Raw genomic sequence first — 46,081 nt, 5'->3', positions numbered from 1 at the left:
AGCGTTAGGAGTTGCAGTTAAAACCACATCAGTTCCGAAATCATAAGTTCCAGCAGTTGGGGTGTTCGGATTTCTAGAAATTGTTCCTTTAGTAGCGTTAGTAGTTAAAGTATGCTGAATTTTACTAAATACTGCTGTTACAGTTTTATCGGCATCCATTGTAATGGTTAATGGATTTGTAGTTCCTGAAGCGTCTCCTGACCAACCATCAAATTGATAACCAGCGTTAGGAGTTGCAGTTAAAACCACATCCGTTCCGAAATCATAAGTTCCAGCAGATGGAGTATTTGGATTTCTAGCAATAGTTCCGTTAGTAGCATTCGTAGTTAAAGTATGCTGAATTTTACTAAATACTGCAGTTACAGTTTTATCGGCATCCATTGTAATGGTTAATGGATTTGTAGTTCCTGAAGCGTCTCCTGACCAACCATCAAATTGATAACCAGCGTTAGGAGTTGCAGTTAATGTTACGTTAGTCCCATTATCGTAGTCATTATTATTTATATTTTCAGGATCAGGAGTTTTAGCAACTGAACCATTAGATGAATTAAGTGTTAATGTAAATACATTTGAACAATCATTATTAAAAGAAGAATGATCATCTTTATCAGTCCAGTTGTTTATGCTATAAGTTTCATTATCAACTTGAATACAAAATAAAGCATTATTAAATTTCGAAGAAAAACTTGTTATGTTAGTATTATTACCGTTTGCAAGATTTAAATCTTTTAACTTTGGATTACTTCTTAATCTGATAGATTTCAAATTAATGTTGTTTGATAAATCTATGTTAGAAATATTATCATTAAAAGTAGTACTAAAAGTTTCTAAATTAATATTGTTAGATAAATCTAATTGGCTGATATCGTTAAAGCTAGAATGTATTGTTCTTAAATTAGTGTTTTGAGATACGTTTAAATTAATTAATGATTTATTCGATTGAATTGATAAATAATAGAGCCTTTTATTCGCTGATAAATCTAAGGCTGAAACTTTAGTGTTATTTAAATATAATTGACCGATTCGAATAAAAGCTTCAATACCTGTTAAATTTTCAATAAGTTCAGTATCATTAATTCTTAAATCATCAGAATCACCTGTGTAGTTATAAGCTTCAAATTCTTGTATTTCAGTATCATTGTTTATATTTAAAGTGGTTAGCTCAACAAGAATTTTTTTGAAATTAGCGTCAGGAATGTTAACAATTGCTTGTCCTTCATTTCCAGAGCAACTAGTGTTATAAGTAGGGTATTCATCTTTAATCCAATTTGAATTTTGACTGGAAAAAGTAACATTATCTACTTTTATACATGATAGCAAGTTATTACTAACATCTAAACTTGTAATAGCAGTATTGTTTCCATTATTCAAATTTAAATTTTGTAACTTATTATTTCTAATACTTACTTTTATTAAAGAAGTGTTAGGAGTTAAGTCTAATGAAGTAATTTGATTAAAAGCTAAATCTATATCTTCTAATTTAATATTGTTTGATAAGTTTACAGAAATAAAATTATTGGCACTACAATTAAATTTTTCTAAATCAAGGTTATTAGATATATCAATGTTTGAAATATTATTACTTCCACAGGTTAAGCTTGTTAATTTTGTGTTTTGCGAAACATCTAAAGAACTCAATTTACAATGAAGAAGCGATAGTGTCGTTAGTTCTGTTAAGCTTGATACATCAATAGTGGTAGTGTTTAACCCAGAAAATCCGAATAGATCTAAATTAGTTAAGTTGATAAATGCTTCAAGACCTGTTAGATCTTTGATATTTGTACTAAAACCATCAGAGATTTTTAATATGGAAGTAAGAGCTTCTGCTTCTGAAACCTGAATCTCACCGTCTACATTAGTATCAATAACAGGTGAGTGATTTAATAAAGCATCTTTAAAATTAGCATCAGGTATATTTACAATCTGTGCATTAATAGAAAATACAGTGCTTAATAATAGCAATATAAAATAGATTTTTTTCATAGAATGGGATTAATTTTAAAAGCCGCAAAAATAGTCAATTAACTCAGATTAGAAAGTTTAATTTATAATAAGATGATACTTTTTATAAAAAGTGTTTTTTCACACAAAAAAAATCTCTTTGTTAATAACAAAGAGATTTTTTTAGTTTTTGTAAGAGTCTTAACCTTATTTAATCAAATCATAAGAACGTTTGATAAAGTTGGTCAATTCTTCACCATGTAATAAGTTCTGAGATAATTTAGCTAAATCAAAAGCTTGAGAAATTAATTCTTTTTGTTTTGATTCATCAGCATTTAAAATATCAGAGACTAATTCATGATTTGTATTTACCACAAGGTTATACATTTCTGGCATATTACCCATTCCCATCATTCCGCCGCCGCCAGTAGCACTCATTTCTTTCATTCTACGCATAAATTCAGGAACAGTAATTAAGAAAGGAGAAGCAGAAGAATCCATAGCTTCTAACTGAACAGTATAACTAGTGTTGTTTACAGCACCTTCAATAACTGGTTTTAATTTCTCTTTTTCTTCATCAGAAAGTTTAGAAATTACTGTATCGTCTTTCTTGATTAAATTATCTACATGATCTGCATCTACACGCTTAAATTGTAATTTGGCATCGCCAGAAGATGTTTCTAATTTTTGCATTAAATGCGAAACAATTGGAGAGTCTAATAATAAAACTTCGTATCCTTTTGCTTTTGCATCTTCAATATAACTATGCTGAGCATCTTTGTTTGCAGCATATAATATGATATGATTTCCGTCTTTGTCAGTTTGAGAATCTTTTGTTTTCTCAATTAACTCTTCATAAGTAAAGAAAGTATCATTTACAGTAGGGTATAAGGCAAACTTTTTAGCTTTATCGAAGAATTTATCTTCAGATAACATACCATACTCAATAATTACTTTGATATCATTCCACTTTTGCTCAAAATCTTCACGATCTTTTTTGAATAAAGAAGAAAGTTTATCAGCTACTTTTTTAGTAATGTAACCAGAAATTTTCTTTACAGCTCCATCTGCTTGTAAATATGAACGAGAAACGTTTAATGGAATATCTGGAGAATCGATAACACCTTTTAGCATTTGTAAGAAATCAGGAACAATTCCTTCTACGTTGTCTGTTACAAATACTTGATTTTGGTATAACTGAATTTTATCCTTTTGAATATCCATATTTTGAGATAAACGTGGGAAATATAAAATACCAGTTAAGTTAAAAGGATAATCAACATTCAAATGAATATTGAATAAAGGCTCTTCGAACTGCATTGGATACAATTCTCTGTAGAAGTTTTTATAATCATCTTCTTCTAAATCAGCAGGCTTTTTTGTCCAAGCTGGATTAGTATTGTTAATGATGTTGTCCACTTCTTTTGTTTCTGGTTTTGCATCTTCTGCAGCACCTTCAGGTAATGGTAACGCTTCAGTCTTTGTTCCGAATTTAATAGGAATTTGGTTGAAACGGTTATATTTAGTTAATAACCCAGAAATTTTTGAATCTTCTAAGAAATCTTTTTCATCTTCAGAAATATGAAGAATGATTTCTGTTCCTCTTTCTGTTTTATCATGTGCTTCTAAAGTATATTCAGGCGATCCATCACAAGTCCAGTGAGCAGCAGCTTCATCTTTAAAAGATTTAGTGATAATTTCTACTTTATCTGCAACCATAAATGCAGAATAGAAACCTAATCCAAAATGACCGATTACACCTGTTTCGTTGTTTGAATCTTTATATTTTTCTAAGAACTCTTCAGCTCCAGAAAAAGCAATCTGATTGATATATTTTTCAACTTCTTCAGCTGTCATACCTAGACCTTGGTCTATAATATGAAGTGTTTTGTTTTCTTTATCAATCTTGATTTCTATTTGCGGATTTCCATATTCTACTTTAGCTTCTCTAATAGAAATTAAATGCTTTAATTTAGTAGTAGCATCTGTTGCATTAGATATTAACTCACGTAAGAATATTTCGTGATCTGAATACAAGAATTTTTTAATTAGCGGGAAAATATTTTCTACCGATACATTAATGCTTCCTTTACTCATAATGATATGTATTTGATTTTTTATTCTAAATTTTACAAGGTAAGCTTGTCAAAAAAAATACCAAAAAGTGAAAAATGTCATGATGACAGTAATTTGTTTCTAGATTTTATAGAGTTATAAAATAAAATAGAGGCAAAGAGCCCTATAATAGAACTTACCAATAAGAAAACAAATAAGAATTGGAAACCAAGAACACCTCCAACTTCATCTAAATAATATCCTTCAATAAAACCTAAAAAGATATCAGGAGAAAAACCAACAACAGATAATATTCCTACAACAGTTCCTGTAATGGTTATCGGAATTTTAGCATCTTCTAATACTGTAAAATAAAGTACTCTTAAAGTATAAGTACCAGTAAGTGCAGATAAAATAGGAATTAGTAAAGATAGATGTAATACTTTTTCATTAAATACTAACAATAAACTACCAAAAGACATTACAGAAAATCCAATAATTAGCCACTTAGATGGATTGGCTTTTCGAGCAAAGAATATAATCAAGATACAAACAACAGGTCTTAAATAAGAATACACTATTCCAAGTTCTGCTGATTCTCTTGCATTGTAGCCATAAATCTCACTGGCATATTGTGTAAATACATCTGCAACTCTATATCCTATATAAGAAGTAAGTATAATAACCATCAAAATCCAGACTACAGGATACTTTAAAGCTTTTATAATGTTAGCTCCAATTTTATTTTTTGAAATAATTTTAGAGGTATCTCCAAAGTTTGGTAACAATAACATCAAAAAAGACATCAAAATGATTAGTACAGATGTTATTAAATAAATTTTGTTCATAGCACCTTGTAACATTTCTTTTGAAGAATCTTCATCAGGAATCATAGCGGTTATAACAATAATTCCAATAGTACCAATAATAGCAGCTACTAATCCTCGTCCACCTTCAACAATAGAAAAAGCTAAAATTTGCTTCTTTTTTTCACCAAGAATACGAACAGATTTAATTAAAGGAGACCAAAATAGCATAATAGAAGTAACTCCCCAGTATACATATAAAAGGTACAATGTTTCTAAAGAAGGATAGTATACCCAAACAAGACCGCCCAAACCTGTTAATAATAAAGCAATGCTCATTAAATATTTAGGTTGAAATTTATCAGCAATAAGTCCACCAATAAAATAAGAAATCATAGCAGTGATTCCATAGAGAGAAAAACAAAAACCTATACTTTTATTATCAATGTCAAATGCTGCTAAAAATGTTGGGCGAAAAATTCTTATCAAAACAAAAGGTAATGCATAAATTATTTCGGCAGCCAGAATCAACAATGTAAATTGAAGTATTTTTCTGAAATTCATGAATTCAATTTAAGAAAATGTTTTTATTAATTAAGGGATTAACTTTTATCTTTATAAAAGTACAATAAAAATAAGAAATTAAAATTCTACTGACACCTTGACATTTTTAAATTTTGTTCATAGTCATTTTTGCTCGAATATTATAAAATTCATACTTTTACCAGCTGTTAATTGGCAAACAACTAAATTATAACAGATTATATATGTATAATTCAAAAATTACTGGTTTAGGGTACTATGTTCCTGAAAATGTTGTGACAAATGATGATTTAACACAATGGATGGAAACTAGTGACGAGTGGATACAGGAGAGAACAGGAATTAAAGAGCGTCGTTGGATAGACCCAAAAACTGAAGATACGACGGCTGTAATGGGAGCTAAGGCTGCTAAAATTGCTATCGAAAGAGCAGGATTAACTAAAGATGATATCGATTTTATCATTTTTGCTACTTTAAGTCCTGATATGTATTTTCCTGGAGGAGGAGTACAAATACAAGATATGTTAGATATGCCAACGATTGGAGCGTTAGATGTACGTAACCAATGTTCTGGTTTTATATATTCATTATCTGTTGCAGATCAATTCATTAAAACAGGAATGTATAAAAATGTTCTTGTAATCGGTTCTGAAAATCATTCTGGAGGTTTAGAAAGATCTACTAGAGGTAGAGGAGTAACTGTAATCTTTGGAGATGGGGCAGGAGCAGCAGTATTATCTAGAACAGAAGAAAAAGGTAAAGGTATTTTATCTTCTCATTTACATTCTGAAGGAAAGCATGCTCGCGAATTAGCATTAATTGGTCCATCAACGAATCGTTGGGTGCCAGAAATTATAGAAGCTAATGATCCTGAGGATACTTCATATTTTCCACATATGAACGGACAGTTTGTTTTTAAACATGCAGTAGTTCGTTTTTCTGAAGCTATTATTGAAGGATTAACAGCAAACGGTTTGCAGAAAGATGATATCGATATGTTAATTCCTCATCAAGCTAATTTAAGAATAGCTCAATTTATTCAGAAGAAGTTTGAATTATCTAATGATAAAGTATACAATAATATCATGCGTTACGGTAATACAACAGCAGCATCTATTATTATTGCTTTAACTGAAGCTTGGGAAGAAGGAAAAATCAAAGAAGATGATTTAGTTGTTTTAGCAGCCTTTGGTAGTGGATTTACTTGGGGATCTGTAGTTATTCGTTGGTAATAACAAGAAACATAATATTATAAAAAAAGTCAAAGCATTCGCTTTGACTTTTTTTATTCATTGAAAATGGCAACAGCTCTAACAGGCGAGCCAGTTCCTCCTCTTATTTTTAAAGGAAGTGCAATAAAGCGAAATCTTCCTCTACCGATTAATTGATAAAGGTTTATCATATTTTCATAATGAGTAAATCCCATTTCACCACAAATATAATGTACCTCTTTGTTAGAAATTTTAGGTACTCCAGGAGACATTGTTTCTACACCAAATGCTGCAATTTTTTGATTTCCTAACCAACGACAACATTCCGCAGTAATTCCTGGTCCATTTCCCCAATTTTCAGTATTAAAAGCTTTTCGATAGTGATCTGTGTAAATAAGTACTGTATCTCCAGCTTTAATAGTTAAATTTTCTTTTCCTAGCTCTTTTTTTACATCTTCTGAAGTAATTAACTCACGAAAGCCTTTATGAGAAAAATCTAAGCAAATTCCCTCTGTGTAAAACATAGAAAGAGGCATAGTATCTATAGATTTCCCCACATGTTCTTTTGCCATGTGATTTATAGCATCTACATGGGTACCAGTATGCTCACCAAGTTCTAGTTTGTATACAGCAGGAGTTTTTGTTGTTGGATTGATTTCATCATTCCATTCTTCGTGTGTGTTATGAATTTCTATTTTTACTTGTGGAAGACTTTTAAAAACGGGCATTCCTTCATAAATCTCTTGACTGAGATCAATTATTTCTGTCATTTATTCTAATTCTATTTTCACGTTATATTTTTTAAGTTCCTTTAAATAGTTTTCAGGTATAAAATCATCACTATCAAATTCATCTTGTCGATTCTTTTTCATTTGAATTCTTTTTAAAGCTTTTAAGAAACGCCTGATTTCAAGTTCGCTATTTAAAATTAAACCAGGAACATTAACTTTTTTACTTGTATCATTCTTTGCGACCATTGTGAAATATGAAGAATTACAATGTTTTACTTCACCAGATTGAATGTGTTGAGATTCTACACGAATACCAACGACCATAGAAGTCCTTCCAACATAATTGATGGAAGCTTTCATAGTTACAAGTTCACCAACTTCTATTGGATTTAGAAAATCAACGGTATCAACTGAAGCTGTAACACAATATGTACCTGAATATTTAGAAGCACATGCAAAAGCAATTTGATCCATTAAATTTAGAATGTAACCTCCATGAATTTTACCACTAAAATTAGCGTGAGATGGAAGCATGAGTTCAGAAATTGTGATCTTAGTGTCTTCTACGTGTTTATATATTTTATTCATCCTTTTTTGATCTTAAACCACTAAAATGCGGTGAGTTTTCTTCTTCAACATCTAAAATAAAATACTTGGTATCACCAAGCCAAAAGAATTTACCAAATAGTTCTTTGTAAGTTAATTTTACATAACGACCTTGATAATCTTTTAATTTCTGAATGACGTCTTTATGTTTATCTTCTACCGAAAACTTAAAAATTTGAGCTCCAGATATACCCTGACTAATTTCTCCTTCCCAAGTTTTAATTGCTAACCCTTTTCTACTGAATTTTATTAATTCTCCAGATCGAACACCTTCACTGTAAGGAATAAAATAAATGAAAGAATAATATGCTGTGGCAACTAAAAAAATTGATAAGAGAATTTTAAACAATATTTTTTTCATAAGACAAAATTATAATTAAAAATATTCCTAATTGAATTGAGAACAAAATAAAAGTATAATTAATCAATATTTAACAGTTTTTTTAAAGCTATTTTTTCCTTTTTAAACGTTTTTTTTCCTTATTCAGTAAATTTAGTTTATATAAAATGAGTTTTTTAATTAGTTTAATCACAGGTATTTAATTATATTTATTAACGACCAAATATTAAACAATGAAAAATTATATTGTAATACAATTTATTTTCCTTCTTTTTTTGAATTTCGCCTCTTTTTCTCAGGTAGATAAAACAGATATTTTCTCAATAGCTCGTTCTGGAAGCTTAACTGATTTAAAAGAAATTTTAGAAGATAAACCAGAACTAATAGATCAAAAGAATTTGGCTGGTTATACACCTCTTATTTTAGCTTGTTACAGTGGAAATAACCAAGTTGCAAAATATATTGTTGATAGAACTAATACGATTAACCTAAATAATGGTTATGGTACAGCATTGATGGCATCTGTAGTTAAAGCAAACGAAGAATTGGTGAATTATTTATTAGAACATGATGCAGATGTAAATGTGTCTGATGCAAACGGAACCACAGCATTACACTATGCTGTAATTTTCAATAAAAGTAGTATAGCTGAGAAATTAATAAAATCAAATGCAAGATTTGATTTAAAAGATAATAGAGGAAATACAGCTAAAGATTATGCTGTTTTACAGAATAATAAAAAACTATTAACCTTATTTAATAACTAAATTATGATTAAAAAATTACTTTTTCTTTCAGTATTAATTGCTAGTGTATTGTCACATGCACAAACTTTTTCAACCGGAACTCAGGTTTTAAAAGATAATTTAACAATCAATTTAGAAACAGATCCAACAACAACAACTTTAGTTTTAACAGGACCTTCAAATGCATGGTTTGCAGTTGGATTTGGTGGTTCTACTATGTTTGATGGAGCAGATGTTTTTAGAACAAATGGAACTTCTATAGTTGATGCAAGAGCAACATCACAATCATTACCAACAGCAGATTCAAGTCAAGATTGGACTTTAGTTTCCAATACAGTTTCTGGAGGAGTTAGAACTATTACTGCAACAAGAGATAATAATACAGGAGATACTAATGATTTTGTATTTAGTAATACAGCAAATAGTGTTAGTATAATTTGGGCATTTGGAGCTTCTACATCTTATGCTTACCATGGAAGCATAAATAGAGGAGCTACAATACTTGGATTTACTTTAGGAAAAGAAGATTTTGAAAACTTAGCTTTTGAAGCATTTCCTAATCCAGTTTCTAATAATATGAACATTCAACTACCTTCGGATGTAGATACTGCAAAAGTAGATGTTTATGATTTATCGGGGAGAGTTATTAAAACAGGAGTAGTTTCTCAATTAAGTAAAGAGTTAGATTTTAACACTGTTGGAAGTGGATTATATACATTAGTAATACGATCAGAAAATAAATTAGGAGTGAAAAAAATTATTAAGAACTAATAATTTTTTTCAACGTTTATATTCAAACCGATTGTTCCTAACAATCGGTTTTTTATTGTAAGTTTGTCAAGCTTCAAAAAAGAATAAAAATGAATTATATTTTATTTGATGGAGATGTAAGAACATCTCTTTTACCGTTTACATATACTCGTCCCGTTGCCGATATTAGAGTTGGAATTTTAACTATTCGTGAGAAATGGGAGAAATACTTAGGATTAACAACAACTACAATTACTGAAGAGTATTTGGAAGAAAAGTATCCAATGGTAGAAATGGAAGAAAATATAATGTTGAATGCTTCTTTTTTACCTACTCCTGAATTGGTTAACATGGTTGAAAATTTGAAGAAAAATGAAGCCATTTTTAAAGGAGAAGATGTTATAGCTTTTTTTAGTTCAGATGATCAAGAAGAAATTGATTTTGAGAATTATAATCATATAGAGTTTGAAGAAGATATTATTCAAATTAATAATACTTGGGATATTTTTTCAAACAATGATAAAGCTATACGACAAGATTATGACTTATTAACTGAAGGAAGAAAATCTCAACCAATCCCTGAAACAGTTCAGTGCGTTGGAAGAGAAAATATTTTCATAGAAGAAGGAGCTAAATTAACTTTTGCAACTTTAAATGCTACAACTGGACCGATTTACATTGGGAAGAATGCAGAAATTATGGAAGGTGTGGTTGTACGTGGTGCATTAGCAATGTGTGAAAATTCAGTGTTAAAATTAGGGGCCAAAATATACGGAGCAACAACTTTAGGTCCGTATTGTAAAGTTGGTGGAGAAGTGAATAATTCAGTTTTATTTGGATATTCTAACAAAGGACACGATGGTTTCTTAGGAAATTCTGTATTAGGAGAATGGTGTAATTTAGGAGCAGATACGAATAATTCTAATTTAAAAAATAATTATGCTGAAGTTCGTTTGTGGAGTTACGAGACTGGAAGATTTGCAAAAACTGGATTACAATTTTGTGGTTTAATTATGGGAGATCATTCCAAATGTGGAATTAATACAATGTTTAATACCGGAACAGTTGTTGGAGTTTCAGCAAATATTTTTGGAAGTGGTTTTCCAAGAAATTTTGTTCCGTCATTTAGTTGGGGTGGAGCTTCTGGATTCACAGAATATAAAATGAACAAAGTAAGTGAAGTAGCAGAAGTCGTAATGAAAAGAAGAAATATAGTGTTTGATGAACTTGAAAAAAAGATTCTTTCTGCTGTTTTTGAAGAGTCTAAACAGTACAGGAATTATTAGATATAAAATACATAGTTACTATATAATACAAAAGCTCAGAAAATTATTTCTGAGTTTTTGTATTAATTATTGGTCTCAACTAAGGGGGACTTTTAGTCCCCAGTATAATAAACCTCTGTACTTTCAGTACAGAGTGATTTAGTTATTTAAAAATGATTTTAAATCTTCGTAGGTAGAAATTGCAATAGACTTTTTTTCTTTTGTGATAATTTCTTCAATGTCTTTTGGAATTTCTATTTTTTTATCGAGTGTGCTTTCAACTACATCTAAAAACTTAACAGGATGTGCAGTTTCTAAAAACACACCAAATTCGTCATTTTTTAATTGATAATTCTCTAATCCTAAATAACCAACAGCTCCATGAGGATCAGCAATATAATTTGAATTGTTATAAATTCTTAGCATTGCGTCTTTGGTTAATTCATCTGAGAAAGAATATGAAGAGAAAATAGATTGTAAGTCTTCTAAACTATGGTTAAATAATTTTTGAATTCTAATAAAATTACTAGGATTACCAACATCCATAGCATTTGAAATTGTTGGTTTCGATGCTTTAGGATTGTATTTTCCATCTTTCATAAATTGTGGAACAGTATCATTAACATTTGTAGCAGCTATAAAATGACGGATAGGTAAACCTAATTTTTGCGCCATCATACCAGCACAGATATTTCCGAAATTGCCACTAGGTACAGAAAAAACAATATTAGAGTGTTGTTTATATAATTGTTTATAAGCAAAGAAATAGTAGAACATTTGTGGTAACCAACGTGCTACATTAATAGAATTTGCTGATGTTAATTGTCTTGAAATTTCATTATCCAAGAAAGCAGATTTTACCATATCCTGACAATCATCAAAAACACCATTAACTTCTAAAGCTGTAATATTTTGCCCTAATGTAGTTAATTGTTTTTCTTGAATTTCACTTACTTTTCCACTTGGGTAAAGTATTACTACATCTACACCATCTACTCCTAAAAATCCATTAGCTACGGCACCACCAGTATCTCCAGATGTAGCAACTAACACTATAACTTTTTCTGTGTTTTTAGCATTAAAATACCCTAAACATCTAGCCATAAATCTAGCTCCAACATCCTTAAAAGCTAGAGTAGGACCGTGAAATAATTCTAAAGTTCCTATATTTTCTTGTAAAGTAACAACAGGAAAATCAAAATTAATGGTTTCAGAAACTATTTGTCGTAGTGTATTAGAAGGTATTTCGTCACTAACAAATTGTTTAATTGCTTCGAAGGCAATTTCTTCATTAGAATATTGATCTAAGTTTTCAATGAACTCTTTTGAAAGTGGAGTGATATTTTCAGGAAAGTATAAACCTCTATCAGGTGCTAATCCTTTTACAACAGCCTCTCTAAAAGAAACAGCTTCACTATTATTATTTAAACTATGGTATTTCATGGTTAATTCGATTCTAATATAGTTACACCTTTAGTGTTTATTTTTGATAAAATCATCGTATAATCTATTCCTTTATTTTGGTATAAATCATCAATGTTCTTATGTACGTTTTTAGCATTTTCCTCTCCTTTACAAAGTGCAAAAATTGTAGGTCCAGATCCAGAAATACCAGCACTTAAGGCTCCGCTATCGATAGCAGTTTGTTTTACAGCATCAAAATGAGGTATTAAATGTTTTCGAGCAGGTTCAACTATAATATCTTGTAAAGAACTTGCAATAACGTTATAATCATTGGTATATAATCCGCTAATTAGTCCACCTACATTTGCCCATTGAGTTACTGCGTCTTCTAAAGGAATATCTTTTGGTAAAACATCACGAGCATCTTTTGTTTTTACTTGAACCTGTGGATGAATTGCCACGAGCATTAATTCTTGTGGAACAGGGATTTTAATGATGTGTAACGGACTGTATTGTTGTACTAAAATAAATCCACCATGAATTGCAGCAGCAACATTGTCTGCTATCGGTGAACCACAAGCAACTTGCTCGCCAATCATTGCAAACTTGGTTAATTCTAACTGAGAGAATGGTTGACCTAGCAATTCATTAACAGCAAACGCAGCACCTGCAGCACTAGCAGCGCTACTACCTAAACCACTTCCTGGAGTAAAACCTTTATGTATTTTTATTTCTAATCCGAAATTCACAGGATGCTGCTCTAGCATAGCTAAAGCAACAGCACTAGCAGCATTTTTATCGTTTTCATATGGTAAATCAGCTCCTGAAATATCAATGATTTTTACTCCTTTGTCTTTTGTTTTGGTGAATGTCATGGTGTCTCCAATATCGTTAACAGCAAAACCTAAACAATCGAAACCACAAGAAACATTAGCCACAGTGGCTGGAGAAAATATTTTAATTTGATTCATTATACTACTTTCAAACTTTAATTATTCGCAATTCTAATTACATCAGCAAAAATACCAGAAGCAGTTACATCTGCACCAGCACCAGCACCTTTTATTTGTAATGGTTGAACTGGATAACGATCTGTAAAGAATAAAACAATATTGTCGCTTCCTTCTAAATTATAAAATGGATGTTCTTGGGGAATATGTTGTAAACCAACTTTAGCTTTACCATCTACAAATTCTGCAACATATTTTAACTTACAGTTTTCTGAATTCGCTTTACTGTAAATGTCTTGAAATTGACTTTCATATTTTACTAAACTTTTATAAAAATCTTCATTGTTAGTGGTATTTAAGCTTTCTTCAGGTAAGAAAGATTGATTTTTGATATCAGATAGTTCAAGTTCAAAACCACTTTCTCTTGCTAAAATTAGAATTTTTCTAGCCACATCAACACCGCTTAAATCAATTTTAGGATCTGGTTCAGTGTATCCTTCTTTTTGTGCTTGTGCTACAATATCATGAAATGTATTTGAGCTATTGAAATTATTGAACACAAAGTTTAGACTTCCAGAAAGTACAGCTTGAATTTTATGAACACGATCACCAGAAGCAATTAAATTTTTTAGAGTATCAATAATAGGTAAACCTGCACCAACATTCGTTTCAAATAGGAATGGAGCGTTATATTTTTTAGATACTTTTTTTAGTGTCTTATAATTGTCAAACTCAGAAGCACATGCAATTTTATTACAAGTGACTACCGCAATATTGCTTTCTAAATAATGTTGATACATTTTCGAAACAGCTTCGTTTGCTGTATTATCAACAAAAACGCTATTTCTTAAGTTTAAATCTTTGGCTTTTTCTAAGAAAAGATCTAATCCAGTTATTTCTCCTTCATTAACTAGCAAATCTTTCCAGTTTTGTAAATCTATTCCTTGTTCATCGAAATACATTTTTTTAGAATTCGAAATTCCAACGACTCTAATATTCAATTTTAATTGAGATTGAAGATAATCTTGTTGTTGAAGTAATTGAGCTAAGAAGCGATTACCAACATTTCCAACACCAGTAACAAAAAGGTTCAGTTGCTTAACATTGTCTCCAAAGAATTGTTCATGCAACGTATTAAGGGCTTTTTTAGCATTAGATCTTTTAATAACTGCTGAAATATTTTTTTCTGAGGCTCCTTGAGCAATTGCTCTAATATTTACATTATTCTTCCCTAATGCGCTGAACATTTTTCCACTTAATCCTTGATGATTTTTCATGTTATCACCCACAAGAGCAAGAATACTTAACTCCTTTTCAATGAAAACCGGATCAATTTTTTTCTGTAGAATTTCTACTTCAAATTTCTTGCTAATGCTTTCTACAGCTTTTTCTGCATCTTCTTCAAGTACGCCAACACAAATCGTGTGTTCAGAAGAAGCTTGAGTAATTAAAATAACATTGATATTGTCATCAGAAAGTGCTTCAAATAAACGTTTAGAAACTCCTGAAAGTCCCACCATACCACTTCCTTCAATAGTAAGTAAAGCAATATTTTCTATATAGCTAATTCCCTTAACGGAAGATGAAGTATCAGTATTTAGCGTGATAAAAGTTCCTTCATCTTTTGGAGCATTTGTGTTTTTAATTACTAAAGGAATTCTCATTTCTCTTACAGGTTGAATTGTAGGAGGGTAAATAACTTTTGCTCCGAAATGAGACATTTCCATTGCTTCTTGATACGAAATATGCTTGATAGGTTTAGCTTGTTTTACTATTGCCGGATTAGCAGTATACATACCACTAACATCTGTCCATATTTGTAATTCTTCAGCATGAACTGCAGCTGCATATATTGAAGCTGTATAATCTGAACCACCACGTCCTAAAGTGGTAGTTTGCCCGTCATAACATCTAGCAATAAAACCAGGTAAAACAACTACTTGATAAGAAGTTTCATTGAAGAAAGCTGAACAATTACTAAATGTCGTTTCAAAATCAACTTGAGCTTTTAAGTAATTATTATCTGTTATAATTAATTCTTGACTGTCTTTAAAAGTTGCATTAAAACGTTCTTTAGCAGCTTCAGAGATAATGTAAGAAGATAAACGTTCGCCAAAACTACTGATAATTGCTTTAGCCTTAGGTGATAATTCTTCTAATAAATAACAACCTTTATAAAGTGTTTTAAGTTGATGAAACAATTCATTTGTTTGCTGAATTACATCATTAGAATTAGATGTAATTAATTGTTCAATGGTTTCGAAATGATGTTGTTCTACTTCGTGTAGTAACTGTAAATAATTTTCATCTTTACTTTCAGCTAACTGAGCGCTTTTTAACAACTTGTCTGTAGTTTTTCCAAAGGCAGAAACCACGACTGCTAATTGATCTTCTTTAGATTTTTCTTCAATTATATTCAAAACTTTAGTAATGTTTTGAAAATCTTTTACTGATGAACCTCCGAATTTTAGGACTTTCATTTTTTATAAATTAAGGTAGAGTTAATATTGTTATGATTTAACTTGTTGTCTTTTTTAAAAAAGACGGTATACGAGAATTATATGTAGAAAAGCAACCCCTAAAGGGTTGTAATTGTTGTAGAAATAATTGTGTAAGTGAAAGTGAACGTAGAAGTTACGTTTTTAATTGAGGTGATATGTAAAATATTTGCTTTCACTGGGATAAATGTACTATTAATTTTTAAATAAAAAAATGCAGTCAATTTTATGACTGCAAAACATAGATAGATTTCTTGTTAATTTTAAAATCTGAACACCTTAAAAGTATTGATGTGTTAAATTATATTGTTTTTAGTTATGAAATTTGTAATTCTATATCGTTTTAGATTTGAGTAAATTTTAGATATGATAAAAATGATTTTTTACTCACTTTTTTTGAAATTCCATTCATTTTTGATGTAATGAAGCGCTTCAATTAATGCTTTTTTACTTGATTTCGGATTAAAATTTAATTCTTGTTTCGCTTTAGAAATATCATAATCTTGTTTCAATCCATAGAACATATCAATATATTCTTTTTGTAATAAAGGTTCTTTTCCTGTTACAGAGCTACCAATTTTCATGAAGAAAGCAATAATGTATAAAAGTACTTTAGGAATTTTTGGAGGAGTTTTTAAGTTTAATTCTGGAAACTCATTGGCTGCAATACTAACACTTTCTTGTATAGAAGTATGTTTCTCATTTGCTAAAATATAACGTTCACCATCTTTTCCTTTTTTCATTGCAGCATAAGCACCTTTAGCTACGTCTTTAACATCTATCCAATTTAGTGTGATATTGGTATCGGCAACCATTTCACCATTTAAAATTTGTTTTACCAAACGATTAGAATAACTTAAATGATGTGCTTTATTCCCAATCATTGCAGCAGGAAGAATTAGAACAGTTCTTATATTGTATTTTTTCCCTAGTTGTAAAGCTAATTTATCAGAATCGTTTTTAGAATTGTAATACCAGTTTCTTCTATCCAAATTATAGCCATTTATTTCTTTAGCAGGAAGTTTGTTAAAGTTTAGAGCTGCTACAGAACTTACATAAACTATATTTTTGATCTCAGTTTCATTGGCGGCTTCAAAGAGTTTTCTAGTACCTTCAACATTATTTTCGTAAATATCCTTTTTAGGATTCTTGGACCACATTTTAAATGAAGCAGCGACAGCGTAAATATTATGAACTTTTTTAAAAGCTGTAAGCATTGAGCTTTTATCAGTAATATCTAGCTGCATTGTTTCACAACCTAATTCAATGAGAATTTGTTTGTTTTTAGGATTACGATAGGTTGCTATTACATGTTCACCTTTATCAATTAATAGTTTACATAAGTTATAGCCTAAATGACCATTAGCACCAGTAACTAAAGAGATTTCTTTCATATTATTAAAACTTTTAATCAAAATTGAAGTTTTAATTTCTCGAAAAAAATGACAAATGTTAGAAAGCTTGTTTTCTAATCCTGCTTAATGAAGAAGGCTCTATGCCTAAGTATGAAGATAAATCAACTACAGGAACTTCTTGTAGGAGAATAGGGGAGTTCTTTAATAGTTTTAAGTATCGTTGTTTGGCATTTAAAGTTTGAAAATCGTTTAAACGTTCCATTTTACAAGATAATGAAGCCTGCAAAATTTTATTGATAGCAATTTGAAAAGAGTTAGATTCTTTTTGAAGATTGTAAAATGCTTCTTGATTTATTTTATAAACTTCAATGTCTGTTATGGCTTGATAACTTTCGGAAGAAATTTCATTAATTATGAAGTTATCAAAATCTGTAAAAAAATGAAACGGCTCTATAAGATGTTTTACAATTACTTTTCCATCATCATTGGTAAAGCCTTTTACAAGTCCAGATTGTAAAAAATAAATATAATTTACTCGTTGTTGAGCAGTTAAAATAAAATCACGTTTATTAAATTTTTCATAAATGAAACTTTTTTCAATAGTTTGTGTTTCATAATTACTTAATTTTGCAAAACTATTTATAGCTTTTATTAGCTGTATCATTTATAGATTTAAATTAATTACTACTAAAAAAACCGCAATTTTTAATTGCGGTTTTTTGATATTTTAAAGTAAGATTAGTTTTTAGCTTTATTCTTAAACTGATTAAACTTACTATCTTTTTTCTTAGGCCAGCTGTTATTTGAAGTATCAACATCAGCAGTTTCTAAATCTGGATCTACAACAATACTTTTAATTTCTTTACTTGAAGTAAATACTCTGTATACTTTGTTGTCATTTCTTCTCCAAATCTGTGCAGGAAATTGCTCACGTTTTTTAGTACCATCAGCATAAGTTAATTCAACAATAATTGGCATAACTAGTCCTCCTGGCTTTTCAAATTCAACTTGATAAACATAGTTAGGAAGCTCTTTTAATTTAGCTTTCTTATCAGCTGGTAAACTATTTACATATGCAGTTACATCAGCAGCGTTAGCATCTTCTTTCTTATCAGTTAAGTAAACAAGTTTTCCAAGTGACTCAAAATAAGCTTTTGCTCTTGGGTTTGTTTTAATTAATTCTTTTACACGATTACTTTGCTTATCAGTAACGAATAAAGGCTTTACTTCTTTAATTCCTATGTCACAGTAATCTGTAGTGTAGAACCAACCTCTCCAGAACCAGTCTAAATCCATACCAGAAGCATCTTCCATTGTTCTAAAGAAATCTGCAGGAGTTGGGTGTTTAAACATCCAACGTTGAGAATAAGTTCTAAATGCAAAGTCAAATAACTCAGGTCCCATAATAGTTTGTCTTAACATATATAATCCAGCTGCTGGTTTTGTATATGCGTTTGGTCCGAAGTTTTTAACGTAATCTCCTTGAGACATAATTGGAGATAAGTTTTCTTGATCGTAACTCATGTAACGAACAATATCTTTTGGTAAATTGTTAGTATTAAAGTTTGGATCGTAATCTAACTCAGCTAAAATTTCAACAAAAGAGTTAATTCCTTCATCCATCCAAGTCCACTGACGCTCATCAGAGTTAACAATCATAGGGAAGAAGTTGTGTCCTACCTCGTGAGTAATTACACCAATCATTCCATTTTTAGTTCTTTCTGAATATGTTCCATCAGGTCTTGGTCTACCGTAGTTGAAACAGATCATTGGATACTCCATACCTTGTCTGTCAGCATGAACAGAAATTGCTTTAGAATAAGGATAATCAAAAGTTAATTTAGAATATTCTTCTAAAGTATTTGCAACTACTCTTGTAGAATGCTCTTCCCATAATGGATTTCCTTCTTTAGGATATAAAGAAACAGCCATTACAGTTTTGTTGTTAATTTTTACTGCCATAGCATCCCAGATATATTTTCTTGAAGATGCAAATGCGTAATCACGAACGTTTTTAGCTTTAAAATGCCAAGTTTTAGTTTTATTGGTTCCTTTCTTTTCGTTTTCTTCAGCTTCTGCTTGAGTAACGATTAATACAGGATCTTTAAAAGATTTTCTAGCTTTTTCAAATCTTTTACGTTGCTCTTTAGTAAGAACTTCTTTTTCATTTTGAAGATCTCCTGTAGCATCTACGATATGATCAGCAGGAACAGTAAGCTTTACATCGTAGTCACCAAATTCTAAAGCGAATTCACTACGACCCCAGAATTGCATATTTTGCCATCCTTCTACATTATCGTAAACACATAATCTTGGGAAGAATTGAGCAATTGTATAAGCTTTGTTTCCATCTTTAAATTGTTCGAAACCAGATCTACCACCATCAGTAACAGAGTTATTGATTAAGTAATTCCATTTTACTTTAAAAGTAAAACTAGAACCTGGTGCTAATGGAGTAGGTAAGTTAATTCGCATCATAGTACGATTGATAGTATGTGATAAATCTCTACCATCTTCATACTTTACAGCTTCAATTTTAAATCCAAAATCTTTTTTTGTTCCCATGTTAGTGCTAACAAACTGCTCTGGAGTTTGCCATCCACTAGCACCTCTAGATTCAGCTAAAGGAGTTTTAGAATCAGGAGCACGCATATTTTGGTCTAATTGTAACCATAAGTACTCTAAATTATCTTTAGAATTGTTTTTGTAAGTAATAGTCTCGTCTCCGTATAATTTATTGTTTTTTTCATCTAAACGAAGATTCATTACATAGTCAACTTTTTGTTGCGTGTATTGATGTCCAGGAGCACCAGAAGCCGTTCTTTGCGAATTAGGTGTAGCTAAAACATCTTTTAATTGACGAAACTTATTATTGTCTACATGACCTTTTTGAGGCTTTTTCTCAGCATCTTTACCTTGTTGGGCATATACTGATGAAGTGATAAACATCACAGCAAGTAGTAAAGCAGATAACTTTCTCATTATAAAATATTAGTTGATTTTAGAATAATTTTTGGAAATTAAAGAAATTATATTGGTTAGATAAAATTTGTTATAAAAATTAACAAACTTTTATTAAAAAAGCCGATAGCATTGCTATCGGCTTTTTATTTTATCCTTTGACCTTGTTTTTAAATTTCTGGAATTTTGTTTCCTTTTTTCTTGGCCATCTATTATTTGTAGTATCTACATCTGCTGTTTCTAGATCTGGATCAATTTCTATGTTTTTAACCTCTTTATCAGAAGAGAAAACTTTTACGATTTCATTATCGTTTAATCTCCATATTTGAGCAGGATATTTTTTTCTTTCCTTAGTTCCATCTGCATAAGTAAACTCAACAATTAAAGGCATTACTAAGCCACCTGGTTTGTTGTATGTTATTTCATAGTGATATTTTGATTTAGGATTTTTTCCTTTACCAAAACCTAATCCTTTAGTAGTGTCTTCAATAAAATCGATTGTGTCATCTTTTCCGTCTTGAGTATAGAATTTCTTTACACCTTTAATACCGATGTCAGTAACATCAGTTGTATAGAACCATCCTCTCCAGAACCAATCTAAATCCATTGCAGAAGCATCTTCCATACTTCTAAAGAAATCAGCAGGAGTTGGATGCTTAAATTTCCAACGTTTAGAATATGTTTGGAAAGCATAATCGAATAATTCTGGTCCCATTACAGTATTACGTAAAATATATAATGCTGTTGCAGGTTTACCATAAGCATTGTTACCAAAGCTGTATACATTATCTCCTTTAGACATTATTGGAGCTATTGTAGATTGGTCTCCATCCATATACTTGATAATATTTTTAGGTAATCCTCTTACGATTGGGAAATTCGGATCGTAATCTAGTTCAGCTTGCATTTCCATGAAAGAGTTTAAACCTTCATCCATCCAAGTCCATTTTCTTTCATCAGAATTTACAATCATAGGGAAGAAGTTATGTCCAACTTCGTGAACTGTAACTTTAATCATTAAATATTTAGTTCTATCAGAATACGTTCCATCAGGATTTGGACGACCTGGATTGAAACAAATTTGTGGATATTCCATTCCCATTTGACCATCTACAGAAATCGCTTTATGATAAGGATAATCGAAAGTGTAACGAGAATATGTTTTTAACGTTTGTGCAACTGCTCTTGTAGAATGATCTCCATATAAAGGATTAGCTTCTTTAGAATATAAAGAGTAAGCCATAACGTTTTTACCATTAATATCTACAGCCATAGCATCCCAAATAAACTTTCGAGAAGTTGCAAAAGCATAATCTCTTACATTCTTAGCAGAGAATTTCCAAGTTTTTGTTTTTTTAGATTTACTTTTTTCTGTTTTTTCTGCTTCTTTTTGAGTAACAATTAAAACAGGATTATCGTAAGTTTTTCTAGCTTTAGCTAATCGCTCTTGCTGCTTTTTAGTTAAAACTTCTTTTTCGTTTTGTAAAACACCAGTTGCTCCTAAAACATGATCTGCTGGTACAGTAATATTTACATCAAAATCACCAAATTCTAAAGCAAATTCACTACGTCCCCAGAATTGATCATTTTGCCATCCTTCTACATTATCGTAAACACATAATCTTGGGTAAAACTGAGCAATTACATAATTGTTATTATTGTCTTTTGGAAAATGTTCATAACCAGATCTTCCTCCTTGAGTTCTGTGGTTATTGATATTATACCACCATTTAATATTGAAAGTAAAAGTTCCTCCTGCAGCTAAAGATTGTGGTAAATCAACACGCATCATTGTTCTATTAATGATATAGGGTAATTTACTACCGTCTACATTTGTTACTCCCATAATTTTAAAACCTCCATCAAAAGGTTTTTCAGGATAGAAACGATCAAAATTACGTTTACTTATTTTTTTGGGAACTTTACTCGTCATAATATCTGGAGTCTTAGAATTAGCTGCTCTCATGTTCTGATCTAATTGCACCCATAAATAAGGTAATTCATCTTCAGAGTTATTATGATATACGATTTGTTCACTACCAGTAATTCTTTGCTTTTCATCATCTAAAATGATGTCCATTTTATAATCAACTTGCTGTTGCGTATATTTTTTTCCTGGAGCACCAGAAGCTGTATGTACTTCATTAGGTGTAGCTAAAAGATCTTCTAACTGTTTGAATTTATTTTCGTTAGTATGACCTTTTTGTGTTTTTCTTTGAATGTTTTGACTTTGAATAGATATTGTAAAAGCCATTGAAACAAGAAAAAACGAATAAAAGTATTTTTTCATTTTTTATTTGTGATTTGAATATGTGATGTGATAAAGTTAAAGTTTACTAAGTAGATCGCTAAAAATTTAACAAACCTTTATCATTTTTTTTGGTGAGAAATAAACTTTTTCTAGCACCATTAATTTTAGCTTTTATAAGATTTTGTTGATCTGAGAAGTGTTGAATAAGCACATCATTTTCTATGGCTATACTTTTTACTGAAGAAATATTTTTAATTTCTAAATAGAAATACACAATATTACCATCATATTCTTTTCCTAAAAAATCGTAGGTATATGGCTTATCATTTAATATAACCTTAAAATGTTCTTTTAAATAATTTTTGAAGTGCGTGTCAGCATCTTTAGCTTCAAGTTTAGTGTTTAACTGAAGATCTGTACCAAAATCAGTGTTAATTGCTTTTTCAATATCATCAACAAAAACATTCATAATCATTTCAACAGATTTGTTTTCTGAATTGTATTCAATTTCTGTTAAAGCGATATAATATTTATGAACAGTAAAGGATAAAAAGGAAATCCCAATAAATAGAATTAAAATTTTTTTCATGACTTGTAAATCAGCAAAAGCTGAGCCAAAGTACAGATTTTTTTTAAGTAGAAATACCTATCCTTTTAATTCTTTCAAATAATTAACACTTTTCTCTTTTAAGTTTTCAATTACTTTTAAATGTTCTTCACGTTGAACATTGGTTTTTATTTCATCGTCAATACTATAATTAATAAAGTTGAGAATTTGATCTTCAGGAATATTAATTACCTCTGTAAAATTTTCTTTACCAACAATATTCATAATTCTTTGTGGTAAATGATCGCGAAATATTTCTTGCTTGATACGTTGATCTAATCTTTTTTCTTCTTTAGAAGTAAATAAAGAAAACTTGGCTAAGGTTAAACCTTCAAAAGCTAATATAGGATCTGAAGCCATTTCAGATTCTGTTTTTTTCGTTGCACTAGCTAGCACAATATTATCAGTTACTTTAACATCTTTGAATTTAGTAGCCTTTTTTGATTTTTCAACACCTTCATCTTTTGGAGTCTTTTTTGCATCTGCTGTAAGTCTTTGTACAAGCTCAGTTCTTTTAACTATAATTTCCTCTAAAACACGTTCTTGAATTTCTAAAAGAATATTGATTTTCTTACGACCCATTGTAATTGAAGAGATCTTCATTTTTTGTCCGTAATGTTGTATCGATGTAATTTGAAGAACATCTCCTAATTGTGCATTTATTAAAAAGTGACCTTTAGCATCAGAAAAAGTACCTTCTGCAGAAGTTAAGTTAATCACGTGAGCGTTATCTACAATTCCTAAATTATCTGATATTGTACCATTTATTTCTATTCTTTGTGCATGAAAATAAGTAGATAGTAATATAAAAAGTAGTGTAATTTTTTTCATACTTAATTTGTTTTAAAATTGAAATAATTAAACACCATTAAAATACGAAAATTATTACTCTTTTTAGGTTATAAATTCGTGAAATTTATTCTTCATTTATGAGTTTAAGGTAATTTTTATGTTCTTTTATAAAGATATCCATAACCTCTAGCTTTCCACCATTTTTATAAATTTCTTCAATACCTAGCGGTTGACAATAAGAAAGAAAATGATAATACTTCTCTTTGGGTATGCCTAATTTTTTATAAAAAAAGTCTTCTCCTAAATCTTCTTTAATCAATGTAGGGAACTTTTCTTTGTATGCTATTTCTTTCTTTTGTTTATTAGATTTTGTAATACTAGAAAAAGCAGAGAATAATTTAAAAAGACTTACGCCTTCGAAACTTCTTGTAGGATCAGTAACATTTTTTGTGTGTTGTTGTTCTTTTTCAGTTTTTTCATAGTTTTCATTAGCTTCAATCTTAACATTAGAAAAATCTAAAGCACTTTTAGCTTTTACAAGTGCAATATCTTCCATTTTAGGATCAACTGTTTTTTGAAATTTATCAAATAGATTTTCATTGTCGATTTCTACTTCATTAAGCATATAGCTTTTTAGATAAACTTCGATTTCTATTTTTTTATCATTAAGTATTTCTTGAGTTATTAAAATCACTCTTTTATAATGTTGGATTGAAGTAATTTCAATTTTATCATCTAAGGAAACTTCAATGTTGAATTCACCTTTGTCATTAGATATTGTTCCTTTTTCTGAATTTACATTGTAAATATGAGCGTTTTTAACAAAGTCTGTCTGATCATTTAAGATACCAGCTAAAGAAATCGATTCTTGACTTAGAACTGATATACTAATTAGCAGGAGGAGTAGTGTAGTTGATTTTTGCACGATTTATTTTTCTTTAGATTTTTTAAATAGCTTGACTTGTTTTTGAAGAAATTCAATCATTTCAAACTCACTTTTGTAATACACATTTTTAAAGTCTTTATCGAAATGACAGAAATATAAGAAGTTAGAAACTTCAGTAGAATCTATTTTAAGTTGATTAATAATCATAGGTTTGTATTTATTTTCTACAGCGATCATTCTTTTTTCATTTTCAAGTAGTTCTCTTTTTTTCTTTAGTAATTTTAACCTACCAGAAAGTGTATTTATAATCAAGTCTAAAGGAATTAATCCTCCACTAGTAGAAGCAGTGTATATTTCACGATCTATTTGTGAAAGTTTTTTTGGAAAAGGATTAAAGCCCAGATTTTCCATTACAGTTTGTTTATCACTTTTTTTAACTTCTTTAGCATCTGATCCAAGATTACCTGTTAAATACGTCTTTTTTACTTCAACTTCTTCTAAAATATATTCTTTGAGATTTAATTCTAAGTCAAGTTTTTTGGTTTTAATATTTATGCCTGCTACAACAACATTTAAATCATTATGCTGAATCGAAGTAATTTTAATTTCATCACCCAGTTTAGCTGGAATCGTATAGTTTCCGTTAATATTAGTAAAAGTTCCTTGTTTTGATGTGATATTAATCACGTGAGCATCTACAACTTTTCCGAGTTTATCGGAAAGTGTACCAGAAATCTCTATTCTTTTGTTTTGAGAATATGATAACAGAGAAGATAGTAAAGTGAGATAAAGTAATAGTTTTTGCATATAATTAGTTGATATGCAAATAAAACAACTAAACTTCTTAAAAAGTTTTAACGACTCTGTAAATATATGTTAAATAGTAATAGTTGATTAATCCGTTATTTTAGACTTATTCTCTTTTTGTATGATGTTAAATAATTGTGCTTGATTTTTTAGAAACTGAATCAGTTCTAAGTTTCCTTTTTTATAAGCCTCAGTAAAGTTGTCATCAAAATGAGCAAAGTATAAAAATCGAGAAATTTTAGTAGAATCCACTTTCAACTCATTTACAATGTAGTCTTTATATGTAACTTTTAGTTGTTTTAACTTGCTATCATTATCTAAAAGTTCTTTTTGTTTTTCTAATCTATCAATTCTTCCAGAAGCAGAGTTTATAATGTAATCTAAAGAAGCTACAACACCCAAACCATATTGAATTCCTCCAGCATATGCTGTTTTAATTTCTCTTTCAATTTTAGTTAATCTTTTGGGATACGGATTAAAACCTAGATTTTCCATCACAGCTTGTTTATCACTCTTTTTAATTTCCTTTGAATCTGTTCCAAGATTACCACTTAAATATGTTTTTTTTACTTCGACTTCTTCTAAAACATATTCTTTTAAGTTTAGTACCAAGTCAAGTTTTTTAGTTTTAATACTTATACCAGCAACAACAACATTTAAATCGTGATGTTGAATAGAAGTAATTTTGATTTCATCGCCTAGTTTAGCTGGAATGGTATATTCTCCATTAATATTAGTAAAAGTTCCTTGTTTTGAAGTGATATTAATTACGTGTGCGTCTACTACTTTTCCAAGTTTATCTGAAAGCGTCCCCGTAATTTCTATCCTTTTATTTTGTGAATTGGATAGAAGTGAGCATGATAAAATAAGATATAGTAATAGTTTTTGCATAGAATCAATTGATTTACAAAGTAAAGACTATACTTCTTAAAAAGTTTTAATGAGTGTGTAAATATTTGTTAAATAAAAAAACTCGCCTAAAGCGAGTTTTTTGTCAAAAAATTAATCGTATAGTTAATTTTATTTTTTTCTGAAGGTTAAAATACGTTTTTCCTTTGTAGTATCACTTGAAATACCATCATCATAACTGAAATCTATATTTACTTCTAATTTTAATTCATCATCAGATAAGTTCAATATTTTTAAAATGTCAGATTCTGTGTTTTGATTTGGAGTAGTATCATTAACCACAATAGTATTACCTTGTAAAGACCAACTTAATGTGTCACCACCATGTATTGTATAAGTATCAGTTTCTTCACTGTTATTAACACCTACGGTAGTACTTACTTTAACTTCTGTATACTCACCTGATGAATCAAGTTCTTGAGGGTTAGTTTTAAACTCAATTTCAAAATTGTAATCTCTACCAGATGATGTATATTCTACTTCAGTAGTTTGGTTTTGAGTAACTGTCGTAGTTTTACCAGTACTTGCAAAAGAGATTAATTCCCATTTACCAATTAAATCTTCTTCAGTATAATTTTGAGAATTATCTGAATCATTATCAGAATAAGATTCCGTCTGTTCTAATGTTAAATAAACATCAGTTTTAACTTCAATAACGCTTTGTATTCCTTGAATTGTTTGTTCAATCCTTTCATCAACAACAAATTTTAATTTCATTATTTGATCTTCTAATGAAATTATTTCACCTTCTGTGACTACAGTTTCTTGATTTGTGTTTTCTGAAACAATTCTTAGTTTTCCATTAACAACACTCCAAGTTCCTGAGTTTAATCCTTCAACCGAGTTTGTAGGAATTTCTTGTGTAATACTTTGTCCTGCTAAATCTTGTGTTATTACTGAAGTGTACGAACCTGAAGCTTCAACTTCATTAGGGTTATTTTGGAAATCAAAAGTGAAATTATAATCCTTTCCAATAGCAGAAAAATTTGTAGAGGCACTAAACCCATTCGCAGTGTTAGTTGTAGTTCCTTCAGATTTAAAATCTATTAAGCTCCATTTTCCAGCTATACTATTTTCTTCAGCAGTATTTGTAATGTTTTCTTCGTCATTGTTTGTACAAGAAATAAAAAGTACTGAAATTGTAGCAATTGTAAATAATAGTTTTTTCATATTAAAATTTTAAAGTGGCGCGAATATAGGTTTTTTAATATTTTTGTTTGCAATCAAATACAATAAAATTGAAAAATCTAATTATAGCAAGTACATCAACCGTTCATGGCAGCGGATACTTAGAATATATTTTACCAGAATTATCAACTTTTTTCAAAAATGTAAATACAATTGTATTTATTCCTTACGCGCGTCCAAGCGGAATTTCTTATGATGTTTATACAGCCAAAGCTAGAGAAGCTTTTGAAAAAATAGGAATAACTGTAAAAGGAATACATGAGTTTGATAATCCTGTAGATGCAGTGAAAAATGCTGAAGGAATCTTTACTGGAGGAGGAAATACTTTTGAATTGGTAAATCAATTGTATAAGAATAAAGTAATTAATCCGCTTAAAGAAGCTATTGAAAACGGAACACCTTATTTAGGTACTAGTGCAGGAAGTAATATTTGTGGAATAACCATGATGAATACTAATGATATGCCGATTGTATATCCACCAAGTTTTGATACTATGGGATTAATTCCTTTTAATATTAATGCACATTATTTAGATCCAGATCCAACATCTAAACATATGGGAGAAACTAGAGAAACAAGAATTAAAGAATATCATGTTTTTAATGAAACACCTGTTTTAGGTTTACGTGAAGGAAGTTGGTTACAAGTAACTGACAATCAAATTTTATTAAAAGGAGAACATTCTGCTCGTTTATTTAGAAAAGATGCAGCAGCTATAGAATTAGAGACAGATACTGTAATTAAACAGGAAACATTGATTTAAAAATCGAATAATTTGTAATTTTGTGTTTTATTAACACAAACCTATGCCAGCAATTCAAAATATTAAGGTAGCTGTAGATGCAGTTGTTTTCGGATACGAAGCCAAAAAAATTTCGGTTTTATTAATAAAAAGAGGAGTAGCACCTTTTAAAGATTCTTGGGCATTACCAGGTGGATTGGTTATGGATGATGAATCTTTAGAAGACGCTGTAAAACGTGAATTAAAAGAAGAAACCGGAGTTAAATTCGATTATCTAGAACAACTGTATTCCTTTGGAAAGCCTGGTAGAGATCCTAGAAATAGAGTAGTATCTATCACATATTTTGGATTAGTACGTCCTAATCACTTCACTATTAAAGCAGACACAGATGCCAATGATGTACAATGGTTTTCATTAGATGATTTACCAGAATTAGCTTTCGATCATCAAACGATTTTAGATATGGCTAAAGATCGTTTAAAAGCTAAATTGCAATATCAACCTATAGGTTTTGATCTATTAAATAAAGAATTTCCGTTTTCAGACTTAGAAAACTTATACACTACAATTTTAGAACATAAGATTGATCGTAGAAACTTCAGAAAAAAAATATTGAGTTTTGAAATTGTAGAAGAAACTGATAAAATTCATCAGCAAGGTAGCGGTAGACCTGCCAAACTCTTCAAGTTTAATAAGAAGAAATACGATCAATTAGTACAGGAAGGATTCCACTTTGAAATTAAGATAGTGTAATTTTTACACAAATTATTTTGTCAGTTTGTTTTTATGTTTTAGTTTTGCGTAAAAATAACACAAAAATGATTTTCAATTTAGATTCAACATTTGAACCATTAGGAGGTAACCAAGTAACATTTAAATCGTTCACTTTTTCTGGAGGAGAACCTCATATTAAAATATCGTCCGATTTAACCAATGTTGAAAAAGTTACGATAACAACTAGAGTTACTTCTTTTAATGATATGGGATTGTTATTGTGTACAGTTGATGCTGTTAAAAGATGTGGAGTAAAAATAATCGATCTTTTTATTCCATATTTTCCAGGAGCAAGACAAGATAGAGTTATGATACCTGGAGAACCATTAACGGTAAAAGTGTATGCGGATTTGTTAAATAGTTTGAAATTAAATGAGATTACTGTTTTTGATCCACATTCTGAAGTTACTCCAGCAGTTTTAAATGATTGCAAAGTGGTAACTAATTATAAGTTCATTGAAAAAGTAATTGAAAAAATTGGATCAGAAGTGTTATTAATTTCTCCTGACGGAGGAGCTTTGAAAAAGATATATAAAGTGTCGGAATATTTAGGGGGAATTGCTGTGGTAGAATGTTCGAAAAAGAGAAATGTAACAAACGGAAAACTGGAAGGTTTTAAAGTTTACGAAGAAGATCTAAGTGGGAAGAATTGCTTAATTGTAGATGATATTTGTGATGGTGGAGGAACTTTCATGGGATTAGCAGATGAATTGAAAAAGAAAAATGCAGGTGATTTATACTTAGCTGTAAGTCACGGAATTTTTAGTAAAGGAGTAGAACATTTAAAAGAAAAGTTTACAAAAGTGTTTACAACAGATAGTTTTAAAGATGTTGAAGACGTTCAGCAGATAAAATTAGTAGAGATTCTGTAGTTATTCAAGAACCTAAAGATGAAACTAATTATATAACGTCATCACGAGGATACAAAGACGAAGTGATCTTTTAATTAATTAACTGATTGCTTCAATTCACTGAGTTACTTTCGCAATGTCAAAAAAATAAATTAAAAATGAAACTGAAATTAAAAAATTATAAAGAACAATTGAATGAATGGCCAGAATCAGGTCATCATATCATGGCTCAATACGATGAAGAAAAAGTAATTGTATATCAGTCATACAGACCAGCGATCGGGAATTTTGCTGTGAGAAACCAATTTTTTGGAGGTCCGTTCAAGTATACAAGAATGACTTGGATTAAACCAAACTTTCTATGGATGATGTATAGAAATGGTTGGGGAACAAAAGAAGGTCAAGAAGTTGTTTTAGCAATTCATTTAAAAAGAACAGCTTTTGAACGCTATTTGAGTCAGGCTGTGTATTCGAGTTATCAATCGCATTTATACGAAAATGAAGAAGCTTGGAAGGAAGAAGTTCAAAATTCAAATATTCGATTACAATGGGATCCAGATCATGATCCGTATGGAGCAAAACTAGAACGTAGAGCGATTCAATTAGGAATCAGAAACGAAGAAATAGTAAAATTTGGTAAAGAAGATATTATTGAAATAGAAGACATATCAGCATATGTAAATCAACAATATCAATTCGTATTAAACAAAAAATTAGATGCCTTAGAGCTTCCAGAAGAAAAACCATATTTGAGTTTTAATGATGAAGTGAATCAGTTTTTGAAAATCAATTAAATCAAAAACAAAGACTTAGGTAGAAAGAATAAATAAAGAAGAAATGAAAAAGTCAACACGAAAACTAAAAGCAGAACAGACTATTGAAATCATAGAAAAAGGATATTACACTATGCCTTTAGGTGAAAAAATAGATCTAAAAGAAGAAATTAATAATTGTATAGATAATACTGAATTGTATTTGTCTGAAGATTTAGATTATTTAAAAAGAAATTTAAAATTAGAAAATAATCAAAATACTGTATTTGAAGTAACACATGAAGATTCTGTTAGTGCTATACATAGAATAAATCAAGAAGAAGAAGGAAAAGTTATGTGTTTAAATTTTGCTTCAGCAAAGAATCCTGGAGGAGGTTTTTTAAACGGAGCTTTAGCACAAGAAGAAAGTTTAGCAGTTTCATCAGCGTTGTATGGAAGTCAAATGAGTGCTTACGATTTTTATGATACACATAGAAGTATGAAATCTTGTATATACACTGATGCAATGATTCATAGTCCAAATGTGCCAGTTTTTAGAGATAGAAGAGGAGAATTGGTAGCTGATTATTCAGTATGTGGATTTGTAACTTCAGCGGCTGTTAATTATGGTGTGGTTAAGCGTAAAGAACTACATTTAGTTGACAAGGTTAATGAAATAATGAATACAAGGATTGAAAAACTATTGAGTTTATGTGTCGAAAAGAAGTATAACACTTTGATTTTAGGTGCTTGGGGATGTGGAGTTTTTCAGAATGATCCTAATGATATAGCAAAGTTGTTTAAATCGCATTTTGAAAATAAGTTTAAAAATCAATTTAAAAGAGTAGTCTTTGCGATCTACTCAAAAAATGAAAAGTTTATAGAAGCATTTCGAAAAGAGTTTGATTAAATGATCTTTATTCCGTCATCACGAGGAAGGATGACGAAGTGATCTTTTAATTAGAGTTTTTAAATGAATAGATTGCTTCACTCCACAGAGCTCCGTTCGCAATGACGTTAATAATTATAAAACAAACAAAAATGAAAAAGAAAATAGAACAAACATTTTTAGGATTAGCAGTAGGAGATGCTTTGGGAGTTCCTGTGGAGTTTAAAACAAGATTTGAATTACAGCAAAATCCAGTAAAAACAATGAGAGCGTTTGGTTCTCATCATCAACCCAAAGGAACTTGGAGTGATGATAGTTCTTTAACATTTTGTTTGGCTGAAAGTTTATGTAAAGGTTATGATACAAAATCTATAGCTACAAATTTTTTACGTTGGTATAATGATAGTTACTGGACAGCACATGGAGAAGTTTTCGATATCGGAATTGCAACAAATACAGCAATAAATTCTTTCGCTAAAGGAACGCCAGCAACATTATCTGGTGGAACTGATGAATTTGATAATGGAAATGGATCTTTAATGAGAATTAGTCCGTTAGCATTTTATGTAAAAGATATGTCAATCGAAGAACGATTTCAAAAAGTGAAAGAAGTTTCTTCGATTACACATGGGCATATCCGTTCTGTGCTGAGTTGTTTCATTTATATGGAGTTCATGTTAGTCTTATTAAGCGGATTAGAAAAATTTGAAGCTTATAAAAGAATGCAACAAACCGTAAATAATTTTTTAAATGAAAACGCGATTTGTTCTGAAAGTGAAATCAATAAGTTTCATAGAATATTAGAAAATCCAATAGGTGATTATACAATTGAACCTGTATATAAATTGGAAGAAAAACAGATTAGTGGATCGGGTTATGTATTAAATACTTTAGAAGCGAGTTTGTGGAGTTTTTTAACTACATATTCTTATGCTGAAGCAGTTTTAAAAGCAGTGAATTTAGGTGAAGATACAGATACAACTGCTTGTGTTACCGGAGCCTTAGCAGGTTTATATTATGAAGAAGATAGTATACCAAAAGATTGGTTACATGATTTAGTAAAAAGAGAAGAAATAATCGATTTATCACATCGGTTTTCAAAAAGTTTAGAAAAATGAAAAATAGAATAGATTTAGCAAAAAGATCACTAACAGGTATTGCAATTGGAGATGCTTTTGGTGATAGTTTTTTTAGAGAAAGAGCAATTGTAGAATCTGCTTTAGAAAATAGATTCATTCCAGAAACAGAGTGGAGATATACAGATGATACAATTATGGCGATTCCTTTATTAAAATCTTTAGAGTTGTTTGGAGAAATAAATCAAGATTTTGTTGCAAATCAGTTCGCTCAAAACTTTTTGAAAGACAGACATAGAGGTTACGGACCATCAATGCACAGAAAATTACTAGAATTTGATGTTAATAAAAATTGGTTAGAAATATCAAAATCAAGTTTTAATGGTACTGGATCGATGGGAAATGGTAGTGCAATGCGAGTTGCGTTAATTGGTGCATATTTTTATGATGATTTAAGTAAGGTTGCAGAACAAGCAAAACTTTCATCAGAAATAACGCATTATAACAACGAAGCTATAGCCGGAGCAATAAGTGTAGCAATTGCTACTGCCTTATGTACAAAAAGTAACGAGTTAAATAAAGAAGCTTGGTTAGATACAATTATTGATTTTACACCAGAAAGTGATTTAAAATATAAAATCAAAAAGATTAAGCATTTACCTAAATCGTACGATATACGAACTATAGTAACTGCTTTAGGAAACGGAACAAAAATGTTGGCTCAAGATACTGTTCCAATTGCGTTATGGAATGTATATCACTATCTAGGAGATTTTGAAGAGTCACTTTGGAATACAGTTTCAGCATTAGGAGATAGAGATACAACTTGCGCAATAGTAGGAGGAATTAATATGATGTGTTCTAAAGAAAGTTGCGTTCCAAAACAATGGGGAAATGATGTAGAAAAATGGAACGAGAGTATTTTTTATAAATAAAGAATTTTAGAAAATGAAAAAGATAAAGTTATATAGACCTGTAGGAGAAAAAGAAATGCAATTAATAGCTGAAAGCGGATTTAAAAAATTTCCACCAAGATTAGAATGGCAACCTATTTTTTATCCTGTTTTAAATGAAGAATATGCTTCAGAAATAGCAAGTAAATGGAATACCACAGATCCTTTTGGAAACTATTTAGGGTTTGTAACAGCTTTTGAAATTTCTGAAGAAGAATTTAAAAAATACCCAATTGAAAATGTAGGAGGAATAATTCATAATGAATTGTGGGTTCCAGCAGATCAATTGGAAAGTTTTAATGAGTCGATACAAGGAGAAATTAAAACACTTAAAGTTTATATCGGTAAAGATTATAAAACTAGTGAAAGTTTACTTGTAAATGAAATTATGAAAACTGTAGAGAATTATAGAAAATGACAATTTTATAATTGCATTGTCACCTCGAGCGGAGTCGAGAGGTTTTTAATATGAACTTATTACAAAAGTAAAATATTGACTTCGCTCGATTAGACATTTAAATTATGTATTATGAAAATTGAATTACATAAAGGAGATATTACTAAAATAGCAGTAGATGCAATTGTAAACGCAGCAAATTCTAGTTTATTAGGTGGAGGAGGAGTAGACGGAGCAATCCATAGAGCAGGAGGAAAAGCTATTTTAGAAGCTTGTCAAGAGATTAGAAATCGCCAAGAAAAATGTAAAACAGGAGAATCAGTAATTACAACTGCCGGAAATTTACCAGCTAAAAAAGTAATCCATACTGTTGGTCCGGTTTATAACGGAGGAAGTCGATTAGCGTTGGAAAAAGAATTATTGATCAACTGTTATAAAAATAGTATGTTATTAGCGAAGGAACATGATTTAGAAACGATTGCTTTTCCGAATATTAGTACAGGGATTTATAAGTTTCCTAAACAATTAGCAGCAGAAATAGCTATTGAAACGGTAAAAGAATACCCAGTTGTAGAAAAGCTAATTTTTGTCTGTTTTGATGAAGAGAATTTTACGATTTACAAGGAGATTTTAAAAAAAGAAAAATGAAAGAGATAAAATATATAAAAGGAGATGCTACTTCACCTCAGGCAAAAGGAGTTAAAATTATAGCTCATATATGTAATGATTTAGGAGGCTGGGGAAAAGGATTTGTTTTGGCTATTTCAAAAAGATGGAAGGAGCCAGAGGCCAGTTATAGGAAATGGTATAGAGAAAGATCAGAAAATGATTTTGAGCTTGGAAATATTCAAATTATACAGGTTGAAAAGTTTGTATATGTATGTAATATGATTGGGCAAAGAGGAATGAAAACTGGAAGTAATGGAGTTCCAATACGATATGAAGCAGTTAGTAAATGTCTTGAAAAATTGTCTGATGTAGCTAAAGAGTTAAATGCTTCTGTACATATGCCAAGAATAGGATGTGGATTAGCAGGAGGTAAATGGGAAAAAATAGAACCAATTATCAAAGAGAATTTAATAAAAAATGAAATCGATACAATAGTGTATGATTTTAAATAAAAAAAGTGATTATTTGGAGTAAAAAACGAAGTGATCTATAAATCAATAAAAAGATTACTTCATTTCATTCGTAATGACGTAATAAAATATAAAAGAAATGAAACTAACAATACATGGATATTCAACAGCATTATTTTCAACATGGTACTTTATTGAAGAGCTTGGATTGTTATTTGATGCTGGTGATGGATTAATAGCAAATTTACTAGGTAAAGCTAATAAAATAAAGCATGTGTTTATTTCTCATGCTGATAGAGATCATTTAGGAGGTTTAATGCAATACAATCAATTATGTGCACATCGTAAACCGACAATTTATTATCCTAAAGACGCAAATTCATTTAGATTTTTAGAAAATTTCACTAGTCAATTTGATCCACATACATCAGGAACAATATGGAATAGTTTAGAAGACGAACAAGTTATTCAGATAAAATCTGGAATAGAAGTTTTATGTTTCGAAAATCAACATATAGATGTGAAAGATCAATTAAAAAGTTTGTCTTTTCAAGTATTTGAAACCAAGCATAAATTGAAGCAAGAGTTTACAAATTTATCTTCAAAAGAGATTATCGCTATAAAACAAGATAAAGGAGAAGATTTTATCAAAGAGAAGATTAAAAATTCAGTTCTAGTGTATTCGGGAGATACACCAGTGTATGATTATTCAAAATATGATAATTGTGGAGTGTTAATTCATGAAGCCACATTTTTAAAGAAAGAAGAAGTAGAAAAAGGTAATGACAAAAATAAACACAGTTCTTTAGAAGAAGTGTTAGAAATGGTGAGTCAGATCAATATTGAAAAACTAATTTTAGGTCATTTTTCATCACGATATGATATGCAACTGATCGATCAAACGATTAAAGAACTCATTACATACTATAATATTAAAATACCAGTATTTAGAGTTCCTTTAGGTCGATCTCAAAGAGATATTTTAAATCAAAAACCTTTGAATTAACTATAGTTAAAATTAGAGATTGTGTATAAGTATATAATGTCAAAACGACACAGTCGAGATCAATTAAAAACAAAACAAAATGAACGAAAGAGAAATAAAAAATATAAGTAAGTTTCTAAGTCTACTACTTAGACATCAACCTGATTTAATCGGATTGAAATTAGATGAAAATGGTTGGGCAGATGTAGCTGAACTTATTGAGAAATCGAAAAGAAAAGGAAAGTACTTTTCAATAGAAAAACTAGAAGAAGTAGTTGCTACAAATGATAAAAAGCGATTTAGTTTTAATGAAGATCAAACAAAGATTAGAGCCAATCAAGGTCATTCTTTAAAAACGATTGATTTAAAATTAGAAGCTATTCAACCGCCAGAATATTTATATCACGGAACGGTATCAAAGTTTATGCAATCGATAAAAGAAAAAGGATTGCAAAAAATGAGTAGACAACATGTGCATTTAAGTCAAGATTTAGAAACAGCAACAAAAGTTGGAAGTAGAAGAGGAGTTCCTACGATTTTAACTGTTCGTTCAGGAGCAATGCATGTGGCAGGATTCGAATTCTATCAATCTAAGAACGGAGTATGGTTAACTGATTATGTGCCAGCAAAGTTTATAGAATTCAAGTAGAAGAAATATCAAACTAGATTTTCGTCCGCCATCACGAGGAAGATTGACGAAGTGATCTTTTTATTGATAGTCTTTGAATATTATTTAAATAAAACGACTATGAAAAAAATTAATGTACACGACGAAATATTTTTAATAGAAAACTTCCTTTCAGAAGAAGAGTGTTTTGAGTATTTACTAAAATATCAGACAGTAGATTTTGAAGAAGCAAAAATTTCTGTAGATGGAAATCAGGTAATGAACAAAGGAATTCGTAATAACGATCGTTATTTGTTTTTTGATGAAGATTTAGGGCAAGATTTCTGGAATCGATTGCAAGATTTTATTCCTAAGCAAGTTGGATTTTATGAAGGAATTGGCTTAAATGAAATGTTTCGAGTATATAAATACACCCAAGGTCAACGCTTTAAAATGCACATTGATGGAAGTTACAGAAGGAATTTAGAAGAGCAAAGTTTCTATTCTTTTCTAATTTATTTGAATGATGATTTTGAAGGAGGAGAAACAGCTTTTAGAAACATTGGTACAGTAAAACCGAAGAAAGGAACTGCTTTAGTTTTCAGACATCGATTACGTCATGAAGGAAAAGAGTTAATTTCAGGAGTAAAGTATGTGTTAAGAACAGATGTAATGTATAGAAGGGTTTAAAAGTTAATTACGAAAAGTGTCATAAAGAGAATACACCTAAAAATCTACCGCAAGATACGTGAAGAATGAAAAGTTGTTTGAGCGATAGCGAGTTCTTTTCATTTAGTATCGAGGATATTATTTTTAGAGTGATATGATCTTAAGACTAGATTTTTTTGATTCTTTTTTCATCAATGGAAAAAAGAATGATAAATAAAGAAATAAAATGAAAGAGTTAAAAGAAATACTAACTAAAGTAAATTCAAAAAATAATAGAAATAACATCACGTTCCTAACAGGAGCAGGAATATCATCAGCAAGTGGAATTCCAACCTACCGAGGAACTGATGGAATATGGATAAAAGGAACGAAATATTACAAACCAGAATCGTTTGGAACTTTTGAACATTTTAGTAAGAATGCAGATGAAGTTTGGCAATACACATTTTTTAGAAAGAAAATGTTTGCAGAAGCTGAACCGAATGCATCGCATTTTAAATTAGTTGAAATAGAAAACACTTTACAAGATCGTTTTCATTTAATCACACAGAATATAGATAACTTGCATCAAAGAGCAGGATCTAAAACTGTATACGAAATACATGGTAATTTAAGAGAAATGCGTTGTGCAGATGAGTGTTCGAAAGATGTTTATGAAATGCCTAAAGAAATTCAGCTAAAAGCTATAGATGAGGATTTAAGTTACGATGAAAAGCAATTATTAGTGTGTCCAAAATGTGGAACAGATACGCGTCCGAATATTTTATGGTTCGATGAGTTTTATAATGAACGAAATTTTAAACTTCACACAACATTAAAAATAGCTAAAAATTCTGGAGTTTTAATAATTTTAGGCAGTTCTGGTGCTACTACTTTACCGAATAGATTAGTAGAACAAACAATTAAATATGGGGGAGCTGTAATAGACGTAAATCTAGAAGACAACAACTTTACAGAAAACTTCGAAGATAAAAAGCAGTTTTACAAGTTTAGAGGTACAGCGCTAGATTTTTTAACACAATTTCAAGAAGCATTATAAAATGGAACCAAGAACATTTACCATAGGAGATATACACGGAGGCTTATTAGGCTTACGTCAGTTAATTGATAAACTAGAATTACAACAAAACGATACGTTAATTTTCTTAGGAGATTATGTAGATGGTTGGAGTGAATCTGCTCAGGTTATCGATTATTTAATGAAATTAAGAGAAAAACACGATTGTATTTTCATAAAAGGAAATCACGATGAATATTGTGAAAACTGGTTAAGAAGTGGAATAACGAATGACATTTGGTTGTTTCATGGAGGTGTAAAAACAATTGAAAGTTATGAAGGATATACAGAATATGATAAACTACAGCATTTACAGTTTATAGAGCAAATGAAGTTATTTCATATTGATGCTGATAATCGATTATTTATTCATGCAGGATTTTCATCAATGCACGGACCGCAAAAAGAAGTATATGAATCTAATTTTAATTGGGATCGAACACTTTGGGAAACGGCAATTTCTTTAGATAAAACTTTAGATAAAAATTCACCATTGTACCCGAAACGATTGACTTTATTTCATGAGATTTATATCGGACATACACCAACAACTAGATATAATCAATTCGGACCAATGAACGGAGCTAATGTTTGGAATGTAGATACAGGAGCAGCTTTTAAAGGACGTTTAACGGCCTTAAATATCGACACAAAAGAGTTTATACAAAGTGAAGAGTTGTATTCATTATATCCAGATGAAAGCGGAAGAAATGAAAGTCCTTATAATGTTATTAAAAAGAAATATAATATTCCAGATTAATAAATTCTATAATTATTCGAAATGTGTAGTTAAAGAACAAACGTCAACCTGAATTTACCTGTGCTGAATTTATTTCAGTATTTCAGGTTCTCATCAAAATAAGATTGAAGAATATAATATTTTAAATTAATAATAAATATAAGCTGTCATTAGAAAATAAGCCTAAAAAACCACCGTAAGACACGTAAAAAATAAAAAGTTGTTTGAGCGTAGCGAGTTCTTTTTATTTAGTGTCGAGGATGAGATTTTTAGAACTTAATTTTCTTAAGACTAGATTTTTTTGATTCTTTTTTCATCAATGGAAAAAAGAATAATTAACTATTTAAACTAATCTCATGATTGTTATTCAAAGTAAAAGAAGAAAGGTAGAAAACATACTTAAAGATTTTCCAGATGCGGTTATAGTTGATGTAACTTCAAAAGGAGAAATGCCAATGGTAAAGTTTAGTCCGTTTTATCCTGTAGGAAATATTCCAATTCCTTTTTCTCAAGGTAAATTTTCAGCTTCTGTGGAAGGAATATGGCAAGGATTAAAAGTTTTTGAAGCACAAGATGTAGATGAATCAAAGTTTGAGGTTACTTCTATGAAAGGTTTAAAAAGAACAGTTCGAAAATTTGGAAAACCTTTAGGACATAGAAAAGGAGTGAAAGGAGAGGAACTGTTGGATTATATATCAGCAAGAAAGGAAATTTATTTGCCAATATATAATTGGGTTTTAGATCATGTTTTACAATATGAATTAAGTGAACTAATTGAATTATCGAAGAATAAAACATTAGTTCTTTTAGATTATGAAACTAATGAAGATATCGAAAATCCTAGAAAACCTCTATCTCATGCTGGATTGATAAAAATGAAAATAGAAGGAAGACTTTAAAGAATTAATAAAACAACGTCATTGCGATTGGAACTAGGTGAAAAGAAGCAATCTTTTTGTTTGATGTTAAATTATTCTAGAATAGAATAAAGAGATTACTTCACTTTGTTCGTAATGACAATTTATATTTAAGAATAAATAAAAAGCTATGAAATATTCAAATACAACTATACAAGAAAGATATAATACAGGAGAATATTTAAAATACGTATTCTTCTGGGGACATCAACCAAAGAAAGATGGAACTATTAGCAAATCATGTTTTAGTCAATGGTGGGAGTCTGATTTTGTTATCAACGGAATTACATACAAAACTGCTGAACATTATATGATGGCAGAAAAAGCTAGATTGTTTAACGATGATGAGGTTTTAGCAGAAATCTTATCCTCAAATCATTCGCATGATGTCAAACAACTAGGACGAAAAGTAAAAGGATTCAATTCATCAGTTTGGGATAATCATAAGTATTTAATTGTCTATAAAGGGAATTTAGCTAAGTTTTCTCAAAACGATGCATTAAAAGAATTTCTAATGAACACCAAAGATAGAATCTTGGTAGAAGCTAGTCCGTATGATAAAGTATGGGGAGTTGGTTTGGCTTCAGATTACAAGAATATTGAAAATCCGAATAGATGGAAAGGATTAAATCTATTAGGATATGTTTTAATGGAAGTTCGTGATAAGTTAGTAGAATAATGAATTTATATGAAATAGTATTAGGAATAGCAATTGGCGACGCTTATGGAGCAGGTGTAGAATTTCAAGATAGAAATTGGATAAGAAAACATGTTGATTTTTCCTCTTTTGTAAACGTAAGACACAAAATTCAAGTACCTGAAGAAAAGATAAGTGTATTCACTGAAAATTATCATGATTGGGAATATACCGATGATACCGAAATGACTATTGGTGTATTAAAAGCATTACAGTCTAAAGAAAAGTTTTCTGAAGCTTTATTAGTACAAAAATGGATTGAAGAGTATGAAAAAGGGAAACTAGAAAAAGGTTACGGACGAAACGGACACGGATCAATGCGTTGGTATTTTTCAGGAGAAAAAACTATTGAAGAAATTCGTGAATTTCAAAAAGGTCGTCCAAATCCTGGGAATGCTCCAGCAATGCGATCTGTTCCTTTAGGTTTAATAAAAAGTGATCTTATAAACCAATATGCTGAAATCAATGCAAATGCAACGCATCCAAATATAAATGCCATATTATCTAGTCAATGTATCGCTAGAGCTACAGAGTTTTTAATTCAGAAGAATGGTAATGTAAAAGACATAATAGAATATTGTTTTAAAACAGTTTCATTAAATGAAGAATACAAGACATATTTACGTTTGATTGAAAATTTACCAGATTATAATGACTTGACAAATAATGATTTTGTCATTCTTTGTGGAAAACAACCAATTGAAGCTCCTTATTTTTTAAGTGGAATTCATGGAATGCCTTCAGATTCAAAATATACAGCAGGTTGCGTTTTATATATTTTAAAACAGAGTACAGATACTTTTGATGCGTTACAAAAATCAATTGATTTAGGAGGAGATGTAGATTCAGTGGCTTCTATTACAACTGGTATTATGGCTGGAATATATGGCTTAGAAAGTATTCCAAACTACATGATTGCTAATGTAGAAGGAAAAAATTACTTTAAAAAAATAGCTAAAAACCTTAAATTTTAATTTTATTGCGTAAAAATAACGCAAAATATTTTGTAGATCTGTTTTCTTGATTTATATTTGTGTTGTAATTACGCAAATAGATTTGTTTGTGATAAAATAAATAGTATGAGTGAAGAATTAAAACCAAGATTTGTTGATGCCTTACGAAGGAATAACGATCAAATTAGAGAAGACAGAGCCAAAACTATTGGAGAAGATGCAGAATTAATCTATCGAAGAAGAGTAGAAGACATCGAGTTAAAAATTAAAAGATTAACTAGAGAACAAGAAGGAGCGATAGACATCAGTCCATTAGATAAAAACAGTTTAACGTTTGCAGATTTTGACCCGGAAAGTTTTGTGATAAAAGACATAGAATTATCCTTAAAAATCAGAAACTTAAACATTCAATTAGAAATTGCACAAAAACGATACGAATACTTATTCGGTAAAAAAATATAATTATGGGAGGAACTAGATACAATTTAAGTAAAAGAGCTTTAAAAGCACAAAAGGAAGGTTATGCAAGCAAGTCAATGAATGAAATCTTCAAGCAAAATAGAGAAAGACGTGCGCACAACTCAATGAATCCGAATGGAGTAGATTTCAGAGAAGCAAGAGATTCAGAAGTACACCCAAATTCATTTCCAGTAATCTTAGCACTAGATGTTACAGGAAGTATGGGACATATTCCACACGATTTAATTAAAGAAGGTTTACCTAAGTTAATGGGTGGAATTATTCAAAATGGAGCAGAAGATGTCGCTTTATTATTCTTAGGAATTGGAGATCATGAATGTGATAGTTATCCATTACAAGTTGGTCAATTTGAATCTGGTGATGAAGAATTAGATATGTGGTTAACGAGAACTTATATCGAATCTGGTGGAGGTGGAAATGCAGGTGAAAGTTACTTGTTATCATGGTATTTCGCTGCTTTTCATACCAAAACAGATGCTTTTGAAAAGAGAAATCAAAAAGGAATTTTATTTACGATTGGAGACGAACCTAATTTGAAACATTTACCAGCTTCAGCAATACAAGAAATTATGGGAAGTGGTCAGCAAACATTTTCAGAAATGGAACTGTTTCAAGAAGTTCAAAAGAAATATGATGTGTTCCATATTAGTGTTAATCATTCTGGAAGAGCTATTCAAGCAGAAAAAGGCTGGAAACAGTTATTAGGAGATAATTGTATTTCTGTAAGTGATTATAGAACAATTCCTGAAGTTATTACAAAAGTAGTATGTGAAAATTATCCAGCAGCAAGAGGAAAAACAGATATTTCAGGAGTAAATTTTGATGATATAGAAATGTTATAAAGATGAAAAAAGCAAAAATAGTTATAGGATTAGGTTTTGGTGACGAAGGGAAAGGTATTACAACAGATTTTTTGTGTACTAAAAATCCTGAAGCTATAGTAGTTCGTTTTTCGGGCGGACAACAAGCAGCGCACACGGTTAAAATTGGAGACAGAAAACACGTACACTCTAGCTTTTGTAGTGGAGCATTACGCGGATTACCTTCTTATTTTAGTGAACACTGTACTATTCATCCTACTTTTTTGCATACAGAATTACAAGAATTAAAAAAGAAGAAAGGCAACGTTACTTTGTCAGTTCATCCATTGGCAAAAGTAACGACTCCTTTCGATGTTTGGTCTAATAGGAAAAACAGTAAAAATTTAGCTCACGGAAGTTGCGGTAAAGGAATAGGGGCAACGATGAAGAGAAATGAAGGTCCGTATAAATTGTATGCAATCGATTTGGTCGGTCCTAAATCTATGCTTTTAGAAAAACTAAACAGTATTGCAAACTATTACGGATTATTTGATATTCCAGAATTGGCAAATGAAGTAGCATATTTTTTAGATTGTGTTTCCGATTTAGATATAAAAATTAAAGATTATTCTTTCTTAAATACATATGAAACTATTATTTTCGAAGGCAGCCAAGGAGTATTGTTAGATATGAATCATGGTACGTTCCCTAATGTTACTTATGCAAATACAACAGCAAAAAATGCCATTGAGATTTGTGAAAAGTTAAACATTGATGAGATAGAAACCTATTATATCACAAGATCTTATGCGACACGACATGGAAATGGTTGGATGCTAAATGAAGAAGAGTTAGAATTGGTAAATACAGAAGAAGAAACCTGTGTTTACAACGAATTTCAGAAACATTTGCGAACAGCTAAACTAAACATACCGTTGTTATTACACGCGAAAAATATCGATCAGATTTATAATAAATCAAAGAAATCAACTTTAGTAATGACGTGTTTAGATCAATATCAACCAGAATTAAATTGGGAGTTATTAAAAGAACATTTTGATGAATTTTATGGCTCTTACGGTGCAGAATCAACAGCAATTAAAAAAATAAACATATGAATCCCTTATTATATACAGACGGATACAAAGTAGATCACAGAAGACAATATCCTGATAATACTACTTTAGTTTATTCTAACTGGACACCAAGAAAAAGTAGAATTGAAGGTGTAAATGAAGTTGTATTCTTTGGTTTACAATACTTTATTAAAAAATATCTTATTGAAGATTTCACTAAAAACTTCTTTCAACAGCCGAAAGATGAAATTTCTAAAAAATATGCTAGACGTATTAATAATTATATAGGAGGTAATCAAGTTGGTGTAGCACACATTGAAGCGTTACATGATTTGGGATTTTTACCAATGGTAATTAAAGCATTACCAGAAGGGGTTTCTGTCCCTATCCGAGTTCCAATGTTTACCATGTATAATACGTTACCAGAGTTTTTTTGGTTAACAAATTATTTTGAAACTTTATTATCTACAACAATTTGGATGCCTTGTAACTCGGCTACGATAGCTAAACAGTATCGTAATATATTATGCAAATATTCTAAAGAGACTTCTTCAGAATTTTTGGCTGTAGCATTTCAAGCTCATGATTTTTCTATGAGAGGTATGGCTGGTTTAGAAGCAGCAATGCTTTCTGCATCAGGACACTTATTAAGTTTTTGGGGAACAGATACGATACCTGCAATCGATTTTCTTGAGGAGTATTATAATGCAGATTCTGATAATGAAGTAGTAGGCTTTTCGGTAGCAGCAACTGAACACTCTGTAATGTGTATGGGAACGAATAGTGGAGAAGAAGAAACATTTAAAAGATTAATTACAGAAGTGTATCCTAAAGGAATTGTTTCTATTGTTTCTGATACTTGGGATTTATGGAAAGTATTAACAGAATATCTTCCGAACTTAAAAGAAGAGGTTCTGGCTAGAGATGGAAAAGTAGTTATTCGTCCAGATAGTGGAGATCCAGTTGATATTATTTGTGGAAATCCAAATGCGACTTCAGAAGTTGAACAAAAAGGAGTAGTAGAATTACTTTGGGATATTTTTGGAGGAGTTACAAATGAAAAAGGATATAAAGAATTAGATGCGCACATCGGAGCTATTTATGGTGATAGTATCACTTTAGCTAGAGCAACTCAAATTTGTGAGCGATTAAAACAAAAAGGATTTGCATCTACTAATGTTGTTTTAGGAATCGGTTCTTTTACATATCAGTATAATACTAGAGATACGTTTGGATTTGCTATGAAGGCAACCTACGGGGAAGTAGCTGGAGAAGGAAGAGCCATTTTTAAAGATCCAATTACAGATGACGGAACTAAAAAATCAGCGAAAGGATTAATTAAAATTGAAAAAGAAAATGATACGTATAAATTAGTTGATCAAGTTTCTTGGGAAGAAGAACAAAAAGGTGAACTAAGAGAAGTATATAGAGATGGAAAATTATTAATTGATGATAGTCTATCAGCAATTAGAAATAGATTATTATAAAAAAAAGGAAGCAATTTGCTTCCTTTTTTATTTTATATAATGTAGATATAATTAACTATTTCTACGTTTATTAGCGATAAGTGTATTCTTTAATAACATTGCTATAGTCATTGGTCCAACACCTCCAGGAACTGGAGTGATAAATGAAGATTTCTCTGCTACTTCATCAAAAGCAACATCTCCAACTAATCTAAATCCACTTTTTTTAGAAGCATCAGCAACTCTAGTAATTCCAACATCAATTACAACGACACCTTCTTTTACCATATCACCTTTTAAAAATTCAGGAATACCAATAGCTGCAACAATAATATCTGCTTCTTTTGTAATTGCTTCTAAATTTTGAGTTCTACTGTGTGTCAATGTAACTGTTGCATTTCCTACTTTTCTCTTTTGAGAAAGCAAAATACTCATCGGACTTCCAACGATATGACTACGTCCAATAACGACTACATTTTTTCCTGAAGTTTCAACTTCATAACGATCTAGTAATTCTA

Annotated in this window: 46 protein-coding genes (1 of these 46 only partly in view); 26 read left to right on the top strand and 20 right to left on the bottom strand. The window is 30.2% G+C overall.

Annotation, left to right across the window (positions count from 1 at the left end; translation table 11 throughout):
- The 3 genes from Q1A15_RS09105 to Q1A15_RS09095 all read right to left on the bottom strand — a co-directional run.
- A partial coding sequence (locus tag Q1A15_RS09105) for an InlB B-repeat-containing protein (RefSeq protein ID WP_299622117.1) occupies positions 1-1,983 on the bottom strand: 1,983 nt, incomplete at its 3' end.
- Between the two features lie 165 nt (positions 1,984-2,148).
- Positions 2,149-4,038, bottom strand: a complete 1,890-nt coding sequence (gene htpG, locus Q1A15_RS09100; RefSeq protein ID WP_299622114.1) for a molecular chaperone HtpG — start codon at positions 4,036-4,038, stop codon at positions 2,149-2,151.
- A 77-nt stretch (positions 4,039-4,115) separates the two neighbouring features.
- Positions 4,116-5,366 (bottom strand): MFS transporter, encoded by a 1,251-nt coding sequence (locus Q1A15_RS09095; protein WP_299622111.1) that lies wholly within the window; start codon positions 5,364-5,366, stop codon positions 4,116-4,118.
- Between the two features lie 203 nt (positions 5,367-5,569).
- Between Q1A15_RS09095 and Q1A15_RS09090 the strand changes: the two genes are divergently transcribed.
- Positions 5,570-6,577: a beta-ketoacyl-ACP synthase III gene (locus tag Q1A15_RS09090; protein ID WP_299622108.1), complete on the top strand. Its 1,008-nt coding sequence runs from the start codon at positions 5,570-5,572 to the stop codon at positions 6,575-6,577.
- A 53-nt stretch (positions 6,578-6,630) separates the two neighbouring features.
- Here Q1A15_RS09090 and Q1A15_RS09085 read toward each other — a convergent pair whose 3' ends face one another.
- Genes Q1A15_RS09085 through Q1A15_RS09075 form a run of 3 tightly spaced genes read right to left on the bottom strand, consistent with a single transcriptional unit; the run spans position 6,631 to position 8,254 of the window.
- Positions 6,631-7,326: a cyclase family protein gene (locus Q1A15_RS09085; RefSeq protein WP_299622105.1), complete on the bottom strand. Its 696-nt coding sequence runs from the start codon at positions 7,324-7,326 to the stop codon at positions 6,631-6,633.
- Entirely contained in the window at positions 7,327-7,875 is a 549-nt protein-coding gene (locus Q1A15_RS09080) for an acyl-CoA thioesterase (protein ID WP_299622102.1), read from the bottom strand.
- Positions 7,868-8,254 (bottom strand): 6-phosphogluconate dehydrogenase, encoded by a 387-nt coding sequence (locus Q1A15_RS09075; RefSeq protein WP_299622099.1) that lies wholly within the window; start codon positions 8,252-8,254, stop codon positions 7,868-7,870. Before Q1A15_RS09075 ends, Q1A15_RS09080 begins: the two co-directional genes overlap by 8 nt.
- Before the next feature lie 212 nt (positions 8,255-8,466).
- Between Q1A15_RS09075 and Q1A15_RS09070 the strand changes: the two genes are divergently transcribed.
- The 3 genes from Q1A15_RS09070 to Q1A15_RS09060 all read left to right on the top strand — a co-directional run bounded on the left by Q1A15_RS09070 (position 8,467) and on the right by Q1A15_RS09060 (position 11,015).
- The gene (locus tag Q1A15_RS09070; RefSeq protein ID WP_299622096.1) at positions 8,467-9,000 is read left to right on the top strand and encodes an ankyrin repeat domain-containing protein; all 534 of its coding nucleotides are present in this window, start codon (positions 8,467-8,469) and stop codon (positions 8,998-9,000) included.
- A gap of 3 nt (positions 9,001-9,003) precedes the next feature.
- Positions 9,004-9,750 carry a T9SS type A sorting domain-containing protein gene (locus Q1A15_RS09065; protein ID WP_299622093.1) on the top strand — a complete coding sequence of 249 codons (747 nt, stop codon included), beginning with the start codon at positions 9,004-9,006 and terminating at the stop codon, positions 9,748-9,750.
- Between the two features lie 89 nt (positions 9,751-9,839).
- The gene (locus tag Q1A15_RS09060) at positions 9,840-11,015 is read left to right on the top strand and encodes a GlmU family protein (protein WP_299622090.1); all 1,176 of its coding nucleotides are present in this window, start codon (positions 9,840-9,842) and stop codon (positions 11,013-11,015) included.
- Positions 11,016-11,153: 138 nt separating this feature from the next.
- Here Q1A15_RS09060 and thrC read toward each other — a convergent pair whose 3' ends face one another.
- The 13 genes from thrC to Q1A15_RS08995 all read right to left on the bottom strand — a co-directional run bounded on the left by thrC (position 11,154) and on the right by Q1A15_RS08995 (position 27,584).
- On the bottom strand, positions 11,154-12,437 hold the full coding sequence (gene thrC, locus Q1A15_RS09055; RefSeq protein WP_299622086.1) for a threonine synthase: 1,284 nt from the start codon (positions 12,435-12,437) through the stop codon (positions 11,154-11,156).
- Positions 12,438-12,439: 2 nt separating this feature from the next.
- Entirely contained in the window at positions 12,440-13,369 is a 930-nt protein-coding gene (locus tag Q1A15_RS09050) for a homoserine kinase (RefSeq protein ID WP_299622083.1), read from the bottom strand.
- A 17-nt stretch (positions 13,370-13,386) separates the two neighbouring features.
- Entirely contained in the window at positions 13,387-15,828 is a 2,442-nt protein-coding gene (gene thrA / locus Q1A15_RS09045; protein WP_299622080.1) for a bifunctional aspartate kinase/homoserine dehydrogenase I, read from the bottom strand.
- A gap of 401 nt (positions 15,829-16,229) precedes the next feature.
- A complete protein-coding gene (locus Q1A15_RS09040) occupies positions 16,230-17,240 on the bottom strand; it encodes an NAD-dependent epimerase/dehydratase family protein (protein ID WP_299622077.1) in 1,011 nt (336 codons plus the stop codon).
- Between the two features lie 58 nt (positions 17,241-17,298).
- Positions 17,299-17,865, bottom strand: a complete 567-nt coding sequence (locus tag Q1A15_RS09035; protein WP_299622074.1) for a Crp/Fnr family transcriptional regulator — start codon at positions 17,863-17,865, stop codon at positions 17,299-17,301.
- A gap of 74 nt (positions 17,866-17,939) precedes the next feature.
- The gene (locus tag Q1A15_RS09030) at positions 17,940-20,183 is read right to left on the bottom strand and encodes a M1 family aminopeptidase (RefSeq protein ID WP_299622071.1); all 2,244 of its coding nucleotides are present in this window, start codon (positions 20,181-20,183) and stop codon (positions 17,940-17,942) included.
- 130 nt (positions 20,184-20,313) lie between these two features.
- Positions 20,314-22,452: a M1 family metallopeptidase gene (locus Q1A15_RS09025; RefSeq protein WP_299622068.1), complete on the bottom strand. Its 2,139-nt coding sequence runs from the start codon at positions 22,450-22,452 to the stop codon at positions 20,314-20,316.
- A 58-nt stretch (positions 22,453-22,510) separates the two neighbouring features.
- The gene (locus Q1A15_RS09020; RefSeq protein ID WP_299622065.1) at positions 22,511-23,002 is read right to left on the bottom strand and encodes a DUF6702 family protein; all 492 of its coding nucleotides are present in this window, start codon (positions 23,000-23,002) and stop codon (positions 22,511-22,513) included.
- A gap of 57 nt (positions 23,003-23,059) precedes the next feature.
- Complete coding sequence (locus Q1A15_RS09015) at positions 23,060-23,851, bottom strand: hypothetical protein (protein ID WP_299622062.1); 792 nt, start codon at positions 23,849-23,851, stop codon at positions 23,060-23,062.
- An 85-nt stretch (positions 23,852-23,936) separates the two neighbouring features.
- Positions 23,937-24,737: a hypothetical protein gene (locus Q1A15_RS09010; protein WP_299622059.1), complete on the bottom strand. Its 801-nt coding sequence runs from the start codon at positions 24,735-24,737 to the stop codon at positions 23,937-23,939.
- A 3-nt stretch (positions 24,738-24,740) separates the two neighbouring features.
- Positions 24,741-25,505: a hypothetical protein gene (locus tag Q1A15_RS09005; RefSeq protein WP_299622054.1), complete on the bottom strand. Its 765-nt coding sequence runs from the start codon at positions 25,503-25,505 to the stop codon at positions 24,741-24,743.
- 87 nt (positions 25,506-25,592) lie between these two features.
- Positions 25,593-26,396 carry a hypothetical protein gene (locus Q1A15_RS09000; protein ID WP_299622049.1) on the bottom strand — a complete coding sequence of 268 codons (804 nt, stop codon included), beginning with the start codon at positions 26,394-26,396 and terminating at the stop codon, positions 25,593-25,595.
- Positions 26,397-26,525: 129 nt separating this feature from the next.
- Positions 26,526-27,584, bottom strand: a complete 1,059-nt coding sequence (locus Q1A15_RS08995; RefSeq protein WP_299622046.1) for a hypothetical protein — start codon at positions 27,582-27,584, stop codon at positions 26,526-26,528.
- Between the two features lie 68 nt (positions 27,585-27,652).
- On the opposite strand from Q1A15_RS08995, the gene pepE reads away from it, so the two are divergent.
- The 22 genes from pepE (at position 27,653) to Q1A15_RS08885 (ending at position 45,584) form a co-directional block, all read left to right on the top strand.
- Entirely contained in the window at positions 27,653-28,366 is a 714-nt protein-coding gene (gene pepE / locus Q1A15_RS08990) for a dipeptidase PepE (protein ID WP_299622042.1), read from the top strand.
- Between the two features lie 43 nt (positions 28,367-28,409).
- Positions 28,410-29,099, top strand: coding sequence for an NUDIX domain-containing protein (locus tag Q1A15_RS08985; protein WP_299622039.1), 690 nt, complete (start codon positions 28,410-28,412; stop codon positions 29,097-29,099).
- Positions 29,100-29,164: 65 nt separating this feature from the next.
- Entirely contained in the window at positions 29,165-29,992 is an 828-nt protein-coding gene (gene prs / locus Q1A15_RS08980; RefSeq protein ID WP_299622036.1) for a ribose-phosphate diphosphokinase, read from the top strand.
- 137 nt (positions 29,993-30,129) lie between these two features.
- Positions 30,130-30,765: a DUF4291 domain-containing protein gene (locus Q1A15_RS08975; RefSeq protein ID WP_299622033.1), complete on the top strand. Its 636-nt coding sequence runs from the start codon at positions 30,130-30,132 to the stop codon at positions 30,763-30,765.
- A 43-nt stretch (positions 30,766-30,808) separates the two neighbouring features.
- Complete coding sequence (locus Q1A15_RS08970) at positions 30,809-31,633, top strand: TIGR02452 family protein (RefSeq protein ID WP_299622029.1); 825 nt, start codon at positions 30,809-30,811, stop codon at positions 31,631-31,633.
- 131 nt (positions 31,634-31,764) lie between these two features.
- A complete protein-coding gene (locus Q1A15_RS08965; RefSeq protein ID WP_299622026.1) occupies positions 31,765-32,730 on the top strand; it encodes an ADP-ribosylglycohydrolase family protein in 966 nt (321 codons plus the stop codon).
- Positions 32,727-33,623 (top strand): ADP-ribosylglycohydrolase family protein, encoded by an 897-nt coding sequence (locus tag Q1A15_RS08960; protein ID WP_299622022.1) that lies wholly within the window; start codon positions 32,727-32,729, stop codon positions 33,621-33,623. The genes Q1A15_RS08965 and Q1A15_RS08960 overlap by 4 nt, the downstream gene beginning before the upstream one ends.
- 13 nt (positions 33,624-33,636) lie before the next feature.
- Entirely contained in the window at positions 33,637-34,059 is a 423-nt protein-coding gene (locus tag Q1A15_RS08955) for an ADP-ribosylation/crystallin J1 (protein WP_299622017.1), read from the top strand.
- Positions 34,060-34,170: 111 nt separating this feature from the next.
- Positions 34,171-34,686 (top strand): O-acetyl-ADP-ribose deacetylase, encoded by a 516-nt coding sequence (locus Q1A15_RS08950; protein WP_299622014.1) that lies wholly within the window; start codon positions 34,171-34,173, stop codon positions 34,684-34,686.
- Positions 34,683-35,159: a macro domain-containing protein gene (locus Q1A15_RS08945; RefSeq protein WP_299622009.1), complete on the top strand. Its 477-nt coding sequence runs from the start codon at positions 34,683-34,685 to the stop codon at positions 35,157-35,159. The genes Q1A15_RS08950 and Q1A15_RS08945 overlap by 4 nt, the downstream gene beginning before the upstream one ends.
- Before the next feature lie 97 nt (positions 35,160-35,256).
- Positions 35,257-36,123, top strand: a complete 867-nt coding sequence (locus tag Q1A15_RS08940; protein WP_299622004.1) for an MBL fold metallo-hydrolase — start codon at positions 35,257-35,259, stop codon at positions 36,121-36,123.
- 79 nt (positions 36,124-36,202) lie between these two features.
- Positions 36,203-36,751 (top strand): RNA 2'-phosphotransferase, encoded by a 549-nt coding sequence (locus Q1A15_RS08935; protein ID WP_299622001.1) that lies wholly within the window; start codon positions 36,203-36,205, stop codon positions 36,749-36,751.
- A gap of 99 nt (positions 36,752-36,850) precedes the next feature.
- On the top strand, positions 36,851-37,399 hold the full coding sequence (locus Q1A15_RS08930; protein ID WP_299621998.1) for a 2OG-Fe(II) oxygenase: 549 nt from the start codon (positions 36,851-36,853) through the stop codon (positions 37,397-37,399).
- A gap of 205 nt (positions 37,400-37,604) precedes the next feature.
- Positions 37,605-38,417 carry a Sir2 family NAD-dependent protein deacetylase gene (locus tag Q1A15_RS08925; protein WP_299621995.1) on the top strand — a complete coding sequence of 271 codons (813 nt, stop codon included), beginning with the start codon at positions 37,605-37,607 and terminating at the stop codon, positions 38,415-38,417.
- Position 38,418: 1 nt separating this feature from the next.
- The gene (locus Q1A15_RS08920) at positions 38,419-39,195 is read left to right on the top strand and encodes a metallophosphoesterase family protein (protein WP_299621992.1); all 777 of its coding nucleotides are present in this window, start codon (positions 38,419-38,421) and stop codon (positions 39,193-39,195) included.
- A gap of 335 nt (positions 39,196-39,530) precedes the next feature.
- Positions 39,531-40,073 (top strand): hypothetical protein, encoded by a 543-nt coding sequence (locus Q1A15_RS08915; RefSeq protein ID WP_299621989.1) that lies wholly within the window; start codon positions 39,531-39,533, stop codon positions 40,071-40,073.
- A 148-nt stretch (positions 40,074-40,221) separates the two neighbouring features.
- The gene (locus Q1A15_RS08910) at positions 40,222-40,770 is read left to right on the top strand and encodes an NADAR family protein (protein ID WP_299621986.1); all 549 of its coding nucleotides are present in this window, start codon (positions 40,222-40,224) and stop codon (positions 40,768-40,770) included.
- Entirely contained in the window at positions 40,770-41,762 is a 993-nt protein-coding gene (locus tag Q1A15_RS08905) for an ADP-ribosylglycohydrolase family protein (protein ID WP_299621983.1), read from the top strand. Before Q1A15_RS08910 ends, Q1A15_RS08905 begins: the two co-directional genes overlap by 1 nt.
- 105 nt (positions 41,763-41,867) lie before the next feature.
- Positions 41,868-42,203 (top strand): hypothetical protein, encoded by a 336-nt coding sequence (locus Q1A15_RS08900; protein ID WP_299621980.1) that lies wholly within the window; start codon positions 41,868-41,870, stop codon positions 42,201-42,203.
- Between the two features lie 2 nt (positions 42,204-42,205).
- A complete protein-coding gene (locus tag Q1A15_RS08895) occupies positions 42,206-43,063 on the top strand; it encodes a hypothetical protein (protein ID WP_299621977.1) in 858 nt (285 codons plus the stop codon).
- A gap of 2 nt (positions 43,064-43,065) precedes the next feature.
- The gene (locus Q1A15_RS08890; protein WP_299621974.1) at positions 43,066-44,139 is read left to right on the top strand and encodes an adenylosuccinate synthetase; all 1,074 of its coding nucleotides are present in this window, start codon (positions 43,066-43,068) and stop codon (positions 44,137-44,139) included.
- A complete protein-coding gene (locus tag Q1A15_RS08885) occupies positions 44,136-45,584 on the top strand; it encodes a nicotinate phosphoribosyltransferase (RefSeq protein ID WP_299621971.1) in 1,449 nt (482 codons plus the stop codon). The genes Q1A15_RS08890 and Q1A15_RS08885 overlap by 4 nt, the downstream gene beginning before the upstream one ends.
- Before the next feature lie 51 nt (positions 45,585-45,635).
- On the opposite strand, the gene folD is transcribed toward Q1A15_RS08885, so the two are convergent.
- Positions 45,636-46,081, bottom strand: the 3' portion of a protein-coding gene (folD, locus tag Q1A15_RS08880) for a bifunctional methylenetetrahydrofolate dehydrogenase/methenyltetrahydrofolate cyclohydrolase FolD (protein ID WP_299621968.1). It continues 433 nt past the right edge of the window; the window shows 446 of its 879 coding nt (coding positions 434-879); the start codon falls outside the window, past its right edge — the gene reads right to left on this strand; its stop codon occupies positions 45,636-45,638.

The organism is uncultured Tenacibaculum sp. (assembly GCF_947495995.1).
Lineage (GTDB): Bacteria > Bacteroidota > Bacteroidia > Flavobacteriales > Flavobacteriaceae > Polaribacter.
This window is presented reverse-complemented; position numbering and strand designations above follow the sequence as displayed.

Coding starts and splice junctions, on each gene's coding strand:
- htpG (WP_299622114.1), bottom strand. CDS start 4,038: ATGAGTAAAGGAAGCATTAATGTATCGGTAGAAAATATTTTCCCGCTA.
- Q1A15_RS09095 (WP_299622111.1), bottom strand. CDS start 5,366: ATGAATTTCAGAAAAATACTTCAATTTACATTGTTGATTCTGGCTGCC.
- Q1A15_RS09090 (WP_299622108.1), top strand. CDS start 5,570: ATGTATAATTCAAAAATTACTGGTTTAGGGTACTATGTTCCTGAAAAT.
- Q1A15_RS09085 (WP_299622105.1), bottom strand. CDS start 7,326: ATGACAGAAATAATTGATCTCAGTCAAGAGATTTATGAAGGAATGCCC.
- Q1A15_RS09080 (WP_299622102.1), bottom strand. CDS start 7,875: ATGAATAAAATATATAAACACGTAGAAGACACTAAGATCACAATTTCT.
- Q1A15_RS09075 (WP_299622099.1), bottom strand. CDS start 8,254: ATGAAAAAAATATTGTTTAAAATTCTCTTATCAATTTTTTTAGTTGCC.
- Q1A15_RS09070 (WP_299622096.1), top strand. CDS start 8,467: ATGAAAAATTATATTGTAATACAATTTATTTTCCTTCTTTTTTTGAAT.
- Q1A15_RS09065 (WP_299622093.1), top strand. CDS start 9,004: ATGATTAAAAAATTACTTTTTCTTTCAGTATTAATTGCTAGTGTATTG.
- Q1A15_RS09060 (WP_299622090.1), top strand. CDS start 9,840: ATGAATTATATTTTATTTGATGGAGATGTAAGAACATCTCTTTTACCG.
- thrC (WP_299622086.1), bottom strand. CDS start 12,437: ATGAAATACCATAGTTTAAATAATAATAGTGAAGCTGTTTCTTTTAGA.
- Q1A15_RS09050 (WP_299622083.1), bottom strand. CDS start 13,369: ATGAATCAAATTAAAATATTTTCTCCAGCCACTGTGGCTAATGTTTCT.
- thrA (WP_299622080.1), bottom strand. CDS start 15,828: ATGAAAGTCCTAAAATTCGGAGGTTCATCAGTAAAAGATTTTCAAAAC.
- Q1A15_RS09040 (WP_299622077.1), bottom strand. CDS start 17,240: ATGAAAGAAATCTCTTTAGTTACTGGTGCTAATGGTCATTTAGGCTAT.
- Q1A15_RS09035 (WP_299622074.1), bottom strand. CDS start 17,865: ATGATACAGCTAATAAAAGCTATAAATAGTTTTGCAAAATTAAGTAAT.
- Q1A15_RS09030 (WP_299622071.1), bottom strand. CDS start 20,183: ATGAGAAAGTTATCTGCTTTACTACTTGCTGTGATGTTTATCACTTCA.
- Q1A15_RS09025 (WP_299622068.1), bottom strand. CDS start 22,452: ATGAAAAAATACTTTTATTCGTTTTTTCTTGTTTCAATGGCTTTTACA.
- Q1A15_RS09020 (WP_299622065.1), bottom strand. CDS start 23,002: ATGAAAAAAATTTTAATTCTATTTATTGGGATTTCCTTTTTATCCTTT.
- Q1A15_RS09015 (WP_299622062.1), bottom strand. CDS start 23,851: ATGAAAAAAATTACACTACTTTTTATATTACTATCTACTTATTTTCAT.
- Q1A15_RS09005 (WP_299622054.1), bottom strand. CDS start 25,505: ATGCAAAAACTATTACTTTATCTCACTTTACTATCTTCTCTGTTATCA.
- Q1A15_RS09000 (WP_299622049.1), bottom strand. CDS start 26,396: ATGCAAAAACTATTACTATATCTTATTTTATCATGCTCACTTCTATCC.
- Q1A15_RS08995 (WP_299622046.1), bottom strand. CDS start 27,584: ATGAAAAAACTATTATTTACAATTGCTACAATTTCAGTACTTTTTATT.
- Q1A15_RS08985 (WP_299622039.1), top strand. CDS start 28,410: ATGCCAGCAATTCAAAATATTAAGGTAGCTGTAGATGCAGTTGTTTTC.
- prs (WP_299622036.1), top strand. CDS start 29,165: ATGATTTTCAATTTAGATTCAACATTTGAACCATTAGGAGGTAACCAA.
- Q1A15_RS08975 (WP_299622033.1), top strand. CDS start 30,130: ATGAAACTGAAATTAAAAAATTATAAAGAACAATTGAATGAATGGCCA.
- Q1A15_RS08970 (WP_299622029.1), top strand. CDS start 30,809: ATGAAAAAGTCAACACGAAAACTAAAAGCAGAACAGACTATTGAAATC.
- Q1A15_RS08965 (WP_299622026.1), top strand. CDS start 31,765: ATGAAAAAGAAAATAGAACAAACATTTTTAGGATTAGCAGTAGGAGAT.
- Q1A15_RS08960 (WP_299622022.1), top strand. CDS start 32,727: ATGAAAAATAGAATAGATTTAGCAAAAAGATCACTAACAGGTATTGCA.
- Q1A15_RS08955 (WP_299622017.1), top strand. CDS start 33,637: ATGAAAAAGATAAAGTTATATAGACCTGTAGGAGAAAAAGAAATGCAA.
- Q1A15_RS08950 (WP_299622014.1), top strand. CDS start 34,171: ATGAAAATTGAATTACATAAAGGAGATATTACTAAAATAGCAGTAGAT.
- Q1A15_RS08945 (WP_299622009.1), top strand. CDS start 34,683: ATGAAAGAGATAAAATATATAAAAGGAGATGCTACTTCACCTCAGGCA.
- Q1A15_RS08940 (WP_299622004.1), top strand. CDS start 35,257: ATGAAACTAACAATACATGGATATTCAACAGCATTATTTTCAACATGG.
- Q1A15_RS08935 (WP_299622001.1), top strand. CDS start 36,203: ATGAACGAAAGAGAAATAAAAAATATAAGTAAGTTTCTAAGTCTACTA.
- Q1A15_RS08930 (WP_299621998.1), top strand. CDS start 36,851: ATGAAAAAAATTAATGTACACGACGAAATATTTTTAATAGAAAACTTC.
- Q1A15_RS08925 (WP_299621995.1), top strand. CDS start 37,605: ATGAAAGAGTTAAAAGAAATACTAACTAAAGTAAATTCAAAAAATAAT.
- Q1A15_RS08920 (WP_299621992.1), top strand. CDS start 38,419: ATGGAACCAAGAACATTTACCATAGGAGATATACACGGAGGCTTATTA.
- Q1A15_RS08915 (WP_299621989.1), top strand. CDS start 39,531: ATGATTGTTATTCAAAGTAAAAGAAGAAAGGTAGAAAACATACTTAAA.
- Q1A15_RS08910 (WP_299621986.1), top strand. CDS start 40,222: ATGAAATATTCAAATACAACTATACAAGAAAGATATAATACAGGAGAA.
- Q1A15_RS08905 (WP_299621983.1), top strand. CDS start 40,770: ATGAATTTATATGAAATAGTATTAGGAATAGCAATTGGCGACGCTTAT.
- Q1A15_RS08900 (WP_299621980.1), top strand. CDS start 41,868: ATGAGTGAAGAATTAAAACCAAGATTTGTTGATGCCTTACGAAGGAAT.
- Q1A15_RS08895 (WP_299621977.1), top strand. CDS start 42,206: ATGGGAGGAACTAGATACAATTTAAGTAAAAGAGCTTTAAAAGCACAA.
- Q1A15_RS08890 (WP_299621974.1), top strand. CDS start 43,066: ATGAAAAAAGCAAAAATAGTTATAGGATTAGGTTTTGGTGACGAAGGG.
- Q1A15_RS08885 (WP_299621971.1), top strand. CDS start 44,136: ATGAATCCCTTATTATATACAGACGGATACAAAGTAGATCACAGAAGA.